Annotated in this window: 40 protein-coding genes (2 of these 40 cut by a window edge); 20 read left to right on the top strand and 20 right to left on the bottom strand. The window is 49.9% G+C overall.

The genetic code is table 11. The features are described 5' to 3' along the window. A protein-coding gene (locus BUB16_RS07380; RefSeq protein ID WP_073061788.1) for an alkene reductase crosses the window boundary here: on the bottom strand, positions 1–1,076 show its 5' portion. The gene continues 34 nt to the left of window position 1, outside the view; only the first 1,076 of its 1,110 coding nucleotides appear in the window; the start codon lies at positions 1,074–1,076; its stop codon lies beyond the left edge, outside the window. A 341-nt stretch (positions 1,077–1,417) separates the two neighbouring features. Beyond that, positions 1,418–2,134 carry an SDR family NAD(P)-dependent oxidoreductase gene (locus BUB16_RS07375; protein ID WP_084088107.1) on the bottom strand — a complete coding sequence of 239 codons (717 nt, stop codon included), beginning with the start codon at positions 2,132–2,134 and terminating at the stop codon, positions 1,418–1,420. Between the two features lie 577 nt (positions 2,135–2,711). Between BUB16_RS07375 and BUB16_RS07370 the strand changes: the two genes are divergently transcribed. After that, complete coding sequence (locus tag BUB16_RS07370; RefSeq protein ID WP_073061577.1) at positions 2,712–4,721, top strand: monovalent cation:proton antiporter family protein; 2,010 nt, start codon at positions 2,712–2,714, stop codon at positions 4,719–4,721. A 163-nt stretch (positions 4,722–4,884) separates the two neighbouring features. Beyond that, complete coding sequence (locus BUB16_RS07365; RefSeq protein ID WP_073061784.1) at positions 4,885–5,457, top strand: DUF3124 domain-containing protein; 573 nt, start codon at positions 4,885–4,887, stop codon at positions 5,455–5,457. Positions 5,458–5,774: 317 nt separating this feature from the next. Here BUB16_RS07365 and BUB16_RS07360 read toward each other — a convergent pair whose 3' ends face one another. Continuing rightward, entirely contained in the window at positions 5,775–7,463 is a 1,689-nt protein-coding gene (locus BUB16_RS07360) for a potassium channel family protein (RefSeq protein ID WP_073061573.1), read from the bottom strand. A 274-nt stretch (positions 7,464–7,737) separates the two neighbouring features. On the opposite strand from BUB16_RS07360, the gene BUB16_RS07355 reads away from it, so the two are divergent. After that, positions 7,738–9,591: a TrkH family potassium uptake protein gene (locus BUB16_RS07355; protein WP_073061570.1), complete on the top strand. Its 1,854-nt coding sequence runs from the start codon at positions 7,738–7,740 to the stop codon at positions 9,589–9,591. 153 nt (positions 9,592–9,744) lie between these two features. Continuing rightward, entirely contained in the window at positions 9,745–10,446 is a 702-nt protein-coding gene (locus BUB16_RS07350) for a potassium channel family protein (RefSeq protein WP_073061567.1), read from the top strand. A 61-nt stretch (positions 10,447–10,507) separates the two neighbouring features. On the opposite strand, the gene BUB16_RS07345 is transcribed toward BUB16_RS07350, so the two are convergent. Then, complete coding sequence (locus BUB16_RS07345) at positions 10,508–12,859, bottom strand: amino acid permease (RefSeq protein WP_073061564.1); 2,352 nt, start codon at positions 12,857–12,859, stop codon at positions 10,508–10,510. A gap of 321 nt (positions 12,860–13,180) precedes the next feature. Between BUB16_RS07345 and BUB16_RS07340 the strand changes: the two genes are divergently transcribed. From BUB16_RS07340 to BUB16_RS07290, 11 genes are all read left to right on the top strand, one after another. Next, positions 13,181–14,422, top strand: a complete 1,242-nt coding sequence (locus tag BUB16_RS07340; protein ID WP_073061560.1) for a M48 family metallopeptidase — start codon at positions 13,181–13,183, stop codon at positions 14,420–14,422. Positions 14,423–14,495: 73 nt separating this feature from the next. Further along, the gene (locus BUB16_RS07335; RefSeq protein ID WP_073061557.1) at positions 14,496–15,614 is read left to right on the top strand and encodes a trans-sulfuration enzyme family protein; all 1,119 of its coding nucleotides are present in this window, start codon (positions 14,496–14,498) and stop codon (positions 15,612–15,614) included. Between the two features lie 314 nt (positions 15,615–15,928). Further along, positions 15,929–16,417 (top strand): DUF411 domain-containing protein, encoded by a 489-nt coding sequence (locus BUB16_RS07330; RefSeq protein WP_084088106.1) that lies wholly within the window; start codon positions 15,929–15,931, stop codon positions 16,415–16,417. 21 nt (positions 16,418–16,438) lie between these two features. Beyond that, a complete protein-coding gene (locus BUB16_RS07325; RefSeq protein WP_073061554.1) occupies positions 16,439–17,020 on the top strand; it encodes a TlpA disulfide reductase family protein in 582 nt (193 codons plus the stop codon). A 164-nt stretch (positions 17,021–17,184) separates the two neighbouring features. Further along, complete coding sequence (sucB, locus tag BUB16_RS07320; protein ID WP_073061551.1) at positions 17,185–19,002, top strand: 2-oxoglutarate dehydrogenase, E2 component, dihydrolipoamide succinyltransferase; 1,818 nt, start codon at positions 17,185–17,187, stop codon at positions 19,000–19,002. 87 nt (positions 19,003–19,089) lie between these two features. Further along, positions 19,090–19,938, top strand: a complete 849-nt coding sequence (gene panC, locus BUB16_RS07315) for a pantoate--beta-alanine ligase (RefSeq protein WP_073061778.1) — start codon at positions 19,090–19,092, stop codon at positions 19,936–19,938. Positions 19,939–19,946: 8 nt separating this feature from the next. Next, positions 19,947–20,372, top strand: a complete 426-nt coding sequence (panD, locus tag BUB16_RS07310) for an aspartate 1-decarboxylase (protein WP_073061549.1) — start codon at positions 19,947–19,949, stop codon at positions 20,370–20,372. A 714-nt stretch (positions 20,373–21,086) separates the two neighbouring features. Beyond that, on the top strand, positions 21,087–22,493 hold the full coding sequence (locus BUB16_RS07305; RefSeq protein ID WP_073061546.1) for an efflux RND transporter periplasmic adaptor subunit: 1,407 nt from the start codon (positions 21,087–21,089) through the stop codon (positions 22,491–22,493). A gap of 49 nt (positions 22,494–22,542) precedes the next feature. Then, on the top strand, positions 22,543–23,904 hold the full coding sequence (locus BUB16_RS07300) for an ABC transporter permease (RefSeq protein ID WP_073061544.1): 1,362 nt from the start codon (positions 22,543–22,545) through the stop codon (positions 23,902–23,904). Further along, a complete protein-coding gene (locus tag BUB16_RS07295) occupies positions 23,897–25,396 on the top strand; it encodes a TolC family protein (RefSeq protein WP_073061542.1) in 1,500 nt (499 codons plus the stop codon). The genes BUB16_RS07300 and BUB16_RS07295 overlap by 8 nt, the downstream gene beginning before the upstream one ends. Positions 25,397–25,821: 425 nt before the next feature. Beyond that, a complete protein-coding gene (locus tag BUB16_RS07290) occupies positions 25,822–27,222 on the top strand; it encodes a Gfo/Idh/MocA family protein (RefSeq protein ID WP_073061539.1) in 1,401 nt (466 codons plus the stop codon). A gap of 223 nt (positions 27,223–27,445) precedes the next feature. Here the strand turns inward: BUB16_RS07290 and BUB16_RS07280 are convergent, their stop codons facing one another. The 5 genes from BUB16_RS07280 to BUB16_RS07255 form a co-directional block, all read right to left on the bottom strand. Then, positions 27,446–28,816, bottom strand: coding sequence for a dipeptidase (locus tag BUB16_RS07280; RefSeq protein ID WP_170864315.1), 1,371 nt, complete (start codon positions 28,814–28,816; stop codon positions 27,446–27,448). A gap of 389 nt (positions 28,817–29,205) precedes the next feature. Next, positions 29,206–29,988 (bottom strand): hypothetical protein, encoded by a 783-nt coding sequence (locus BUB16_RS07275; RefSeq protein WP_170864314.1) that lies wholly within the window; start codon positions 29,986–29,988, stop codon positions 29,206–29,208. A gap of 2 nt (positions 29,989–29,990) precedes the next feature. Further along, positions 29,991–31,775 (bottom strand): BatD family protein, encoded by a 1,785-nt coding sequence (locus BUB16_RS07270; RefSeq protein ID WP_073061530.1) that lies wholly within the window; start codon positions 31,773–31,775, stop codon positions 29,991–29,993. Continuing rightward, positions 31,759–32,535, bottom strand: coding sequence for a tetratricopeptide repeat protein (locus BUB16_RS21065; protein ID WP_084088105.1), 777 nt, complete (start codon positions 32,533–32,535; stop codon positions 31,759–31,761). The genes BUB16_RS07270 and BUB16_RS21065 overlap by 17 nt, the downstream gene beginning before the upstream one ends. 59 nt (positions 32,536–32,594) lie before the next feature. Further along, a complete protein-coding gene (locus tag BUB16_RS07255) occupies positions 32,595–33,356 on the bottom strand; it encodes a YebC/PmpR family DNA-binding transcriptional regulator (protein ID WP_073061527.1) in 762 nt (253 codons plus the stop codon). A 219-nt stretch (positions 33,357–33,575) separates the two neighbouring features. Between BUB16_RS07255 and bshA the strand changes: the two genes are divergently transcribed. Next, positions 33,576–34,721 carry an N-acetyl-alpha-D-glucosaminyl L-malate synthase BshA gene (bshA, locus tag BUB16_RS07250; RefSeq protein ID WP_073061524.1) on the top strand — a complete coding sequence of 382 codons (1,146 nt, stop codon included), beginning with the start codon at positions 33,576–33,578 and terminating at the stop codon, positions 34,719–34,721. 208 nt (positions 34,722–34,929) lie between these two features. Here the strand turns inward: bshA and BUB16_RS07245 are convergent, their stop codons facing one another. The 4 genes from BUB16_RS07245 to BUB16_RS07230 form a co-directional block, all read right to left on the bottom strand. Next, positions 34,930–35,742 carry a sulfotransferase family protein gene (locus BUB16_RS07245; protein ID WP_073061522.1) on the bottom strand — a complete coding sequence of 271 codons (813 nt, stop codon included), beginning with the start codon at positions 35,740–35,742 and terminating at the stop codon, positions 34,930–34,932. 9 nt (positions 35,743–35,751) lie between these two features. Further along, positions 35,752–36,960, bottom strand: a complete 1,209-nt coding sequence (gene sucC, locus BUB16_RS07240) for an ADP-forming succinate--CoA ligase subunit beta (RefSeq protein WP_073061520.1) — start codon at positions 36,958–36,960, stop codon at positions 35,752–35,754. Positions 36,961–37,396: 436 nt separating this feature from the next. Next, positions 37,397–38,413 (bottom strand): DUF5050 domain-containing protein, encoded by a 1,017-nt coding sequence (locus tag BUB16_RS07235; RefSeq protein ID WP_084088104.1) that lies wholly within the window; start codon positions 38,411–38,413, stop codon positions 37,397–37,399. A gap of 69 nt (positions 38,414–38,482) precedes the next feature. Further along, positions 38,483–39,031: a D-glycero-alpha-D-manno-heptose-1,7-bisphosphate 7-phosphatase gene (locus BUB16_RS07230; protein ID WP_073061516.1), complete on the bottom strand. Its 549-nt coding sequence runs from the start codon at positions 39,029–39,031 to the stop codon at positions 38,483–38,485. Between the two features lie 282 nt (positions 39,032–39,313). Here BUB16_RS07230 and BUB16_RS07225 point away from each other — a divergent pair, with 282 nt between their 5' ends. After that, on the top strand, positions 39,314–40,189 hold the full coding sequence (locus tag BUB16_RS07225; RefSeq protein ID WP_170864313.1) for a DUF4382 domain-containing protein: 876 nt from the start codon (positions 39,314–39,316) through the stop codon (positions 40,187–40,189). A gap of 270 nt (positions 40,190–40,459) precedes the next feature. Here the strand turns inward: BUB16_RS07225 and BUB16_RS07220 are convergent, their stop codons facing one another. Continuing rightward, a complete protein-coding gene (locus tag BUB16_RS07220; RefSeq protein ID WP_170864312.1) occupies positions 40,460–42,109 on the bottom strand; it encodes a capsule assembly Wzi family protein in 1,650 nt (549 codons plus the stop codon). 407 nt (positions 42,110–42,516) lie between these two features. Beyond that, positions 42,517–45,525, bottom strand: coding sequence for a S8 family peptidase (locus BUB16_RS07215; RefSeq protein WP_084088102.1), 3,009 nt, complete (start codon positions 45,523–45,525; stop codon positions 42,517–42,519). A gap of 319 nt (positions 45,526–45,844) precedes the next feature. On the opposite strand from BUB16_RS07215, the gene BUB16_RS07210 reads away from it, so the two are divergent. Beyond that, positions 45,845–46,501, top strand: a complete 657-nt coding sequence (locus tag BUB16_RS07210) for a hypothetical protein (protein ID WP_211483119.1) — start codon at positions 45,845–45,847, stop codon at positions 46,499–46,501. A 328-nt stretch (positions 46,502–46,829) separates the two neighbouring features. On the opposite strand, the gene BUB16_RS07205 is transcribed toward BUB16_RS07210, so the two are convergent. The 5 genes from BUB16_RS07205 to BUB16_RS07185 all read right to left on the bottom strand — a co-directional run bounded on the left by BUB16_RS07205 (position 46,830) and on the right by BUB16_RS07185 (position 51,956). Beyond that, positions 46,830–47,288 carry a hypothetical protein gene (locus tag BUB16_RS07205; protein ID WP_073061495.1) on the bottom strand — a complete coding sequence of 153 codons (459 nt, stop codon included), beginning with the start codon at positions 47,286–47,288 and terminating at the stop codon, positions 46,830–46,832. A 31-nt stretch (positions 47,289–47,319) separates the two neighbouring features. After that, complete coding sequence (locus BUB16_RS07200) at positions 47,320–48,741, bottom strand: sialate O-acetylesterase (protein ID WP_073061492.1); 1,422 nt, start codon at positions 48,739–48,741, stop codon at positions 47,320–47,322. A gap of 99 nt (positions 48,742–48,840) precedes the next feature. Further along, positions 48,841–50,193: a murein hydrolase activator EnvC family protein gene (locus BUB16_RS07195; RefSeq protein ID WP_073061490.1), complete on the bottom strand. Its 1,353-nt coding sequence runs from the start codon at positions 50,191–50,193 to the stop codon at positions 48,841–48,843. Beyond that, positions 50,190–50,978 (bottom strand): DUF4292 domain-containing protein, encoded by a 789-nt coding sequence (locus BUB16_RS07190; RefSeq protein WP_084088101.1) that lies wholly within the window; start codon positions 50,976–50,978, stop codon positions 50,190–50,192. The genes BUB16_RS07195 and BUB16_RS07190 overlap by 4 nt, the downstream gene beginning before the upstream one ends. Positions 50,979–51,212: 234 nt before the next feature. Then, a complete protein-coding gene (locus BUB16_RS07185; protein ID WP_073061487.1) occupies positions 51,213–51,956 on the bottom strand; it encodes a helical backbone metal receptor in 744 nt (247 codons plus the stop codon). Positions 51,957–52,293: 337 nt separating this feature from the next. Between BUB16_RS07185 and BUB16_RS07180 the strand changes: the two genes are divergently transcribed. Both BUB16_RS07180 and BUB16_RS07175 read left to right on the top strand, forming a co-directional pair. Continuing rightward, on the top strand, positions 52,294–55,713 hold the full coding sequence (locus tag BUB16_RS07180; protein ID WP_073061484.1) for a ThuA domain-containing protein: 3,420 nt from the start codon (positions 52,294–52,296) through the stop codon (positions 55,711–55,713). Continuing rightward, positions 55,706–57,671 carry the 5' portion of a pyrroloquinoline quinone-dependent dehydrogenase gene (locus BUB16_RS07175; protein ID WP_211483118.1) on the top strand. It continues 230 nt past the right edge of the window, so 1,966 of the gene's 2,196 nt are visible here — the first part of the coding sequence; it begins with the start codon at positions 55,706–55,708; its stop codon lies off the right edge, out of view. The genes BUB16_RS07180 and BUB16_RS07175 overlap by 8 nt, the downstream gene beginning before the upstream one ends.

The raw sequence follows: 57,671 nt of genomic DNA, 5'->3' as shown, positions 1-57,671 counted from the left end.
AAGGGATAATCGGTATATCCTTTTTCATCCCCTCCGTAAAAGGTCCCGGGATCCGGTTCATTGAGGTCGGCATGTGCCGCAAAACGTTCCGGAAGATCAGGATTTGCCAGGAAAATCCGCCCGTAGGCTACCAGGTCGGCTGCACCTTCTGAGAGAACCTTATTGCCGCTTTCCCGGTCGAAACCTGCGTTGGTGATGATTGTCCCCTCGTAGACGGGACGGAAAAATTCCGTGACCTTTTCAGGATAGTCTGGCAGATCACTGACATCCCCCATCGGCTCCATCAAGTGCACATAGGCCAGGTCGTAGCTGTTGAGCTGTTCCAGCAGGTAGCCGAATACTTCTTTGGGATTGGAGTCGATAATGCCCTGGTTGCGTCCGGCCGGGGAAAAGCGGATGCCGGTCTTATCGGCCCCGATAGCCCCGGAAACAGCCTCTACGACTTCCAGTGCAAAGCGGCTGCGGTTTTCAATGCTGCCCCCGTAGGCGTCATCCCGCCGGTTGGTGCTATCCTTAAGAAACTGGTCGATCAGGTAGCCGTTGGCCCCGTGGATCTCCACGCCGTCAAAGCCGGCTTCCGCGGCATTGCGGGCGGCCTGTGCATAATCTTCGATAATTCCCGGAATTTCCGCCGTTTCAAGGGCGCGGGGGGACACAAATTCCTTCATGCCCTCGGCGGTGAAAATCTCTCCCTCGGGTTTGACAGCGGAAGGCGCTACCGGTTTATCCCCCTCGTGATAGAGCGGATGGGAAACGCGTCCCACATGCCAGATCTGGGCAAAAATATGTCCCCCGCTCTCATGTACCGCTTGTGTTATTTTCTTCCAGCCCTCTACCTGCTGTTCGCTGTGGATGCCGGGCGTCCACGGGTACCCCACCCCCTGCCGGGAGATCTGCGTGCCTTCCGTGATAATAAGTCCCGCCGATGCCCGCTGCTTATAGTAGGTAGCCATCAGGTCGGTGGGGACATTTCCCTCTCCGGCCCGGCTCCGGGTCATGGGGGCCATGACTACACGATTTGAAAGGTCAAGTCCTGAAAGATTATACGATTCTAAAAGTGGTTGTTGCTTGTTCATAGTTTTGGGAATATTCGTTTGGGCGTTAAGGGATGAAAAATTTAAAAAGGCGATCCCTGAACGCAGCATTGTTTAAACTAACTTAACTACTCCAATTAGTTTAATGTTAAACTATATAATATCAAAATAGATATTTTTTATGGAGGTCATTGATGATATATTTATCGCATAATTCGCCTTCAGAACTCAGGCATTCAGAAAATCCTATCTTCCCATCTTTTTTCAGTCTCCGCGGATCGTTTCAATTCTTTCGCAGGTCGCCATACGTGAAAACCGGCGATCGGCCGCCCCGTTCTTTCTGTTGAGAGAGCTGCATTTCTCGCTGAGCAGTTCGGCCTGGGTCAGCTTTTCCCATACACGGTAACGACACTGCCGCGCGTTACTTCATTCGACGGGGAGGACAGGTATGTGATCTGCCGGGCGAGCTGCCCGGGTTTGGGCCAGTCCTCGTAATTGGCATCCGGCATGCTTTCCCGGTTTTGAGGGGTATCAATAACAGAGGGGGCGATGGCGTTGACCAAAATACCGTCGCCGACTACCTCCGCGGCAAGCGATTCGGTGAGGGCGGCAACCCCGGCCTTGGCCACCGTGTAGGCCGTCATACCCTTTCCCTGGCGCGGCTCCAGAGCAGGACGCGCAGCAATATTGACAATGCGTCCCCCGCCGTATTCCGACTCCCGCATCCACTGGACAGCCGCCCGGCAGGCATTATAGCAGGTCACGGTATTCATCTGCAGCTGTTTGTTAAAATCGGCAAGCGGGGTATCTTCAATGCTGCCCATGCCGAATCCGCCGGCAATATGGATGGAGGCCCAGAGAGGACCGTTCTGGTTGGTGGCCATGGTATAAAAATTCTGGGTGGCCTTTTCATCCGCCAGGTCTACGCCCGTCTGAATATAAATATTCTCGTGATCTTTATATTCGAAATGCTCCAGTTCGGATTTATCGTAACAGGGGATGCTGCAGGGGGCCCCGGCCTCAAGCAACCGACCCGTGACAGCGGATCCGAGGGCGCCGGTCCCCCCGCTGATGATGAAATGTCGATTCGCAAGATCCATAGTCAATAAATTAAAAGATTTTGTATTTATCCTGAACGTTCCAAACGAATCGGCAGGCTAATTCATTCACACCACCCGTTATTGCAAGGTGTTTACGGGTCATTCCTACTATAAGGTGCCCTTGTAGAATCGGGAATTTTGTTCAGGGTCAAGGAACCCAGAGAGGGAGGGTGCATTTGCAGCATATGAGTCCGTATGCGAGCATTTGACCGACCGGTAACGCCAAAATTAGCAAAAAAGACGGTTTTGCATAGGATTCAATAAGCCTTACCGCAGCCCTGTCCATCTTCCTGCTCCAATGAATCGTGACAGACAGGAGGGGAATTCGCTGTCCGAAATGGCTGCTCCGTGCAGCCGGGTATTCTATTGAATTTTTCTTAAGAAGGGAGCGGCCGGAGATTAAATCATGTATAGAGTTTATCGTTATGTTCCGCCGGGGAATCGTTTAAGAGATAGGTTGGGGGTATAATTGGAAATGTAGATAAATTCCATTAGCAAGGGGAGAACAAATTATTCATATTAACGGGAGTATGGAATGCGGGTTTTCCCGGTAAGTTTAAAATTAATGTAACGGCAGATGGTTTTTGCGGTAGAACTTCCCTTTTTAAACGAGCTGGTTGTATTGTTTATGGTGAGCGTGGGTATCGCCTACCTGTGCTACCGGTTGAAACTGGTTCCTATCGTCGGATTTTTAATCGCCGGGGCGGTTATCGGTCCCAACGCCTTCGCACTGGTTCCGGAACAGGAACTCGTTGATATCCTGGCGGAAATCGGGGTTATCCTGCTCCTGTTTACCATCGGTATCGAATTTAGCCTGGAGAAGCTCAATCGCATCCGTAAAGCCATTGTCGTCAGCGGCAGTTTCCAGGTCATTGTGACAACAGCAATCGTGACCGCGATACTGGTTCTGTCCGGGGTTTCACTTAATAACGGTATTTATACCGGGTTTTTGGTTGCTCTCAGCAGTACGGCTATCGTACTCGGTTTATTCAGCCAGCGCGGGGAAACGGATACGCCTACCGGGCAGCTTTCACTGGCGGTACTCATCTTCCAGGATCTGGCCATTGTACTGATGGTATTGCTGGTTCCCATCCTTGCAGGAGATTCAGATTCCGGGTATGAAGTGTTGTGGATTCTTGGTAAAGCGGTTTTACTGATCATGGTCGTCCTCATCCTCGCCCGTCGTATCATCCCCTGGGTGTTGGAAAAAGTGGCCAAGACCAGGAAGCAAGAACTTTTTCTTTTATCCGTAGTAGCGATCTGTTTCGGGACGGTAGCACTCAGCAACATGGCCAATGTCAGCCTGGCCCTGGGAGCTTTTATGGCGGGACTTATCGTCAGTGAAAGTGAATTCAGCGAGCAGGCACTCAGTGAGATTCTGCCCCTGAGGACTATCTTCAATGCCGTGTTTTTTGTTTCTGTGGGCATGCTCCTGGACTTGCGCTACGTCCTGGAATATCCATTGTTGTTGGTGGGAATCGCTCTGGGGGTCATTCTCCTTAAACTGATTATTACCTCGACCGGCCTGCTCGTGCTTGGCTACCCGGTGCGCATTGCAGCGGCATCGGGACTGGCACTGGCACAGATCGGGGAATTTTCATTCGTGCTGGAACGAGCCGGGCGGACGGCCGGTATGACGCCGGCGGGGGTGGGTGAAATAGGTTCGCAGACTTTTATCGCTGTCTCTGTCCTGTTAATGATTCTGACGCCTTTTTTGTTAAATGCGGGTCCCAAACTGGGAACAATGCTTGCCCGGACACCGCTCAAAAGATTTGGGCAGGAATCCGGGGATTTGGAATCTGACCAGCGAAAGACGCTCGAGGATCACGTCATTATTGTAGGATATGGTCCGGCCGGCCGCCATCTGGTCCAGGTGCTGCAGGAAACCGGCATTCCTTATGTCGTGGTTGAGATGAACCCGGAATCGGTCGAAGAAATGAAAAGGAATGATATTCCTGCTATTTACGGGGATGCCGGCCGCGAACACATCCTGGAGCTGTCGGGCATTGCAAAAGCGAAGCTGTGTGTGATTGCCACGAATGCCCCTTCGGCCAGTCCCCGTATCATAAAGATAGCCCGCCATAACAATCCTACCCTGCAGATTATTGTTCGGACGCGGTATCTCACCGATGTAGTACGGCTTGAAAACTTAGGGGCCGATATCGTAATACCGGAAGAGACGGAAACGACGGTACGCATTTTTTCACAGGTGCTGGGTGCCTACATGATTCCCCGGGAGGAGATTGAACAACATGTCAAAACGCTTCGGGCGCATGACTACGAAATATTTCGGGGCAGTATGCAGGAGGCCCACCTGATGGTGCTGCAGGGTTTGGATGAGGAAGGGCTGCACACCCGGGCCGTAGTGGTTCGGGAAGGGGCCCCGGTGGCCGGCAAAACTTTACAGGAACTGCAGCTGCGCAAGAATCATAACCTGACGGTGCTGGCCGTTCGCCGGGGGGACAAGACCGTGGGAAATCCCGCGGGCGATTTCGAGGTACAGCCGGGTGATCGCTTAATTGTGGTCGGTTTGGCCGACCGTTTTGCCGAGTGTGCGGACCTGTTCCGTGCAACGGCCGAATTTTAAATCCCGGGGCAGGGCTGGGTTGTCTTTACAGGCTGACTGCTATAGTTGTTTTTGGACCGGTTTAAAAAGGATCTTCTACTCACTTTATTATAAAATATAAGATGAGTACCGTATATTGTTTGCACGCAGTCTTATTTTTGTCGAACGGAATAACCCTGATGCCATGAAATGCTTTTATACTGCTGTATGCCTGCTGTTGGTTCTTATGGGCTGTAGCGAACGGCAGGAATCCCGACCTGTCGCTGAGAAACCGGTCCCGCAGCATGATACGCCGGCCGATTCTGTTATCGCCGGGCAGCCTGAGTCCTTCACGCGCGATGCCACGAGTATGGGCCAGATCGTGTATGTGCCGGTTTATTCCCATATTTACCAGCAAGACCGGGAAAAAACGTTTAACCTGACCACCACATTGAGTATCCGCAATGCCGATCCCTACCGATCTTTTACCATTTCGAAAGTAGCGTACTACGATTCCAAAGGGACGCTCGTTCAGCAATATGTTGATTCGAGCGTCAGGATTGCTCCACTGGCTTCAACCTCCTATGTCATTGAAGAGCGCGATCTGCGGGGTGGGGTCGGGGCTAATTTTCTGGTCAGCTGGGAGTCGGAACAAGCCGTTGTACCGCCGGTGATTGAGGCCGTGAATATCAGCACTTCCAATCAGCAGGGGATCTCCTTTTTAAGCGTGGGGCGTGTTATACAGGAAAGTTCGCCAACAGAAGGGGATACTGAGTGATGCAATAGTTACCCCCCCCCCTTCATCTATTTGATGGAACCTTTGCAAAACCGTTGTTTTGCCCAATCGCTCAGACTATGTTGGTGAACAATATCCCTGCTTTTTTAAAAGGTAATATAAAAAGAGGACACTCTCTTGATTTACCTACTTCACAGGTGAATGAATGGTTAACTTAAACCCAATTAGCCCGTATCTCCATATGAGGGCTCCCTTTTTGGTTGTAATTAGTTTCCAAAAGGAATAAAAGGATTGGGGGTCTCCTTTTCCATATTAGCTCACAACGTTTAATGGTGAGAAATACGGATAAGGGGTGGGAATTACTCCTTGTACGAATCCATAAATTTCATTTCATCCTCGTTCGTACCTACCAGCACAAGCTCACTTTCAGCAGGAATTTCAAGATCGGGTGGGGGATTAATGATCTGTTCATCCCCTGTTTTGATTGAGAGAACATTACAGCCGGTCTCTTGACGGATAAATGAATCCTTCAGGGATTTGCCGGCAAGATGGGACGGTGTTTTAGCCGTAAACACATTGAGACCTTCCGCGATAATAATGATATCGTTTCGTTCTAAAATATTAAAGATGGCATTAGCGCCCATTGTGGCATAGGAAAGTACAAAATCCGAACCGGCCCGGTGCAGCGTGTTGACATTGCGCTGAAGGGTGGAACGGCTGATAATTTGTATATTGGGACGCAGCCTCCGGACATAAATAGTAAGATAGATATTCATATCATCATCGTGGGTAGTAACAAGAACGCAAGGTGCTTTCTGAATACCTGCCTTTTCCAGTACCTTAAAATCTTCGGCTGATCCAAGAATATAGCGTTCGTCATCTTTTATACGATCGGGGTTTTTATCGATAATCCGGTAATCGAGCCCCCGTTCATCGAAGGCTTCGGCAATACCCCGGCCTACCCGGCCGGCCCCGATAATGATTACGGGTTCATCCGAAACACGGTAAATAGACATAAATTCATCATATGTTCTCAGCTGGTCGGGAGAACCGGACATAATCAATATACTTTCATTTTTAATAGAGAGATCAGGATGAGGCTTCAGAAATTTTCCCCTTTCCCATATGCCTACCAGGTTGATACCCATACGTTCACGCAACTTGTTTTCTTTAAGCGTTTTACCCACAAGCGGGGTTTCGTAAGCCATAGCTTCAGCAATGATCATGCTGTCGAATCGGCCGAGCACATGGATACGGCTGTCCTGCCCGATAGTTCTGCGTGAGAGCGCACGTCCCATCATGTCTCCAATTCTAATAACATGATCACATCCCGCCATCTTGAGCAGGTCAATAGAATCTGCAGAATTTGCTGTCGCTACAATGGCAACATCTTCATCCATTTCACGCACGGTATTACAGATATTGGAATTGACCATGTCAGTCCCGAGCGAAACCACCATAGCTGCCTGGTTGACCCGTATTTTTTTATAGGTTTCAGGATCGTCGAGTTCACCAAACACGACCTTGTATCCTTCATCATAATACTCCAGCGCTTTCGTTAAATCACTTACCAGCAGTACATACCGGTAATTGTACTGATCCAGCTTCTCCATCAGAGCCCTTGAAATAGGATTATAATGGGTAATTATCACATGATCTCGAATATCTTCCGGTAGTTCACGGGGGGCACGGGCTTTGGACTGCGCTTCGAGCCACGGAGCATAGAAGAATTGAATAAAGGTGAAGGGCAGAAGGATAAGCAGTGACAGCATTCCTGACAGCAGTACAAGGATGGAGAAGGCGCGTCCCAGATCACTGGTAAACGTAATATCACCAAAGCCCAGTGTTGACATAACTGTGAGTGTCCAGTAAAAGCCGGTAACCCAGCTATAATACTGTCCCTCGTACTGCATTATAAAGTGGAAAAATATTGAATAGATAACGATCACAGCGGTGAGGATGGCCAGAAACCGGGCCAGCCGCTTTATATTATACCTCGTACCGCGCGTGGATATTATTTGTGTGAGCTGGGAAGTAAAGAACTTCAATGCTGAATTTTTTTATGCTATGAAAGCTTTCTTTGTCAAATCAACTGCCGCTAAGCTTTCAATTATGGAATATTTTTAACGAATAAGATAGTTCAAAACCAGAATAAAGCTATTTTTAATAAAATTCAGATGAGAATATGTTGATGAAATTCCTATTGAAAATACATTTTTCGATTATCTCATTTAACTATAACTATATTACCAGCTAAAGTAATCCATTGACAGGATGCCAAATCTCTTTAAGGTTTCATAAATATTCCTATCTTTGGATTCTATGAAAATACCTTATCGCTGGAAACAAAAATGGTATAGGGCCCTTAGACGCTGGCGCGATTTTAAGAAAAGAGCCAATCTTTTTTTCCATTTTGTACAAGATGATATCTACGAGATCGACAAGGTTGCTCACCCTTATTTGAGAGTTTTTAATGTCCTGCTTGCCCTTTTGGTTGTTGCCAGTATCCTCATCCCGGTAGGATTCGAATTAACGCCCGAACTGGAGCAGTTGAACTATCAAATAGAGAGCCTTTTGCTGGTTGGATTTGTAGTCAGCTATATAGTGCGATTGATACTGACCAGTGACCGGCAAAATTATTTGAAAAAACGCTGGTTTGAGGGAGTTCTCACAGTATTTTCGCTATTTATTCTTCTCGACTTGTGGGTTCCATCGACTAGCATTATTGAACCATTATTTTTTATGGTGGAAGAACCCGAAGCTTTTTTCCTTCGGTTTCTGAAGGGATATCTCCTGTTTATTGTTGTTATCAAATTTGTACAGTATTTGCCGGAGCTGCTTGAGGATCAGCGAAATACCGCTCGATTTCTGGTATATAGTTTTCTTTCTCTTATTGCCGGAGGTACTCTACTGCTGATGCTGCCGGGGGCAACACAGGGTGGTCAGGGATTGGTGTTTATCGATGCCCTGTTTACCTCTACCAGCGCAGTATGCGTGACGGGACTCATTGTCGTGGATACGGCCACTCATTTTACTCTTTTCGGGGAGCTGGTAATAATGACCCTGATACAGCTCGGTGGAATTGGAATTATCACTTTTGCTACTTTTCTGTTCCTGTTTATCAGCGGGGGACTTGGCGTGGGACAGATGAATACCATCAAAGATATGGTGGCCGAAAAAAACACCAGCCTTGTTACGGCTACCCTGAAAAAGGTGGTCGGCTTTACCTTCCTGGTAGAGGCGGTGGCTGTGGTTGCTTATTATTTCAGTTGGAATATGGAATTTACTTCCCCGGGACAGCGATTTCTGTTTTCTGTTTTCCATGCGATTTCCGCCTTTTGCAACGCCGGATTTTCGCTATTTACCAACAGTTTGGCCGATGCACACAATGCTACCAACTGGGGGATTAATATTACCACGATGGTGCTCATCGTGCTCGGGGGACTCGGGTTCACGGTCATATGGGAAGTTATGCAGCGAAAAACAGATCAAAAAATCTGGCGCCGGCGTCTTTCCATCCATACGCGGGTGGTATTGGTTACCACGGCCATTTTAATTGCAGTGGGTACCGTATTTGTGCTCATGCTGGAATGGAATAATACGCTTGCCGGACATTCTCCCGCTGAGAAGTTTTTATTATCCCTTTTTCAAAGCATTACAACCCGAACTGCGGGTTTTAATACGGTGGATACCGGCGCGATGGGCGTGCCGGTGATCCTTGGTATGTTAATCTTAATGCTGATCGGCGGTTCTCCGGCTTCCACAGCGGGAGGTATTAAAACAACGACTTTTGCGGTTCTGGTACGTGCAATTTCAATGATTATACACGGGAAAAAACGTATGGAGCTTTTTAAGCGCACCATTCCCAATATTATTGTTTTCCGGGCAATGACCGTTATTCTACTGGCTATGATCTGTATAAGCGTTAGCACCATATTGTTAACCATCGTGGAGGATCACGCTTTTTTGGATTTGTTGTTTGAGGAGGTTTCGGCCTTTGCTACGGTCGGATTGTCCCGGGGCATTACGGGAGATCTGACGTCGTGGGGGAAAGGTATCATTATTGTATCGATGTTTGTGGGAAGAGTAGGAATTTTGACTTTTATGGTTGCTTTTGCCACCAGATCTGACAACCGCAAATATCGTTATCCTGAAGAAAGTATTATGGTATCTTAAGGGGTAGTATAAAGTGAAATATCTCGCTTGATTTATTTAAGGTATTGTTGAGATTTCGCTCTTGGCGAAAAAATACGATAGATTTATTTGGAGTACGTTCAGAGTGATGTTTAACTATGGTCAAATGATGTTTTCAATTAATCGTCCGTTTTTATGAAACGAAGAACAGAACTGCAGTTTGCTATTATTGGGATCGGGGCTTTTGGCAGTGCGCTTGCAAAAAAGCTTTCGGAAGAGGGAGCTTACGTAATAGCTATTGACAACAATATGGAGCATATAGAACAGGTCAAAGACTATGTCTCTGATGCGATCTGTTTCGATGGCACTGATGAGGACCTGCTGGAAGAGCACGGTATTACCAATGTGGATGTCGCTATTATTGCCATCGGAGAAACGTTCGAGCCGGTGGTACTTATTGCCATGCATTTGCTGAACGCCGGGGTCGAAGAAGTGTATGGCAGGGCGGGTTCCTACACTCAGGAACAAATTCTCAAACAAATCGGCATTACGGATGTGATTCATCCCGAGCGGCAGGTAGCTGAGCGTATGGGTATCTCGCTGGTTCGCCGGGGCATGTCGGATGTTTTTGATCTTGGCGAAGGCATGGCGATGTTTGAGGTGGATGCGCCTGATTCCATGGTTGGGTATTCACTTGAGGAACTGGAAATAAGAAAACGATATCAGCTCAACCTGATTACCATTAAGCGGCCGAGCGAGGCCGATCAAAAAATAGGTTTGCCCAAGCAATACCGGCCTATCGGGATACTCGATGGTCAAACCAAAATTCAACAAAATGATCGACTGCTGCTGGTAGGTCACAAGGATGATGTAGACAAGATGCTGGAGACAAACTAACAGAATATTAGAAAGATAGTTTATAAGAATAACTTTGACTGATCTGTGAAGGTTGTCGGGATTACCTGTTCCCGGATTTTGGGGAAGAACTCAGCCCGAGATTTTCTTTGACGCGTTTAAACCCTTCACTTGCTTTTACTTTCCAGTGTTCAGAAACATACCGTCGCACCATTAAGACCGAGCAAGGGGCCCGGTCGGCAATAATATCAGGGATGGTGCCGATAAGGACATTGCGAATACCCCATTCACGGGAGGCGCCAATAATGACGAGATCGTGAGAAGTATCTTCAAAATCAGCCATAATGCCGCTTGTAACATCGTCGGCATGACGAATTTCAAGCTGAAGGCGGTCAAAATCTTTAACGAGGGGAGCTATAGTCTCAAGCAGCGATTCCCGTTCTGCGGAGGGATCGGTGCCGGCTTTGATGAGACGTAAAATCTTGAGTTCGGCATCATGGACGCGTGCAATACGTACGGCCAGTTCGAGTCCCAGCCAGGCATGTAGTCCTCCCCCCCACGGCAACAAAATGGAATCGATGGTATCAAGGCCCCGGTTTTTGAGGATGCCAACATCTGCTTTCAAATTTTGGACAATGCGCTGTACCGGTGAATTGTATATACGTCCCACGCTAAACCCTCCCTGCCAGCCCATTAGCAACATATCGGCTCCGCGTTCTTGGGTTTCTGAAATCATAGCTCCAAAAACATCGTGGGCAGCATCAGTAACTGAGCGGAAATCCGTCTTTTTAAGGATATCCTTATATCCATTTTTGATATGTTCTGATGCTTTGCTGGATTGTTCGAGGATGGTATCGATTTTTCGTTGGGTGGAAGGCCGCTGCTCCAGCTTTTCCCGGATAGTGGAAATAGGTGTCTGGTAAGGAACGTGAATAAAGTGCATGCCTTCTACAATACCCGGCTCCTCTTTTCCTGTAGAAATAAATTGTGCAAGCCTTAGCAGAACCGTCTCATGTTCGGGATTTGCAAGCGCCGTAACCAAATGACGGGGCTTGTTGGTATTGAGTGGACGTTTGGTCGGGATCCATTCCTCTACTTCTTCCGCTTCGGCTTTTTCAGTTGGCAGACGGAAGAGACTCAAGCCGTGTTCTTGCCAGCGCTCTTTGAATAATGGGATTGCATGTTCAATAGAAACCTTTTGACGTCCCCAGATTACATACCAGCCAAGACTTGCAACAATCAGGATAACGATGGCAATCTGTGCAAAAGGACCCGAGTACAGGATAACTCCCAGGCAACCTATGGCAGCTACAAGTTGTCCGAATGGACTTGCCGGCGTACGATAGCTTGGCTTATACCAGTCCGGATTGGCTGCACGCAGCACAATACAGCCAATATTAAGTGCGGCATAGCTGTATAATTGTAAAACGCTGGCAATTTTAGCAAGATCCTCAAGGCTCTCTATCAGTAAAAAACCAAGTGCTAAAATACCCGTAAGCAGGATGGCCCGGTAAGGTGTGAGTAACTTTTCGTGAATTTTACTAAGCCACTTTGGTACCATCCGGTCGCGTGCCATGGCAAGATTGATCCGTGAAGAGGCCATAATACTGGCGTTAGCGGATGATAATGTAGCAAGTAGCCCTGCAAAAATAATGGCTATGCCACCAAATCCTCCCAGCATTTGCCGGGCAGCCGTCGTTAAGGGATCTCTTACTTCGCGAATAGTTGACTGTGGAAACATACCGGCAATAACCAAAAGAATAACCACATATAAAACGGTAACGAGAGCAACCGATCCAATGAGAGCACGCGGCAGGTTCTTGGAAGGATCCTTGATTTCCTCGGCGACGGCAGCAATTTTTACAAAGCCCAAAAAAGAGACAAATACCAGTGCGGTGGTAGCATAGATGGGTTCAAAACCCAGTGGAAAAAAGGGATTTAGATTTGCAGTTTCAATATTGAAAAAACCGAAAAAACTAAATCCTCCCAGAATGGCAAACAGGGTAAGAACAATAACCACTTGAGTTCGACCCGATTCTTTTGCTCCTACAATATTGAGGATAATCAGCAGAATCCCACCGAGCACGGCTCCCCAGAACGGAGTAAGAGGCATAAATTGACTCAAATATTCTCCCAATCCAAAGAGATAAAAAGAGATGGCAAAAGTAAGGCTTAACCAGATTCCTACGCCGGAAATAGCCCCAAAGGCCGGTCCCAATGCGCGGGATACAAAAAAGTAGTCCCCGCCGGAAGTCGGCATGCCGGTAGCCAGTTCTGCAGCGCTGGATGCGGTAATGATACATATAAACCCGGCAATCAGGTAAGAAAAAATAGCCGCCGGACCGGTTAGTTCCAGTGCTACTCCTGCAAGGAGAAAGATACCGGCGCCAATCATGGTTCCGGCCCCGATAGTCAAAGCATCCCAAAAACCAAGTTCGCGACGTAAGTCGGCCATACATAGTGTTTGTTAGACAGAGTTGAGAGCAAAATGTGAAATTACAAATTTATTGACAAAACCCAACATTTTTAAAATGATTACCCATTTAAAGATCATGGGCAGTTTCCGTACCTTGGGCTTTGAAAATGATTGATAATTTGGGTTATTATATGACTTTCATAAGCGGCTGCCGGAACGGGGAAAGACCCGCAGCAGTTAGCCTGTCGTACACCGGTGATAACATGCCGGTATTTATGATGGAAGAAGCGGTGGATGAACAGGTGTGAACAATAGTTGGAGTACTCCCGAACTTGTCAGGACAAATTTAGCTGATTTACCATGAATATTTTTGCAGTCATCATTTTAGCGACACTGGCCATCGATTTTGTGCTCAACCTGGTGGCCGATTACTACAACCTCCGGTCACTGGACGAGGGACTGCCCGGTGAGTTCAGCGATGTGTATGATGAACAGACCTACGAGCAGTCGCAGGCGTATACGAAGGAGCGGACCAAATTCGGGATTCTCACGTCGGTCTTTAACCTGGCCCTGCTGCTGGTATTCTGGTTTGCCGGGGGATTCAACTGGCTGGATGAGATCGTTCGCAGCTGGCAGCTGGGTGTTATCTGGACCGGGCTGGCGTATATCGGGCTCTTGATCCTTGCCAAAAGCATCCTGTCGCTGCCCTTTAGTATCTACTCCACCTTTGTGATCGAGGAAAAATACGGCTTCAACAAAACGACGCCCGGGACGTTTGTGCTGGATCTGCTGAAAGGCCTGGCGCTGGGGGTTGTGCTCGGGGGACCGCTGCTGGCGGGGATTCTGGCGTTCTTTACGTTTATTGACCAGTATGCCTGGCTGTATGCATGGGGGGCAGTGACGGCCTTTACGCTCTTTGTGCAGTTTGTGGCTCCCACCTGGATCATGCCGATATTCAATGATTTTGAGCCGCTGGAAGAGGGCGATCTGCGCCGGAAAATCCGCAGCTACGCCGACAAGGTGAACTTTGCCATGGAGGGTGTATACGTGATGGACGGCTCCAAGCGGAGCAGCAAGTCGAATGCTTTCTTTACGGGTTTCGGCAAAAATAAACGCATTGCCCTCTACGATACGCTCATTGACAATCATACCGAGGATGAGCTGGTGGCGGTGCTGGCCCATGAAATCGGCCATTATAAAAAGAAGCATATAATTAAAAATATGGGGATCAGCATCCTGCAGACCGGGATTATGTTCTTCCTGCTTTCGGTGTTCCTCAATTCCCAGGGACTGTACGATGCCTTTTATATGGAGCAGATGTCGGTGTATGCCGGACTCATATTCTTCGGCATGCTCTACGCTCCCATTGATATGATTGTGTCGGTCTTTATGCAGGTGCTTTCGCGGAAGTACGAGTTTGAGGCGGATGCCTTTGCCTCGACCACCTACCGGAGTGAGCCGATGATCAGCGCCCTGAAAAAGCTTTCCAAAGACAATCTTTCGAACCTGACGCCCCATCCCTTTTATGTGTTTTTGAACTACTCGCACCCGCCGGTGCTGCAGCGCATTAAGGCGATCAGGACCGGTGACTCGTATAATTAAAAACGTTGTTTGAAGAAGATATCTATTGTATTTAATCTTGATCTTGTTGCCTTAAAAAAATAATATAAAAACTATGCATAAAGATACACAAGCTATTCATGCCGCTATGGAAATAGCCAGTGACGCGGCTGATATCGTGCCGCCGGTTCACCGGTCCACGGTATATGAAATAGACAAAGAAGGTCGATCCAAGGGCGATTGGCACTACACGCGGCTTGAAAATCCCAACCGGGTACAGTGGGAACATGTATTAAAGGTATTGGAAGAGGGCGAAGCAGCGGCCGCTTTTTCTTCCGGGGTGGCGGCCGCATCAGCGGTATTACAGGCCCTGTCCCCGGGCGATCATATCATTATACCCCGGGATGTCTATGCCGGCAACCGCCGGCTGGTCAACGAGCTGATGAAGCCGTGGGGACTGCAGGCCGATTTTATCGATATGACGGACCTGGAAAATATTTCCGGACACATGAACGAAAAGACCCGCCTCATCTGGGTGGAAACGCCTTCGAATCCCATGATGAACATCATGGATATTGAAGCCATAAGTACCCTGGCGCACGACAGGGAGGCCATTGTTTGTGTCGATAACACCTGGCCAACCCCTGTGAATCAGCTGCCGCTTAACCTGGGGGCCGACCTGGTGGTGCATTCGACCACCAAATATTTTGGCGGTCACAGCGATATCCTGGGCGGCGCAGTGGTGGCAGGGGAAAAGGGACCGCTGTTTGATAAGATTCGTCTTATTCAACAGATAGGCGGCGCCGTGCCCTCCCCGGACGACTGCTGGCTGTTGGCCCGCAGCACCAGAACGCTCCCGTACCGGATGCGCGGGCATAACGAAAATGCCGAGACACTGGCCCGATTTCTGGAAGATCACAGCCGGGTGAGCAACGTGTTTTATCCCGGGCTGGCTTCGCACGGGGGTCACAAAATCGCCGGAAAACAGATGAGCGGGTATGGAGGAATGATCTCTTTCCTGATTGACGGCGGCCGGGATCAGGCCATCGATATTGTCGGCAGAGCCCGGCTTATAAGTCGCGCTACCAGCCTCGGCGGCGTCGAAAGCACCTGGGAGCACCGGCGCAGCAGCGAGGGCACCGGTTCCGAAACCCCGGAGAACCTGATTCGCATCAGCGTGGGACTTGAGCATCCCGAGGACCTGCTGGAGGACCTGGAATATGCGCTGGGCTAATGGCACCTGGTAAAATTCAGCCCTCAGGGAAAACACCTGCCATCACTTTTTTCGAATTTCGATAATACCCTTTTCAGTAATTTGTACTAAGCCGATTCCTGTATTTTCTGTTAGGGTGTGATCCAGAACTTTTCGCATAAGGATTTCCGATGTTTTTGGCATCATTTCCCAACCGACATCGTGAACGATCCATAATGCCACTGCACGCTGTTGAGTTCCTGCCAGCCTAATAAAGAGGCTATTTTGGAGTTCTAATCGACCGGAAGAATTCTTATCTTTCCGCTAACCATTATCATAAGTCAACTCCGTCTTTTATGAAACCCACCCGCTTTTTTGCCTATGCCGCTGCCATTATCGTTATTGCCGGCGGTGCTATCTGGTACATTATCGATAACTATTATGAACAGCAGTCCGCAATGCAGGCACAGGGTGCGGACCAGGTAGTGATGTATAAAAATCCCGGGTGCGAGTGCTGTTCGGCCTGGGGCAATCATATGGAGGAAGCCGGCTTTACGGTGACCGAGAAACCCACCGATCAAATAGCAGGTATCAAAGCCGATCTGGGGGTCCCCTATAACATGGGCTCCTGCCATACCGCCCTTGTGGATGGGTATGTGGTGGAGGGACACGTACCGGCGAGGGAGGTCAAAAAGCTGCTGGAGGAACGTCCCGATGCCGTTGGATTAGCGGTGCCCGGAATGCCTGTCGGATCTCCGGGTATGGAACAGGGGAACCGGACCGATCCGTACGATGTCATCCTTTTCGACGAGGAAGGGAACCGGGATACTTATGCGAGTTATTAAAAAAGAAGATTAGGATTTCTCATGATGGTCAGGAAAGTAAAGACAGGTTTTTTAATGGCGCTGGTCGCCCTGCTGGGATGGAGCTGTTCCTCCGACCAGCCGGATCAAAACCGGTCAGGTTCCCAACCCACAGAAACAGCTCCCCGGCTGGACCCTTATTCGGCTCCCTTGTATCCCGCTCAGAATAAAGCGGAGGCTAAAGATTTCAGCGTGCAACTGGTGGATGGAGAAACCTTTAAGCTGTCACAGCAGAAAGGCAAGGTCGTTCTGTTAAACATCTGGGCCACCTGGTGTGCTCCCTGCCACGAAGAAACCCCTGAATTTGTGGATCTCTATTCCGAATACCGCGATCAGGGACTTGAAATTCTGGGCGTTTCTATTGACGAGCAGGGCCGCTCGGTTGTGGATCCGTTTTTAGAAAAATACGACGTGAACTACCCGGTTGTTATTGATGACGGCACCATTATGGACAAATACGGCCCGACCATGGGAATCCCGACCACCTATATTATCGACAAGGATGGAAGCCTTCGCTATTTTGCCGTCGGAGCCGTTACGACCAAGGAGCTGGAGCCACGCATTCAAGAGCTTTTGAAGGAATAGGAGCAATGCCAAATGTAGGCTATACAGGGTGTAGTATCCTGTTGCATCTATTTTGATCTAATCGCATTTATTATGATCTTTGAGGGCTGCTGAATGAACGCTGAAGGTGGTTTCTTTGTATATGAATTTCTCTCTGAATTTTTAACGATTTAATCTGACTAACGATGGCCCGAGTGGAAGTAGAAATGCCCCAGATGGGGGAATCCGTGATGGAAGGAACGGTGATAGAGTGGACTAAAAAGGTCGGGGACTCCGTGGAAGAAGATGAGACGCTCCTCGAGATAGCGACCGACAAGGTGGATACGGAAGTCCCTTCACCCCAGGCCGGCATCCTCGTTGAGATTTTAGCCGAAGAGGATGAGACGATTGAAGTGGGCCAGGTAATTGCAGTCATCGAGACGGATGCCGAGGCGGCTGAGGCAGCTGTTGCTGACGATGGAGCGGAAGAGAATAAGGAAGGGGCAGAGCAGGAAGCCGAAGAGACGGAAGAAGAGGATAAGGATGAGCCTGTGGAAGACTCTTCCCCGGAAGCTGAGGAGGAGGAAAGCGAGGGCGCAGAGCAGCAGGAAGGTGAAAAAGAAGATACGGCCGGTGAAGAAGGCGAGCGGGTTGAAGTCCAGATGCCCCAGATGGGGGAATCCGTGATGGAAGGAACGGTGATAGAGTGGACTAAAAAGGTCGGGGACCCCGTGGAAGAAGATGAGGCCCTCCTCGAAATAGCGACCGACAAGGTGGATACGGAAGTCCCTTCGCCCCAGGCCGGAACACTTGTTGAAATTTTAGCTGAAGAAGGCGACACCATTGAAGTGGGACAAACGATCGCTGTCATTGCCACCGGAAAGGCCGCTGCGGCAGCCGGTTCGGAGAAGGAAACGACGGATGAGAAAGAAGCGGCTCCGCAGGCATCCGCTTCCGCAAAGGAGGGTACTGCAGATGAGGCGCCCCCGGAAGGAACAGAGCCCCAGCGTATCGGAAGCGACGGGCGCTTCTACTCCCCGCTGGTACGCTCTATAGCGAAAGAGGAAGGTGTTTCGCAGGAAGAACTTGAGATGATCGAAGGATCGGGACAAGGGGGACGGGTTTCCAAGGAGGATATCATGAACTACCTTGAAAAACGGAAGTCGGGTGAGGTCGAAGAGCCGGAAAAAGCAGGTGACAAGGAACCGGTCCAGACTGAAGCCCGGCAGAAACAGGCGCCTGTAGAGGGACAACAACGTTCTATTTCGGCGGGCGAGCTGGATATACAGCGTCCCTCACAAAATGTTGAAACGATCAAGATGGATCGTATGCGCAAAACCATTGCCAGGCATATGATCCGGTCGAAGCAGACCTCCGCTCACGTAACCACGTTCTCGGAAGTGGATGTGACGAAGCTGGTCCGCTGGCGCGAAGAACACAAAGCAGAGTTTAAGGAGCGCGCCGGGGTAAAACTGACCTACACGCCGCTCTTTATTGAAAAAATCATCCAGGCGATACGCGAATTTCCGCTGATTAACAGTTCGGTAGACAGCGAGAATGATCAAATTCTGCTGAAGAAGGATATCAACTTCGGTCTGGCTGTTGCGCTGGGTGAAGGGGGCAAAGGAGGCTTGATTGTACCGGTCATAAAACATGCCCAGGAGAAGAACCTGGTCGGTCTGGCCAATGCGGTCTATGACCTTGCCGTGAAGGCCCGGAATAAAGACTTGAGTCCGGACGACCTGGTAGGCGGCACCATCACGCTGACGAACTACGGCAGTGTGGGCAACCTGATGGGAACGCCGATCATCAACCAGCCCCAGGTAGCGATCATCGGGACCGGGACCATTGAAAAGCGTCCCGTGGTCCGGGAGACGGAGGAGGGGGATGTTATTGCCATCCGGCATATGATGTATCTTTCTATGAGTTATGATCATCGCATTATTGACGGCGCCCACGGCGGTGCGTTCCTGAATCGCGTAAAGCAACTGCTGGAGGACTTCGATCCGGGGCGGGCCGTATAACTCAATTCAGCAAGAAAATGAAGAATGATTTTGATCCTGCAGGGTTTTCCTGCAATAAAATTCTGCTTTTATCTCCTCGTATTATATATGGAAGCGATACGGCACATTGATGACATCCGTCAGGCAGTAGGTAAGCTCAAAAAACAGGGTAAAACGGTTGGATTCGTCCCCACGATGGGGGCTCTGCACGAGGGACACCTGTCGCTGTTTCGCCTGGCGCAGCAGCAGGCGGATGAGGTGATTGTGTCCATTTATGTGAATCCCGAGCAATTTGGTCCCGATGAAGATTTTGATGAGTATCCCCGGCCCCTTGAAGAGGACCTTGCGCTCTGCAAGGAAGAGGGGATTAGAGCGGTCTTTGTGCCGACCAACGAGGTGATGTATCCGGAAAAGCAGTTTTTACGTATTGAGGTGGATGAGCTGAATGACCATATGGACGGGAAGTCGCGCCCCGGTTTTTTTGAAGGCATCCTGCTGGTCGTCAACAAGTTATTCAATATTGTGAAGCCGGATATTGCCGTTTTCGGCCAGAAAGACATCCAGCAATTTCGCATCCTGCAGCAGATGGTCACGGAGTTTAACCATGACGTGAAATTGGTCATGGGTCCCATTAAACGGGCGAACGACGGGCTGGCGCTGAGTAGCCGCAATGCCTACTTGAGTGAAGATCAGCGAAAACGGGCCCCCGGCTTGTATCGCTCCCTGCGCTATCTAAAGCAGCAGATTGTGGACGGGGCGACAAATATCGGCTTACTGCTGGATCACCAGAAAAAGGAATTGGAAGCAAAAGGGTTTGAAATTGATTATCTTGAGGTGTACTCTTTTGGGCAAGTGGCTCCGTCACGCGAGATCACACCCGGGAACAAATATATTCTGGGCGGGGCCGTTTATCTTGGAGAAACACGGTTAATTGATAATCTTATAGTTGACACATAAGCACGATCATGAAAGTTACGATGTTCAAGTCAAAGCTGCATCAGATGAAGGTCACGGAAGCGGATCTTTATTACGAGGGCAGTATAACGATTGATTCCGAATTGCTGGATGAGGCCGGCATTTTGCCCTATGAAAAGGTGCAGGTGGTTAATATTACCAACGGCGCCCGCCTTGAAACCTATACCATTCCCGGAGAGGCCGGCTCGAGGGTGTGTTGCCTGAACGGGGCCGCAGCACGGAGAACGCAGGTCGGTGACCGCATTATTGTGATAGCTTATGCGGATATGTCGCCCGAAGAAGCGGAACAATTCAGGCCCAAAGTGGTTATTGTGGATGAACATAACGATCCCAAGACCATTGTTGACGAAACGGAGTATGCGACGAAGTACGATCCGGAATCGGGTATGCTTGACAATACGGTTGTCGACGAATAGTTATGGAGTTCTCCCCGGCTCTCCTTTCATTCTTTTCCCCTCTTAAGCCGATGACCCAGGAACCCTTTGCAAAACCGTCCTTTTAGCTAATCTCTGCATGTTCGCTCATTCAACAACCTCACATAGACATACATTATATGCTGCCGTTTTGAATTCGCTCAGGGGTTGATATTGACTAAAATTCCTGGTTTTTCGGAGCCTTCCTCAAAGATGTTGGTACTTTGTGGTAACCAAATGATACAGATAACTTTCTACCAATTTTTGAAGCCAAAAAATTATAACAGCGTGTGACATACTGCGAAGGTTGCCGGTCAGCGGCGTTGAAGATAAAAATAGCGTGCCGGACGCAGCGGAGTACCTTTCCGCTGCTATTTTTCCTTCGCCTTGCTGAAGTACAAATTTCTTGGTAAAAAATCCGGGCTAACCCACAGAATTTTCTTTTCGCTGCGTGGCACCCGTGTGTAAACAGTGCGTTTTCCGAAAGAGAGAATACGGACCCGTCAAAAAAAGTAAAACTTTTGTAATTAGATTTCGTATAACTACTCGTTGGCTTTCTTTTTTGATGAATCATTATTATTGTTGATAAGTACTATTTAGATAATAATTATAATGAGCGGTACGATCTTCAGAATTGATACAGTATTAGTAGGGATATTCTTTTCAGGAGTATGTTCTCTAATTTTTTTATGACATCACAAGGCAAAAAAATACAGTATGGCTTTTTTAAAGAATAAAAAATATCTCTATTTGAGTGGCGCAATAGCCCTGTTATTTATCTTTTGGTTTGCGTTCGGAAGCGAATCCAGCGAAGCTCCGGCTATCTATACGGCTCCTGAACGGGGCACGTTCGAAGTTAATGTAACGACAACAGGCGAATTGCAGGCTAAAAATTCCACGAGCATACGGGGACCGGAGGGGATACGGGAGTTTCGGATTTATAGTGTACCTATACAGCGGCTGATTCCTGAAGGGACGGTGGTTGAAAAGGGAGATTTTGTCGCTGAGCTCGACCGCTCGGAAATTTCCAGTAATTTGCAGGATGCGCAACTGGAACTCGAAGAAGCCGAATCGCAATATGAAAGCGCCCAGCTCGACAGCACGCTTAATCTTTCTCAGGCCCGCGATAATCTGATCAACCTGGAGTATGCCGTGGAAGAAGCCCAGATCGCGGTAGAACAATCGCAGTACGAATCGCCCGCGGTGCAGCGACAGGTACAGATCGAATATGAACGAGCACAGCGGGAACTGAGTCAGGCCCGCAAAAATTACAAGACGCAGGTCCGCCAGGCCGAAGTGAACCTCCGGGAGATTGAAACCGATTTAAAGCAGGAACAAAGAGAAGTGCAGCGCATCCGGGAGGTGATGGAGAAGTTTACCATTTATGCTCCCGAAAACGGAATGGTCATCTACAAACGGAACCGGGATGGGACCAAAGTTACCGAGGGAAGTTCCATCAGCGCCTGGGACCCGGTCGTGGCCGAGCTCCCCGATTTTAGCGTGATGAATTCTGAGACCTATGTCAATGAGGTGGATATTCAGAATATAAGATCCGGTCAAAGGGCGGATATAGGGCTTGACGCCATGCCGGAAAAACAGTTGACGGGCCGGGTCACCAGCGTAGCCAATATCGGGGAGCAGCGCCCCAATTCCGATTCCAAGGTGTTCCGGGTGACCATAGAGATAAATGAAGCCGATACAACCTTGCGTCCCGCTATGACCACCAGCAACACCATTAATGTCAGCAAGCTGCAGGATGTACTATATGTGCCCCTGGAGACGATTCATACGGTTGATTCCCTGAACTTCGTGTTCAAAAGAGACGGGTTGAATGTGACTATGCAACAGGTAGTCCTCGGATTGATGAATGACAATGATGTGGTGATCAGGGAAGGTATTTCGCTTGATGATGAACTCTTTTTATCCACGCCGGCCGATACGTCGGGCATTCCAAAAACCTACCTGCCGGCGGAAGTGCGGGAGCAGTACGACGAGGAAGAATTGAAATCGGATCCGCTGGAAGATACGAAGGAATTGACGCCTGATGAGGAGAACCCGGAAACAGAGGAGCGACCTATTGAGCAATCGGGACCGGATAGTAGCGCCGGACGCAGTTCTCAGTAAACAGGAAGATTTTCACAAGCATGCCAACTAAGTACAGAGTGAAATAACGTTGCTTCAAATTATTTTATATAACCTTGATATTGCTCTCGACGCGATCCGGCAGAATGCCATGCGGTCCTTTCTGACCTCGCTCGGTATTATTTTTGGCGTTGCCTCCGTCATTGCCATGCTTGCCATAGGCCGGGGCGCCCAGGAGGAGGTTTTAAGCCAGATGAAGCTGCTGGGCACGAATAATGTGATTATTGAACCGGTGATTCAACAGGTTGAGGGGGAGGTATCCAATGCTTCTTCCCTGGCAGAAAAACAGCAAAAGTATTCCCCCGGTCTGACGCTCGCAGACATGGAAAGTATCAAAGAACAGATTCCTCAGGTTGAGAATGTGAGCCCTGAAATAATTTATGAGACTTCCTTCATCCGGGGCGGCCGATTGCGATCGGGAAAGCTCGTAGGCGTAAATGATCATTATTTCGGGATCAATAACTTTGAAATTGCCGAGGGCAATATATTCAAGGATGTTCAGCTTACGAATGCAGATCCGGTTTGTGTGATCGGTTCGGACGTGAAGACCCGTTTTTTTGCGGGTGAAGACCCCGTGGGACAAAAAATTAAGGCGGGGAATACCTGGCTGACCGTCACAGGAGTGCTGAAAGAGCGGGAAATGAGCACGGAAAACATTCAGAACCTGGGAATTCGAAACTACAATCTGGACATTTATGTCCCTGTAACGACGGCGCTTTTGCGGTATAAAAACCGGGCGATGGTGACGGGACGGGAGATTCAGCAGGCTGCTGCGGAACGCAATAGTAATAACAGCAGCAGTAATAATAATGGGAATTCATCGGCCGGCAGCGGCAATAACTATCACCAGATCGATAAAATGATCGTACAGGTGACCGATACCCGGTACAGCGTGCCGATCGCAGAAATTGCCCGCAAGATGCTGCAGCGCCGGCATAATACGGTTATTGATTTTGAGGTGATTGTCCCTGAGCTTCTGCTCCAGCAGGAGCGCCGGACCCAGGAAATTTTCAATATTGTTCTCTCCTCTATTGCATCCATTTCCCTCATCGTGGGGGGCATCGGCATTATGAATATTATGCTGGCCTCGGTGGTAGAGCGCTACCGGGAGATCGGCGTACGGCGCGCCGTGGGAGCGCATGAGCGGGATATTCAGCTGCAGTTTTTAACAGAGGCGCTGGCCATCAGCATCTCCGGAGGGATCATAGGTATTATGTTGGGTATTGCCTTTAGTTACATCATAGAGCTAACAGCGGGCGTTGCAACCATTGTTACGCTGAGCTCCATTTTTATCTCATTCGGAGTCGCAATGGCGATTGGGGTGATCTTTGGTTTCTTCCCCGCACAACGAGCCGCAGAACAAGATCCCGTACACGCACTCAGACATGAATAGATATAGATATAACAATCGACTTTTCATCTGTACAATCTTCATTTTTTTCTTCCTTGGAACGCATACGATCGAGGGTCAGAGCCGGCAATCGAATGATGTGGGTACGCTGTCGCTCCAGGAGTGTATAACCATTGCCCAGGATCAAAGCGCTATTGCCAATGCAGCGCGGTATGCCCTGGTTTCCAGTAAATGGGAGTACGAGTCGTTTGAGGCCGACCTGTTGCCCAGCCTGTCCCTCTCGGGCGATGCGCCGGGGTACAATAAGTCTATTTTCTCCAATGTTTTGGATAACGGGCAAGTTACCTTTTCGTCGCGCACACAGTCGGAGGCCTCGGCATCATTGTCCATCAATCAAAATATCTTACCTACCGGTGGAAACCTTTCTCTTTCCACAGGACTCACACGGCTGGGAATTTTCGGAAATGAAAACACTTACCTTTGGCAAAGTACGCCGCTGGTCGTCGGATTGAGTCAGCCTCTTTTCCAGTTCAATAATTTAAAATGGAGAAACAAAACCGAGCCTCTGCGTTACGAAATTGCCCAAAAGCAGTTTGTGGAGGAGATGGAAGATATTGCCCAGACGGTAACACAACAGTTCTTTGATGTATACCTGGCTAAAATTAACCGGGAGAATGCCGAATTTAACGTCGCCCGAAATGACTCTATTTATCAAATTTCACAGGGCCGCTACAATGTGGGAAGTATCGCGGAGAATGATCTGCTGCAAAGTGAACTGGCTTTGCGAAATGCGGAATCTTCGCTGACGACGGCCCGCATCGAGTATGAACGGGTGCTCAATGACTTCAAAATTTTGCTGGGCTATCCCACGGATGTTACGCTCGACCTGGAAGAGCCGGAAGAGCTGCCGGAGATATCGGTCGATGTATCAAAAGCAAAACAGCTGGCAATGGAAAACAACAGTGAATCGCTTAGCTATCGGCTGAATGAAATCCAGGCCGAGCGGAATTTGGCGCAGGCCAGGAGCGAAGCCGGCTTTGCGGCCACGTTAAATGCCAATTTTGGCCTGAACCAGTCGTCGGAAAATTTTGGGGATCTGTATAATAATGCGCAAAACCGTCAGTTTGTGACCGTGGGATTTGAAGTGCCGATTTTCAATTGGGGAAAACGCCGCGCCCAGGTTAATTCTGCACGAAACCAGCAGCAAGAGGTAGCAAACAGTATTGACTTTCAGCGCCGGCAATTTATCCAGGAGGTGGAATATACGGTGAGCCAGTTTTTGCAGCTGCGCGGGCAGGCCCTGATTGCCGCCCAGGCGGATACGATTGCCCAGCGACGCTACGAGGTGGCCCAAAATCGATATCTGATCGGAAAAATCGATATCACCAACCTTTTTATTGCCCAGGAAGAGAAAGATTCGGCCCGGCAGGCGTACATTCGAGCCCTGCGAACGTTTTGGACGGGCTGGTATAATCTCCGGGCCCTGACCCTCTATGATTTCCAGAACGACCAGCCTATTACGTACGAGTTTTAGAGACCTTTGCAAAACCGTTGTGTTGCCCACCCTTTATATTTCCGCTATTTCAACACCCTCACCTGTAGTCTACTATATACTGTGGTGTTAAAATCACTCAGGGATTGGTATTGAAAAAAACTGGGTTTTTAAAGCTTTCTTTTAGTTACTGGTATCCTTCCGTTCAGGTGTTTTTTGGTATTGATCATCTCTTGTGGACGACTGGGAATACAAGTCGTGAACAAAAGCAATAATTAAAGGTAATAGGGCCGGGAAGTGTAGATGATGAGGGTAAAGCCAGGACTGACGAATCCGCACCCAAATTACTATTAACCGATAACCAATACCTATAGCTGTATGTAAAATTCACTGATGTGGTTTGCTATTCGGTAACATTTTTCTAAATTAGGTACTCAATTTAAACTGTTGAACAAAAAAATGGCTTTATGAGTAAGGATAAGAAAAAGAGTACAGGGGAAACGGAAGCGAATGGGATCTCAAGGAAAAATTTTTTGAGCACTTCGGCAACAGCTGCTGCTGGTTTTTTCGTCGTACCCCGTCATGTATTGGGTGGGCCAGGATATAAGGCCCCGAGCGACCGGCTTAATATCGCCTGCATCGGGGTAGGCGGCATGGGGGCAAGCAATACGAATTCGTTGGCAGAACTGGGAGAAAATATTTATGCCCTCTGCGATGTGGACCAGGATTATGCGGCAGATACCTTATACAGCTATCCCAAGGCCAAGCGCTACGTCGATTTCCGGGAAATGCTGGAAAAGGAAGATGAAATTGATGCGGTGATGGTAGCCACCCCGGATAATACCCACGCGGCCATTGCTATTTATGCCATGGAGCGGGGCAAGCATGCCTTTGTACAGAAGCCTTTGACGCGGACCATCTACGAAGCACGACGGATGGCCGATGTCGCCGAGGAGACAGGCGTTGCGACTCAGATGGGCAACCAGGGTCACGCTTTTGAAAGCACCTACAAGATTATAGAATATATCCGGCAGGGAGCCATCGGAGAAGTCTCGGAAGTTGACTGCTGGACCAACCGTCCCATGGGCTACTGGCCGCAGGGTGCCGACGTACAGGAGTCTGACAAGATGCCGGTCGTTCCCTATACGATGCACTGGGATCTCTGGGTGGGCCCCTCGCCCTACCGTCCCTATGATCCCGGGATCGCTCCTTTTGCCTGGCGCGGGCGCTGGGACTTCGGTGCGGGGGCGCTGGGAGATATGGGAGCCCATATCATGGACCAGCCGTACTGGGCGCTCGACCTGGGGATGCCGGAGCAGGTACATGCCAGTTCCACTCCTTTTAACAACGAGGCCTTTCCGCTCGGTTCATCGGTCCACTATACCTTCCCGTCCACGGGCGACCGGGGCCCTGTCAAACTGAACTGGTACGACGGCGGATTACTGCCGCCCCGCCCCGAGGAGCTGGAAGACGGCAAGCCACTGGGAGCCAGCGGCGGGGGAATGATCTTCCATGGTTCGGAAGGGAAGCTGATGGCCGATGTATACGGACAGAATGCGCGGTTTATTCCCGAATCGGATATAAACGATATCGGTGAGCCGGAAAAGACGATGGAACGTTCCCCGGGCATCCATGAAGAATGGGTGAATGCAGCCAAGGGCAACGGAACGACTTCCTCGAATTTTGAATATGCGGCCGCTCTTACCGAGACCATGCTGGTCGGTAACATGGCGATCCGTTTCAAGGATGCCAATACCAAGCTGCAGTGGGATGCCGACAATATGCGGGTCAGAAATCTGCCGGAAGCCAATGAATGGCTAGATGAACGAAATGATTTCCGCATCGGCTGGAGGGAAATAATCGGTTAGCCCCGGCCTCCCGGAGATTGATCCGGGATAAAGCGGCTGTTGCAATTATTGTGAAAATGCCCGGTCCATTCAAAGGATCGGGCATAGTTGTTTTACCGGGGGGCATTGAAGTGATGCCCGGTGCAATTAACGCATCTATAGTTAGACGTATTTTTTCCTGGTTCACCTTTGCTTTATCCGGGGCCAAATTACTGGGTAAGAATCCGGCTTAAGAGGTTATCCCTCAGGAGTATTTCGGTAAAAACTCAAAAAACCGGGCAGAGGTTTGAATGCCACGGTAGAAATCCTTGAGCGCAAATTTCTCGTTCGGCGAGTGGATGGCGTCGCTGTTGAGCCCGAAGCCCATCAGGATGGATTGGGCCCCCAGGAGCTGTTGAAAATCGGCGACGATGGGAATGGAGCCGCCTTCGCGGGTAAAGAGCGGTTCACGCCCGTATACCGCTTCAAAAGCGTCTGCCGCGGCCTGTAACCCGTAAAAGGAGAGATCCGTTATCGCCGGTTGTCCCCCGTGATGTTCGGTGACCGTTACGGAGACCGTATCGGGGGCCAGGGATTCTACCTGTTCAGCAAAGAGCCGGGCGATTTTTTGGGGGTCCTGATCCGGGACCAGCCGCATGCTTATTTTGGCACCGGCGTTGGAGGGTAATACGGTTTTGGCCCCTTCTCCCTGGTATCCGCTCCAGAGTCCGTTGACATCGAGGGTGGGACGAGCGGTGGCCCGTTCCAGGGTAGAGTACCCTTTCTCCCCGTGCAAAGCGTCCACTCCCAATGTTTTTTTATAGGCCGACTCGTCAAAAGGAAGCTGCCGGTAAGCCTCTCGTTCTTCGTCTGTCAGATCCTTGACGTCATCATAGAACCCCGGGATCTGTATTATGCCGTCCTTATCTTTCAGCCGGGCGATGATCCCGGCCAGCACATTGGCGGGATTCTCAACGGCCCCGCCGTATACCCCGGAATGCAGATCGCGGTTGGGGCCTTCTACTTCCACTTCCATGTACGCCAGCCCGCGCAGGCCATAGGTGATGGAGGGGGTATCTTCGGCAAACATCGCCGTGTCGGAGATAAGGACCATATCGCAGGCAAGCAGTTCTTCGTGGGCTTCGATAAACGGCACCAGGTGGGGAGAGCCGATTTCCTCTTCCCCTTCAAAAATAAATTTAATATTGACGGGGAACGATTCCCCGGAAGCCAGATAAGACTCCACGGCTTTGAGGTGCGTAAATGACTGTCCCTTGTCGTCGCTGGCCCCCCGTGCGTAGATATTGCCGTCGCGCACGGTGGGTTCAAAAGGGGCCGTTTTCCAAAGCTCCAGCGGGTCGGGGGGCTGTACATCGTAATGGCCGTAGACCAGAACCGTCGGATGGGCTGGATCCGTCGTTAATTCTCCGTAAACGATGGGATTGCCGTCCGTTTCAAAGAGCTCGGTCCGGTCCATATTCAGCGACTCCAGTTTGTCCAAAAGAAACCGGGCAGCGTCACAGATATCGTTTTTATGTTCGGAGCTGGTACTGATGCTCGGAATGCGTAAGAACGCAAAGAGCTCTTCCCTGAAGGTTTCTTTGTTGGCGTCAATATAATCGGTTATCGTAGACATAAAAATAAAGGCTGATTTACAAGGGCTTATTTGATAGAGGGCTTTGCAAAACCGGTCTTTTCCCCAATGTCGGTGTTATCGGTCGGTTGAAATTCTCACATATGGGCAATATGCTGCGATTCCAACCTCCCTCTGGCCTTGACCTTGAACAAAATTTCTGGTTTTTCAAAGGCCTCTCATAGTATGTTTAATAATGAAGCTGCATCATCATCTTCTTCATAACTCTATCTATCGTTCGCGTTCGAGGTTCAGGCAGTGCCAGGACCCATTATACTCCGGGTTGTCGCGCAATAAGGATATTATGACCAGTTCATGTTTTAAAATAACGAACACCCATGGCTGCCACGAGGCTTAGCGCTATTGCGTGGCTTACTCGGGAGAACTACGGGTTAGAGTATCATGATCTCTTTCGTAGGTATCCACCCGTACAGGCCGTTGCTCATGCGAACATAGCTCCATTCAGGTTGTGCATTGCTGCGTTTGTGATCAACAGTAAAGGTATAGCCCTCAAAAGCCTGGCTGACCAGCGAAGCATCTTCCCGGGGGGTTTCAGCCACCGGAGCATCTTCGGTCACCATGACCGCAACACTGTAGCGGTTGCTTACATACTGTGTATAAAAGGCAGTGGCCATAATGGCGACAGCAAGTCCGACGATTGTAAAGCTTATGGTCTTTACCGCCCGTGGGAGCCCTCGTATAAACCAGCGGGCTATAAAAAAAAGAATCCCCATATTAAACAGGATGAGTCCGGCTCCCAGCAAGGTCCGTGCACCTATATTGTCTTGCAGCCAGTGGGTCGCAACATCCCAGGGCAGCTTCGGAAGGATGGCTGACTGATGGCTGAATTGTTTGTTAATATAATCCAGCATCTGTTCGGCTCTGGTTGCTGTTTCTTCAAATTGAGACGATTTTAGATAATAATATTTGGCCTTTCCGAGAGAATCTACCCGCTGGTAGGCAATCCCGAGGTTCAGAAAAAGCGCACCGGACAGGTTTTGCTGATTTTCAAGCTGTTGGTACCGCTGGACGGCCTCCATATTCTGACCGGAGCTCAGCAACTTGTTGGCTTCGTCAAACAGGGCCTGTGGACGCTGTTGAGCATCGCCCGACACAGGGATAGCTCCACAAAGAAAAATCAATAGCAATATCCGTTGTAGCAATGATCGTTCCACAGTTATAATACTTTTTTCAATTTCTCGAGGGTGCTTTGAGCTAAACCAACGTGTGATTTCAGATATTCATGGGTAGCCTCCGGAGCGTAGCTGATAGAAGCGCATTTATCCAGCAGCATGCGGATATTTTTAACGAGTTCGGCATCGATATCATTCTGTTTTAAGGCCTGGAGGTAATCCTCGTTGGAAAGACCGGCTTCGGGAAGATTCAACCGGTCGCCGATAAAGCCGGTGATCGCTTTTTGCAACATGTTATAGGCTTGTTTGATATGTCCCTGCTCAGAAAGGTCCACGGCCTGGTTGAGCCGGTCGGCAGCGGTACCCGAGGCTTTTTGGGATCGGGCAAAGGCACGATCATTGGTCATCCGGTCGAAGTAGCTCTTTTGCCAGTAAGCAATCGCCAGCAAACACAGCGGAACGAACAAGCCGGCCCAGAACCACCAGTATGATACCAGGGGGGCCTCTTCAAGGGTTGTCCAGCTTGCGAGACCTGTAACGGGACTTACAGGCAATGATCCGCGGGGATCTTGTTGGACTATGTTCTCGGGGTTCGGCCGTACGGTAAAATGCAGCGCGGGCAAGGTTTGGGTGATGTATGCATCCCGTTCCGGATCGAAATAGGCCACTTCTTTTTCAGGTACCGTGTATTCACCGGCGGAGCGGGCGATGACCACATCCGTAAATGTTTTGGTGCCGCTGATACGGCGATTGCCTCTGTTCAGCTCCGAAGCCTCCTGCGGTTCATAGACCTCGAGTCCCTCGGGCAGCTCATATTCGGGTTTTGAAATCAGCGGTATGTTGCCGGTCCCGCTAACCCGGGTCGTAATTTCAATAGATTCTCCCTCTGTCGCCTTATTCGTACTTATTTCCCGGCTGATATTATAGGAACCGACTGCACCAAAATAAGTGTCGTCCTCAGGAGAGGGCAGCGATTGAACATCCAGTGTTACTGGGTCACTTTCCAGTTCTATTTGCTGCTGGTTGCGGCCCATGCCGCCAAAAAAGCTGCTGAACGGGTCATCACGAGACCTGCTTGTAGAGCGGACCGAAACGATGATCTTGTAGGGACTTACTTTCAGGGTGCCGCTTTTTGTCGGAAAAAGCGCAAACTGCAGAAGGCGTGCCTTGCGGTAGCGAACACCGTTGATGATGGTCGTATTTGCCTGGGGGCGCTCCCTGTTGTTAAGCTCCTCTTTCCAGAAGCCTTCTGCTTTCCAGCCCGGCACCGGCTGGTATGAGTTGACTTCCAGTCCATCCTGAAAATACAAGACGACGTCCGAAATGATCTGCTGTCCGGTAACCGGTTGATTATCCGAAACTTCCAGCTGTACAAACATATCAGGCTGTTGTTCGTCTTGGGACTTCGCCGATTCATTGCGGTTAATAATGGATACCTCAATAGGGTCGGTAGTAAACTCTTCGCCATCGATCGTGACGGAAATGGGGGGAATCCGATGATCGCCCTCCCGCTGGGCGATCAGCTGGTAGCTATAGGTATAGGAGGTGCTGCTTTGCCCGTTGACATACCGGTAGCTTCGTGAAGTAGACGGGGTATTACTGAGAAGACGAAACCCATCCTGAAAGTTGGGCAAAGAGGGACGGGAAACATTGTTGAAGTCTCCACTTATTCGAATGGAAAGCTGAATACGCTCTCCGGTATAAATCGTTGTTTCCGAAACCGTAGCCTCTACGGAGACCTCAGGCTGTGCCAACGCATGAGGAGGAAATAGTCCGATTAGCGCTACGGCAGAACAAATTGCACAAAAGAAGCTACCAATCTTTTTCATTCGTATTCTTGCTGGACTTCATTTTTTGTTTTTTGAATTCCTGGAGCAGGTCTTTTTCCTTTTGCTCCAGCGCTCTCAGGATTTTTTCAGCCTCGGCCTGACTGATGTTACTTTGCCGGGGCTGTTGCCGCTGGTCCTGTTGATTTTGATCCTGTCGGTTCTCTTGATTTTGCTGGTTTTGCTGATCCTGATCCTGGTTTTGATTTTGGTTCTGCTGGTTCTGCTGGTTCTGCTGGTTCTGCTGGTCTTGATTTTGATTCTGCTGTTGCTGCTGATCCTGATCCTGTTGATTTTGATTCTGCTGATTCTGTTGGTCTTTATTTTGATTCCCGTCTTGTTCCTGCTGTTCTTGTTTCTTTCTCCGGGCTAATTCATAGTTGTGTTTGGCATCTTCGTCACCGGCCATGTAGCGCAGTGACCGCTTGTAATACTCCAGTGCCTGATCCCATTTTTTCGCTTCCGCCAGGATATTGCCGATATCATAATTAGCCATGGCACGCCGCTCGGCGTCATTCGTCATATTCTTGAATTGTTCAAACGTACGGATCGCTTCTTCGCTGTTGCCCGCCTTGGCCTGGGCACTTGCGAGATTGTAAAACAATTTCGGATTGTCGGGTTCAGCATCAATCGCTTTTTTGAAAAGAGCAACAGCTTTCTCATACTCGCCGTTATCATAGGCTTCATTTGCCTTGCGGGCCTCTTCGGGGGCAAGACCCATCAAAAGAAAAGCCGCCACGGTTACAAGAATAATTCTCATCATAGGATTTTTGTATGGATGTTTATTAAATAATATAACAGATTCCTCACCCGGTACCGGGCCTAATCCATTTGTTCAGCAATAGCTAACGTTTCATCATCCATTTTCATATTCGTAAAAACATTGGATACGTCGTCGTTGTCCTCAAACTTATTCATCAGCTTAAAGTTTGATTCCGCTACCTCCGTATCAGCCTTGACTTCCGTCATGGGGATTCGAATAAGCTCGGCAGATTCGATATCATATCCCCCCTCTTCCAGTTCGTCTCTGACCTCATACATCGTATCGCGTGCCGTAGTGACGTTGAAAAAGTCGCCGTCTGTGTCTATTTCTTCAGCACCGGCATCAATGGCATTTAGCATAAACTCCTCCTCATCGTGCTCTCCCGGGGCAATACCGATCATGCCCTTCTGCTCAAACAGGTAGCCGACCGAGCCGTCCGTGCCGAGATTACCCCCGTGGGAGGTAAAAATATGGCGAATATCCCCAACGGTGCGGTTATAGTTATTCGTGGTCACTTCAATAAAGTAAGCAATGCCCCCCGGGCCGTAGCCTTCGTAGGTGGCATCTTCATAACGACCATCCCCCTCGTCAAGTTCGCCCGTACCCTTTTTAATGGCTCGTTCAATATTATCTTTGGGTACATTATCGCTCTTTGCGTTATTTATGGCCGTATCGAGCCGGGGATTCATCTCGGGGTCGCCGCCGCCTTCGCGGGCAGCTACCGATATTTCGCGAAGGTGCTTATTGAATATTTTCGCTCTTTTTTTGTCTTCTTTGGCCTTTTTATGCTTTATATTAGACCACTTGGAATGTCCTGCCATAAGGTTACATGCTTGTTGAAATAGTATGACAAAGGTGAAAATGGATCCACGTTTTGTGCAATCTTCTAAAAGTCTGTAATATAAGAGATAGCTGGCTTTACACCTAATATCGAGGCCGGGAAATGGGGAAGGACAAATTTTTGTTAATCAATCAAAAGTGGTAAAAAATCATTATTATAGCGTTGACCGGTAACGTAAACAGCAGAAAGGATATATAGCATGAATATTGGAATTGTGTGTTATCCCACTTTCGGGGGCAGTGGTGTGGTGGCAACGGAGCTGGCCAAAGAATTGGCTCACCGGAATCATAATGTGCATATCCTCAGCTACGACCGGCCGGCCCGTCTGGATACGTTTCAGACCAATATTTCCTATCACGAGGTGAACATGAACACCTACCCGCTCTTTGAATATCCTCCCTATGATCTGGCGTTAGCTAATCAGATGGCCAACCTCATTGAGTACGAAAAGATCGATGTGTTGCATGTTCATTATGCAGTTCCGCATGCAACCAGCGCCTACCTTGCCAAACAGATTTTGGGTGAAAAGGCCGCGCACGTCCCGCTGATTACGACGCTTCACGGTACCGATATTACGATTGTGGGCAGTGATCCCAGTTATAAGAGCGTCGTCGATTTCTCTATTAACCAAAGTGATGGGGTAACGGCGGTTTCGGAATTCCTGAGAGAAGAGACCTATAATCGTTTTGACATCAGGAAAAAGATAGAGGTTATTCCTAATTTTATTGATCTCAAGCGATTTAAAAAATCCAATAAAAACCACTTTAAACGCGCCATCTGTCCCAATGGCGAAAAAGTGGTGGTACATGTTTCCAATTTCCGGGAGGTCAAGCGGGTGCCGGAAGTGGTGAATGTATTTCACCGGATACTGGAAAATGAGATCGACGCCAAGCTGCTGCTGGTGGGCGACGGACCCGATCGTCAGCGGGCTGAGAAACGCTGCCGTGAGTTGGGCATCTGCAATCATGTCCGTTTCCTGGGTAAGCAGGACCAGGTGGAGGAAGTGCTCTCCATTGCCGACCTGTTTCTCATCCCCTCCGGCTCCGAGACGTTTGGCCTGGCGGCCCTTGAGGCGATGAGCTGCAGCGTGCCGGTAATCAGTTCCAATATCGGCGGGTTGCCTGAAGTCAACGTTCATGGCGAGACCGGCTATCTTTGTGACCTGGACGATACCGACTGCATGGCAAACTATGCTGTTGATATTTTACAGGATAGATCACTGCACGAGCAAATGGCCCGCAATGCCCGCAGGCAGGCCGAGCGTTTTGAGATGGGCAAGGTCGTGAGTATCTACGAGCAGTATTATGAGACGTGCAAGGAGGAGCTTCAAAAGCAGATGGCATAGTATTTTATGTTCTGCTATAGCTTTTATGGGGGATATTCTGCTCTTCAACCGGCCAACGACAACGATGGAATATATCGGCGCCGCCACTGTGTTGTCAGGTATTTATATAGGGTCGACCGGTTTATATAGGGGCGACCGGTAAAAAAATGAGTGAGGCAGGAATCTATTCTCGCTGGCTGTCTTAAATGAGCTCTTTGAAAATCCGTGCTCAGAACCATTTTTTGGGATGTGTAATTCTGATTCGGCGACCCATCATTTGTTCCACCATTCGGCGGAACGCCTCCAGATATTTTCCGAACTTCAGGGAGATTCTTTTTCTGAAGGTCATATATTCCGGAAAATGACTGGGACTCAGGTCCGGTTCCACTCCTTCGAGTTCGTTCAGCCACTGCTCGTCTTCTTCGTATCCGAAACGGATCAGGTCTTCCGTAAGGGAGCCGTGCAGTTTCAGCTGTCCCGCAATACGTTCTTTATGATCCCGCCAGCGGCCCACACTTGTCGGTTGGATGGGACGCACCCCGCTGAGGGCTTTTTGGGAGGAATCCGAAACGGAAGCCGCTTCATGGTATTTGCTGAAAGGCACCTTCTTTTCCAGAAAGGGGATCCTGGCGGACAAGAGGTCTTGTACCTCATCGGGATCGGATACAAAAGATTCATACCGTATGAGGATAAATCCGGGGTGGCCCTGCAGACGCCCCGCCTCTCTGCTGTACATTTTCCAGTAGCGGAGACTGGCCCAGTAGCGATCAGGGTCTTTCTTGTGTTTGCTGCAAACAATATCCCTGGGATCGCGCAACATACAGATGACATACAGATCGGGGTCAACCCGCAGGCTGGGTCCCGCTATCATGACATCTTTCGGGTTTTTGGTCAGGAAAATATCCGGATGACCGGGCGCACGGGTAAATAATCGATCTTCATGCGTGGTATAGTAATCGACATGGTAACACGTCTTAATGGCTTCTGCCATGAGTGTGGTCCCGGTGCGGGGACTTACCCCGACGATATGGATTCTTTTCATGATGCAGGATCAGGCCGCCAGCACGTTGGATACTTCTTCCGCTGCTTCCTTGAGCAGAACGGCAGAGATAACATTCAGATCTGAATTGTCGATGATCTCTTTGGCTTCCTCGGCATTGGTACCCTGCAGGCGGACAATAATGGGGACGTCCTGCACCTTCTCAGCAATTTCAGGGTCTTTTACGGCCTCAATTACTCCATTGGCCACGCGGTCGCACCGCACGATACCGCCAAAGATATTAATGAGAATCGCCTTCACGTTTTTATCTTCCAGGATGATACGAAACCCATTTTTGACTGTTTCCACATTGGCACTGCCGCCCACATCGAGGAAGTTGGCCGGCTCACCGCCCGAGAGTTTAATGATATCCATGGTAGCCATGGCCAGTCCGGCTCCGTTGACCATGCAGCCCACATTGCCGTCCAGCTTAATATAATTCAGCCCGTATTCGGAGGCTTCCAGCTCAACCGGGTTTTCCTCCGATTTATCGCGCAGTTCAGCAATATCGCTGTGACGGAAAAGCGCATTATCGTCGAAGGTCATTTTGGCATCGAGCGCCATCACATCCCCGCCCGGGGTAAGTACCAGCGGGTTGATTTCCACCAGGCTGGCGTCGGTTTCTTCGTAGCAGTTATACAGCGCCATGATAAACTTCACGGCCTTTTTGAAGGCATCGCCTTCGAATCCGAGGGCGTACGCCAGGTGACGCGCCTGGTTGTGCTGCAGCTGCATGCCCGGTTCCACCCATTCCTTCACAATCTTTTCGGGCGTTTCTTCAGCTACTTTTTCAATTTCAACACCCCCTTCCGTCGAAACCATGATCACGTTTTTGCTCTTTGACCGGTCGAGCAGAATACCCAGGTAAAACTCCTGTTCGATATCCACCCCGTCCGTGACGTAAATGCGGGTGACTTCCTGCCCCTCTTTTCCGGTCTGTACCGTAACCAGCGTATCGCCAAGCAGCGATTCGGCCGCCTCGCGCACTTCCTCAAGGGTATCGCAGAGAATGACGCCGCTCGCACCGCTGTTTTTGGTCTTCCCTTTTCCGCGTCCCCCGGCATGGATTTGCGCTTTGACAACAAACAGGCCGGCGCCATTGTCTTTCATCTCCCGGGCAGCTTCAACAGCCTTGTCCACCGTTGTAGCGGATACGCCCGCGGGGACAGCTACATTGTATTCTTTTAATAATTCTTTGGCTTGGTACTCATGGATTTTCATAACGACAATCTGTAAGGTTAATAGTTACTGCAAATTATACGCCGGTCTGTAAGCCTGTCGGACTTGGCAAAATCTACTGCGAGTCCGTCGGCTTTGGCCGGATTCCGAGCTCTTTTTTTAAACAGACCCACTATTCGCCTCAAAAGACCCCGGAAATATGACTCAAACCGTCTGGCTTTCGTCACGACCCTCAACGTCCGACAGACTCCTGGCGGGACTGATTTATCAAATTCAGTCGCTTAATATAATAAATGAATGGCAAGAAATTCAGTGAGATATACAATTAGCCCGGATTTCCTCACCAGGCAATCTGTACTTCTGCAAGGCGACGGAAAAAAAGCGGCAGAAAGGGACTCCGCTGCGTCTGGCACGCTATTTTTATCTTCAACGCAGCTGACCGGCTACATTCGAAGTATTGACAAGAGGATAAGCCGCCCTACCGGCTGCTGCTGATTTCAATCCTTCTCAACCCCGTCCCGTCCCGGTTCATGATATAGATTTCATCTTTGCCGGAGCGGTCGGAACAGAAGATGATTTCTTCCCCGTCGGGCGACCAGGAAGCGTAGTAATCTTTTCCGCTGTGTGCCGTGAGTTGTTTCATATTCGTCCCGTCAATATCAATGACATAAAGGTCGAAATTACCGAAGCGGTTAGAGGTGAAAAGAAGGGTCCGGCCATCCGGCGACCACTGTGGAGCAAGATCGAAATGATGGTCGGTGGTCAGCTGTGTCTGGTTGGAGCCGTCGGCATCCATTACGTACAGGTCGAAATTGTCATTGCGGTCGGAGGCAAAGGCAATGTTCTCTCCATCGGGCGACCACACGGGATCCACCTCATAAGAATGGGGAGAGTGGGTAAGTCGCTGCTGATTCCTGCCGTCGGGCTCCATGGTGTAGATTTCAATATTTCCATCCCGATCCGACAGGAACAAAATGTGATTACCATCCGGAGAGAAGAAAGGATAGACATCCGTAGTTTCGTTGGAAGTGAGCTTCCTGATATCCTGGGTTTGGTAATTGCGAAGATATATTTCCATATCCCCGTCTTCATTGGAATGGTAGAGCAGGTTACGGCTGTCCGGCGACCATGAGGGAAGATCGCCGTCCCGTGCGGAGCTTATGGGGAATTGTTCCGATTCGTTATGAGCGTGGCGCATGTCGTAGTACAATTCCCGCTCCCTTTCGGAAAAAAAAGCGACATACTTTCCGTTGGGCGACCAGGCCGGGTAGTAGTCGTGAGCGGGATGAGAACTTATATTTTGCACATCATGGGTATTTAAATCAATCACATAGATATCGAAATTACCCCTGAGTGCTGAAGCAAAGGCAATATATTGACCGTCGGGCGACCAGTAGGGATGCACGTAGGAGAGCGTATCCGTATCCCGAGGCTGACAAAAGGCTGCCCTGCTGCACAACAATACAAATATAAGAACTGCGAATGATCGTTTCATACCTGCCACCCATACCCTTGTAATATTAAGAGTAATAAAAAAGAGAGACTAATTCACCTTTTTTAGGCGTTATGACAGCATTTTTGTGACGGCATGCAGCGATTGATATTTCTCAATCCCGTGTTGTCGCAGCCATTCGGTATCCTGATGGGGCTCATGGCGCGATTTGATAAAGAAGGGCGTAATTCCCAGGTCAACGGCCGGTTTCAGGTCGCTCAATTTATCTCCGGCCATATATGACTGCCCGAAATCTATACGGTGCTTTTGAGCAGCTTTTTGAAACATGCCGGTGCCGGGTTTCCGATCTTCCGGCACATACCGTTGATCGGGGTCATATTCGGGATGATGCGGGGCATAATACCAGTCATCGATGGAGACGGTGTGTTCCAGAAGCTGCTGGTCCACCCAGCGATGGAGCGCCTGCACCTGCTTCTCCGTGTATCGCCCGCGCGCGATACCCGACTGGTTGGTTACGACAATAATTTTAAAATGGTGGTCGCGTATCCACTGCAGCGCCTCAATAACCCCTTCACACCATCTCCATTCTTCCGGGCGGTGCACAAAATTGTAATCTACATTGATGGTACCGTCGCGATCGAGAAAAAATGCTTTATTCATGTGGTTGTATGAATCTAAGATAAATATCCAAAGTAAAAAAACAGCAGGGCAGGTGCCAGCTCGATACGCCTGCCTCCGTTTCTCGTACATTCCCACCTGACACTCAATCAACAGGATTCAAACCGCAGTAGCGGTCTTTTTTTCAGAAAATAAAAATTACGGAACAAAAAATTCGGATCCAGACTAATAATAAAAGATATACTACATATAGTATATATTAATTATTACAAAATAATAATTCAGACAGGGCAAATAATCATGAAAAAAGTTAGGGCAAACTATATGAAGAAAGCTAATTTCAACGTAATGCATAACCGCATTATACAAAGTATCTTTGTATTTGGAGCAGTAATACTGCTTGCTGTTTCATGTCAAGATGTGGATTTCAACGGGCCAAAGCACGGGAAGGCTCATATGAACGTGAAGCTTACCGATGCCCCTGGCGACTACCAGGAGGTAAATGTGGAGGTTCAGGCACTTCGTATTCACTATACACCATTCAGTGACGATACCGTTGATGTGGATCCGGACAAGGATGGCAAATGGATAGAGCTGCCGGTGGATCCGATGACCATAAACCTGCTGGAGTTGACAAACGGGGTTGACACCTTGCTGTCCTCGGCAGACTTGGATCCCGGACGATACCGGGAGCTTCGGCTGATTCTCGGGCATGACAACACCGTCATGGTGGATGATATGCTGCACGACCTCAAAGTACCCAGCGGCCAGCAATCGGGATATAAGATCAAATTCAAGACCGAACTTGAAGCCGGTGAAGAGCTCGATGTGATTATCGATTTCGATGCGTCCCGCTCGGTCCACAAAGCAGGAAGGAGTGGTAAATACATCCTGAAACCGGTGCTCAAGGCCTTTGTTGAGAGCGGTGAAAAGGCGGAAGCCGGATCGATCTCCGGGACGGTGGAACCCGTAGATGCAAGGCCGACGGTTTTTGCTGTTGCGGGAAGCGACACGATCAGCTCTACCCACGCCGATACAACAGATGGCGGCTTTATGTTGCGGGGACTCGAAGAGGGGCTGTATGATCTGGTAATAGAACCGGCCGGCGATCAATATTCTGTTACCACAGAGACAGGCATATCTGTTGAAAGTGGCTCAGAAACAAACCTGGATCCGATCATACTGGACGAAAACGAGTAAAAAGCTAATCTGCATTTTCCAGCGATAAATGCGGGCTAATGCTTATGTTCTTAGAAGAATTAACAACAAAAAATGCCCGGCTGTTTAGTCAGCCGGGCATTTTTATTTCAAGAAGCTTGCTTGCTATCGATTGGATGCGAAAAATTACTGAGGCATATATGCACATGCCCTCATTGCGCCCGGCTCGTCGGACACAGTCCGATGTCCGCCTGTTGATACCCGCCGGTCGCCAACCATGAAGTTAAGGGTTTGGGATAACAAGATAACATGTTATCTCAATGCAGAGAGACGATATCGGAGAGAGAGCTTTATGCCAAGGTGATGTTGATCATTTTCGTAGATGTAATCATGGTTAATCTCGCGCCGGTAGGTAATGCCGATATCTGTTTCAAACTGTTTGTAGAAGAATAGAACAGACGCTCCGAACCTCATTTCTACATTATGCAGCCAGTACTTGTTGTGATTTGGATTCTGAATATCTTCATCAAGCATGGCATCCGACAGGTAAAGAAAATCGTTGTTTTTAGCGACCCGCTGGGCGAATATGTTGATACGGCCTTTGTCGTAATACAGGGATCCCCCCAGGTACTGGCTGTTGGATCCCGGTCCGATGGCAGCCCCCATCAGTTGTCCCCGGTTGGTATATCCCTGGGGCGATCTGCTGTGAACATAGAAGGGAGCGTATCCACGAAAAGCACCCGACTTACTGGCTTCGAGCTGGGTCAGCTCGGTGGTAACGGATACTATTTTTTTGCTGCTCAGGTCAAACGTTTTTTGCAGGCCCAGGGTATAGCCCCGGCTGTGGGAGGGTTCGGTAACAAAGTCCCGCCAGTCCCAGCTGTGATCCGTTCGCGCCCATTCTCCATAAATTTCCAGCCCGCTTTCGGGGAAGACCCACTGGCCAAACAGGGAGATAAGCTGATCGGACTGGTCGTTGCCGCTGATGTTCGACTCATCGGTGAGAGTCGTTTTTGTAAAGGCTTCGAAGATTTTGAACAGGTTGCCGGCCGGGATGCCTTCGGGTGGAATGATTTCATAAAAAATTCTATTGAGGCCAACCCTCAGTCCCGGCACCGGCTTGGGACTTACCGACAGGGTAAGTCCCGATACATATCGTTCATCATTCTCTGGATTATTATCGAAGTAATCGGATTCCATCAGCTTACCCCAGAACAGCTTGGTTTTCAGGTGACCGACATAAATGTCTTTGGGCTCCGAGGTACTGATAAAGAAGTGGCGGAAGCCGGGACCATTGCTGTCCATAAGAATGGCATTCCTGCGTGCGGGTCCCCACCGCATATGTTCATTGGAAATGCCGGCAGCCCATCCCCGGTAGTCGGCGCGCAGATAGGAGTTTCCCCAATCCGCCGTCCAGAAAGAATGATTCCCAAATCTCTGGGGCCAGTCTATGCGGCCGAGAGCGTAGGCATAGGGCGACCTGTTCGGATTATTTTCGTACGGGGAGAGTTCAAAACTTCTGTTCTGGTTGAATATGAGATGGGGACGCAAAGAAGCCGACAGGAAGCGGTATCGCAAAAAAAAGCCGCCCGACCAATCACTGGTGAATCCCCTTCCTTGCCAGACCGGGCCGTCATGCTGTCCGCCGGGTTCGAGCGACTGCCAGTAGGTTCGCAGCCTGGGATCATGGGGAGCGATCGTGAAATGATTTTCTGGGCCGGGGCCCGCAGGTGCTGATAACTTTTCACGGGTGCCGCCGGTATGGAATATCGGATTGGGTGCACCGGACCACGGATGCTGCTGCAAATGATCGAGCCTGTTGAGATGGGAGTACTCGTGGTTGAAGAGATCAAATGGCTCCTCCGGCCGAGCGAGGAGGCCGCTAATGGTTAATGTCTGAAGATATTCCCTGTAAATATCGTTTTCCTCAAGTTGTTGAGCCCAGGCCTGTTGTCCGTCCACCACTATGTTAGAAAAGATGAATACACAGAAAAAAAATGGGTAAGAAATAGCATAAGATGACCGAAATGAGAGGTTTTTTTTGAATAACATTGCCCTGTTTTATTTGTAATAAAAATTATGATAGGAAAGAATCTAAAAATGGTAGGTAAAAAAGGCGGATTTTGTTCCCCGGTGGCCGCTGGGGGGGGACGAATATGAGTTTAAAAAAAACCGATCGCCGGGTAGCAAACCCCTTCCCGGGAGTCTGCCGGACTCTTATCAAGAGGACTTTGAAAGACCGAGAATTTTGTACGGGATCAAGGCCCCGGGGAGATTGGAGTCGCAGCAAATAGTCTATATGTGAGGATTTCAACCGAGCGATAACGCCGATATTGGGCTAAAGAACGGTTCAAAAAGTTCTCGCCAGGCTATTTGATCAGCGTCATAGGCAGGACTCGTACGCCATCAGGGGTCTTAAGGCGGGCAAAATAGACACCGCTGCTTAATCCATCTGCATCAAACGTAACGAAATGCGATTTTGCTCCCATTTCTGCATTGCGAAGAACCCGCACCCTGCGTCCCAATACATCATAGATGGTAAGGGTGACATGAGAAGCCTTTGCCAGGTCAAAGCGAATTTGCGTGTCCCTGCGAAAAGGATTGGGGTAGTTCTGAAAGAGCTTCGTTTCGGCTGGCTCTTCGTCGGATACCGCCCGTCCGGCGGGCGAAACCTCAAACGGTTTTTGAGCCCGGGCGGCAGCTACCTGGTCGGCCAACACCTCCGCGTCGTCTCCGAATGCATAAGCAAAGCCGACCACGATTTCTGCCCCCGGATCCAGGGTATACGGACCCGAAGCAACGACCCCGGAAATATCGCTGTGTTGCCTGCCGGTCTTCGTCTTCCGGGCTTTCAGGGCCGACCGTTTTTCGGTGTCCGTAAAGCCGTCATAGAGACCGAAACTCAGGCTGTCCTGCGATCCTTCTGTCGTATTGTCAATGGCGAGAATGCCTGATATCGGACCCATCGTGGCCACTGCAGTGATGGGTTCACTGCTGTTTTCGGTAGCCTCGGAAAAATACAACAGGCTGTCGGCAGGCATAAAGGAGGCGTTGTTATCAGCGGAGTCCCCGATATCCCAGTCGTTGAAAAGTCCCACATACACATTGGTAAGCTCACGGAAAGAGGAGTTATTGCGAAGCGTATATTGAAGCAGCACGGCATTACTCAGCCGGGGATGATTATAGGCATAGGTTTGCAGGCGGATGGTCGCATCGTGGGTCGTATCCGATTCGAGCCGGAATGTGGCGTGTCCGTCGAGATCGGAGACGGATTCGTTCCGGGTGGTCGTAAAAAGCTCCAGCGGGGTAAAGTCGCGGGAAACCCGGCCGGTTTCGCTTCGAACCGCATCATACAATGTGCCGTCAATCTCGACCATCAGTCCCCCTTCGAAAAGCAGGTTCCTCCCCTCGGCGTACCCGCCGGACGTTCGCGTGCGGGGGACAAATCCTACTCCGCCTGCGCCCAGGAGCGGCTTTGTAAAACCAATCGTGCCGTCGGAGCCGAATGAGGTTTTAACGCGGTTTTCGGCCACAACGTCGTGCAGGAATTCCTCGTACTGCGCGATTCCGAAATCCTCGTAGCTTCCGTTTGGATCACGGAAGTTCAGGCGTATCGCAGGCGTTGCCCTGAGATCAAAATCGTCGCCGATGGTCAGCTCAAAAGTGATTTCCGTAGAATCACCAGTGGAAAGGGGCGGGAGCCGGGTGCTGCCGGCTGACAGCTCAATCCCTTCATCCTGTACCGCTTCGGGCTGGAGGTCGATGTCGGAGACCGGCTTCCCTACATTTACTATATTGGCGTACACGGTCCCCGGCTGGTTGAGCTGCAGTTTTTCTCCCTCTCTGTTCTCGAAGCGGACCGAGGTGAGTTTAAGTCCCGGCTGATCGGTATTCAGCGCATTAAAGGCGTCGATCTTACCGCTTCCCAGCTTATGGGCAAAGCCACTTGCGTTGTCGTTTTCAACAGAAACAGCCGAGGTGCGAATCTGCTGTCCGATGCGTTCGGCGGACCACCCCGGGTGGATTGACCTCAGCAGGGCCGCCAGTCCGCTCACGACCGGCGCAGCCATAGAGGTGCCGCTCTTGCTTGTGAACGATTCGCCATAGCTGGTGCTCAGGAGGCCCGAGCCCGTGGCCAGCACATCCAGCTCGTATCCATAGTTCGAGTACCCGGACACCATATCGGAGGTCTCCACCGATCCCACTCCCAATACGTTGTCATAACCGGCGGGATAACTCACCTTGTCCACCCCGTCATTGCCCGAGGAGGAGACGACCAGGGCGCCCCGCCGGGTTACGTAGTTGATGACATCCTGTTCGGCGTTGGAGAAGCCGTCGCCCCCCCAGCTGCAGTTGATGATGTCGGCTCCCTGTTCTGCGGCATACAGAATGCCCTCAAATCCATAGCCTACGGAGGTCGGATCATCGGGGGTGCCGCCCGCTTTCACCGCCATGTAGGTGCTGTTAAAACCAGCCCCTGCAATACCGGACTGGTTATTCGTCTCTGCTGCAGCTATGCCGGCCACATGGGTGCCATGGTCCGTGCCGTCATGCATAGGATTATGGTCCCCGGCGACCTGACCGGTAGCATCCGAGTTCCGGAAGTCCCATCCAAAAAGATCGTCGGTATAGCCGTTGCTGTCGCCGTCTGCCCGGTCCGTAAAGGGAGCACCGGGATGAAGGGCATCGTCCAGCTGAATTTGCCCGTCACCGTTGTAGTCTTCCCCGTTGTCCCGCAGATACTGCCCAATCTCCGTAGCGGTCACGCTGCCATCAGCATTTTGGTCCGCGGTGGGACGAAGGGCGTTCGGCACTTCCTCCTGGTTGACCCACAGCTTGTCGTCGAGTTCCGGATGGGTATAATTTACCCCGCCGTCAACGATTGCGATGACCACTTCCGGGCCGCTCGTGGAAAGGTCCCAGGCTTCGGAAAACCGGTGGAAATCGATGAATTTTTCGAGCGTGGAATCGTTGGGAGTGAGATGGAGCCGGCGTATGTATTTGGGTTCAGCGTAGGCAACACCGGGCATACGCTCGACCTTGGCTGAAAGGTGAAGCGGATCGATGCGCTGACTGAAAGTTGCCTCATGGATGCGTAACAGGTCATCTGCCCCGGACCTGTTTTCCCGGCGCAGTTTTTGTCGTTGACGGGTTTTCATAAGCGGCTGTATCGTCCGCATGCCCGAAAGCCGCAGAAACTGCTCAACAGCAGCCCGGGGATCGCTTGTGAGCTTGCCCTTAAGCTGCCGGAGCCGCTGGTCCGACTCGTATTTGATAAGCAATCGATCGGGAGCATAGTTTGGCTGTTGCCCCATGGCTGCCAGGGGCAGGAAAAGCAACAAAAGCAGTATCGTCCGTGATGGTATCGTTGTAATCATATGGAAGTATGGTAGAAAAACGCACTTCAAATGTAAATAAATGATTCCCTGTCTTTTTATTTCTTCTATCGTCGCACCTATGCCGCAAAGACGGAGGCAGGGCGGTGGCCTTAACCGAAGCCCTTATCACAATGTAAAGCAGCCTGATCTCTTTACGGAATACCAATGCTAACGCTTCTTCAGGAAAAGAGTTTGTCAAGTTCTCTATCAGCCTTACTTTATGGCTTAAAATTCTTTTGCAAGATACGTATTTTCTGTGCGTTGCAAGAGACAGGTCTTGAACTATTAAATTAACCTCGTATTTCGATATAAATATTGTATGATGAAAAATAATATGGACAGCCTTCCTGCAAATCCGTTAGTAACGATTATTTTCGCAACAAGTATTTTTTTGATTTCAGCAACCGCTCTTCAGGCGCAATCACCCGGGGACAATGCGGCCATACAGCCGCTGCGGTCGGATGTGGGAATTAACGGGCTGACGGTCAATTTGCACGCGCTGGGCGATTATTCTTATCTCGGCAACGATACATTGCAAACGGATGGCAGCTCCGAGCTTGAATTCGTATTTCGTAATATACGGATGATGTCGCCCCGGGTCGGGGTGGGATTTCAGGTGTTGGGCAGTTTTTTTGTGGATAACTCCGGGGATGAATCCGGTTTTGGTCTCGGGAGCTGGGGACTGGGTCCCATGGTGCGGGCATACCCCTTTAAGACCAATCGTTTTCAGCCCTACGTGCAGGGAAAGGCCCTGTTCGGTAACAATATGGCTGTAGGAGAGCTGGCAAACACCCGCACCGGAGGAGAAGGGTTCCGGGTCCGCCTCGGATTGCGGGGCGGTGTGGCCTATCGCATCAGCAATACGTTGGGTTTTTTTGTTGAAGTGGGTCCCGACTGGGAAAGCGGCCGGATTTTCAGGGCGGATGCCCGAACTATGCAGGTGAATGTCGGAATTGACTTATACCGCTTTAATTGATGTCCGTCCGAAAAATATCATTAAGCGGTTGAAGGGAGGACGTCTTTCCTCCGCAGGTTTAAGGCTGCTGCCTGGCCCGGCAGGTGTGCCCCCCCCTTCGAAACAGCAGCTGAATCAATGTCGCAGCCCAAGACACCGGCTTACCTGTCAGGTTTTTCTCTGTCTGTTGCGAATAGTAATAACCTTCTTGTTGTTAAATATATCGGCTGAAGGCAGACAGGATGACTACCTTGGCAGAGCCGGAACGCTACACCCCGGGTTGATCGGGATAAAAAGCTCCCAGCATCTGAAAAAAAAATCGTATCCCGGATGGGAAAAAGGAGCTGTTTTAGTTTGGGCGGAGATCGTCGTGAGGGCGTTTCAGGGAATCCGGCAGCTCCTGTTCGTCTTCCCGGAGTCGACGAATATAGATCGCTCGTTTTACCAGACCGCGTCGTATGCCGAAGTAGGTACCCAGGAATGCTGAAAATATCGTGATAACGACGAAAAGGAGCTCCGACTGGCCGAGTCCCACATCCCTGGTATAGACCCAGAAAATTGTGGGAGCGATAGTCAGGGAAGCCATGAGGTAGCAGAGCCAGTTCAGGTCCACCGCCTTAATAATAAAACGGCGGCTGATGCCAAAATTCAGGTTCAGGTAAACCAGCCCGAAGCCCATCAGAAAAAGATAGCCGGTCGTGCCTTCCCGATCTACATAATGGATGAAATTATGGGAGACGACAATGAGCAGCAGCCCCAGAACTAACGTTCCGCTGATAAATGCAAAAGTACGTTGCCAGTTGTGCATGGATAGTATATAAGTATTTATTTATTGAGTCTTATTTAACATTCCAGTCATCAGTTCGAAAAGATGAAGCTGGCAGTCCCGCTGTATTGTACAAATTTCCAACACACCAGTCTTTAAAACAATAACGTACTGCTTTAGGCTCGTTAACCTCTTCGCTCCATACAATAATTTTATCGTTGCTTATTGTTGCGTTGGCAGGGACAAATTTTTTATTCTCTCCCGCTACTTCAAATGCTGTTAACTCCCTGTCAAAAGTAGTAAATCCATTAGGTGCATATTTAAAACTGAGATGAACTTTATTGTCTTTTACGTCCATAGCCTGGTATACCGGACCGGAATACGGCAAGCCTTCTATTCCGTAAGTTTTGGCTAAAGCCCAGAAGGATAATCTTTCTCCGACGGGGATTTTTTTAGCCGGATGAATGTTGTTTTTTTCGCCAATGTCCATTGTTACCGCCATCCCTGAATGAGATACCTTTTGCATGGTTTTTAGCTGTGCCTCTCTTAGAAAAGCCGACATATTGCTCCCATCATACGAATACGGCGCTATTTGCACAAAATAAAAGGGGAAGTCACTGATTCCCCACTCTTCCCGCCAAGACCGAATCATATCCGGGAAAAGGCTTCGATACTCTTTAGCTCTATCCCTATTAGTTTCGCCCTGATACCAAATAGCTCCTTTTATTCCGTACGGTATAATAGGTTTGATCATACCGTTAAATAGAGCAGAAGGTATGCGATTAGCATTTTTTTCTTGATTTTTTTGTAATGAAGGATCCAGAGAGGGATATTCATCTAAAGCTTTTGCATTCATCCATGCTTCGACGGAAGATCCGCCCCAGTAACTGCCGATTAGTCCAATAGGAATCTCGAGCTTTTCGAATAATTGCTTTCCAAAAATAAAAGCAACGACGCTAAAATCTTTGACCGTATGTATATTACTTTTTGTCCAGGTTCCTTTGATATCGGGAGCAGGTTTCGAAGCAGAGTTTCTTTCAATTTCAAATAACCGGATATAGGGATTTTTAGCGTCCATCAGAATATCCATACTTTTATTGATTGGCTGATTGATATATCCTTTGACAGGCATTGCCATATTGCTCTGCCCCGAGGAAAGCCAAACCTCTCCTATTAAAATATTTTCCAGTGTTACTGTTTCATCTGCCTCAATAGTTATTTCATATTCGTTAAATCCTCCCTGAGGTGTAGATACATCAACTTGCCATTTCCCATTCTTACCAGAGAAAGTATTATAGGATTCACGGTTCCAACCGGTCGTAACCGTTACTTTTATATTAGGGTTCGTGGTGCCCCAGACAGCTACTTCGCTGTTTTGCTGCAATACCATCCCGTTTTGAAAAATAGCCGGTAAGTCTATTGCTAAACTGTTGGGTACCGAAACAAGGAAAATGCCTAAAACCAAGGGCAAATAATAAAAACGCTTAATTTTCATAAGGAGAGGTGCATGTATTCGTATTTAGGTGTACCGATAAAAACAGTATTTTTTGAGCGGAAAGCAATTGAGATTTTCGGCAAAGAGATATTCCTGGATCTATTTTTTTCGGAGCCAGTTTTCGGGATCAAGGTTGTCATTGTTTTCCCGGACCAGGAAAAAGACCGATTCCCCGTTTGCAGAGGCCTGATCGCCCGACAGCCCTACGATATCCCCCCGCTGGAGGATAGAGCCATCACGAACAGAAACCTGGCTCAGGTTCCCGTAGGCTGTGATGAACCGGCCATGTTTTACTAAAACGACATCCCCGTATCCGGGAAACGGCTGTACCGCAATGACATATCCGGGGTGAACCGCTTTAACCGGTGCTTTGGGGTCGGAGAGGATTTCAATACCGAGGTTGGGGGTCACGGTACCATAGACCGGGTGACGCTGGCGACCGAAATGTTCCAGGATGGTGCTGCTTTCTACCGGCCACGGCAGCTCTCCCTTATTTTGGGCAAAGCTTATTTCGATTTCTCTCAGTTCCTCGTCATCCAGAAATTCTTCACTTTCTGCCGGCGCAGCGGCATACTTGGCCACTTCGCGGGCCCGCTCTTCCTCATCCTCGATATTTTCCGCTTCGGCCAGCTTCTGGTCCCGGTTCTCCTCAAGTTGTCGTATGCGTTCGGCTTGCTCGCGGCGAATCTCCTCCTCTTCCCGGATCAGGGAGGTGAGCGTATTATTCAGGCTTTCTTTTTGCTGCTGTATCTCATCCAGTTTCTGCTGAAGGCGCTCCTTATCCTGCCGAAGCAGTGCTACGTTGCTTTCCTGTTTCTGTTTCTGGCGGGCCAGCGTTTCTTTCTCAGCACGTATTTCAGCCAGAAGGCGTTTGTTTCGTTCCTGCCCATCTTCGAGCTGCGCCCTGTTGCGTTTTAACTCCTCCTCGGTTTCCCGGATCTCATTAACCTGGGCTTCGCGATACGTATTGAACTTTCTCAGGTAATAAGCGCGAATAAGCATCTGGTTAACAGAGGAAGAGGCAAACAGCAGCGCTAATTCGGACGTTTGTCCGTGCTTGTAAATATATTGAAGCGTCTCCTTATAGTTTTCAATCAGCTGCTCGAGTTTCTGCTGGTTTTCGGCAATGGTTTGGTTGATGACGGCAATTTCATCTTGAATTTGTGATTGCTCGGCCTGCAATTTGGAGATTTTCTGATCCTGTAATGTGATCAGGCGCTGCAGGTCTTCGAACTGTTCGTACAGGTTAGCGTATTTTTCACTGGTTTTCTGCAGCCGCTGCTCAAAGGTATCAATCTGTTCGTTAAGCTTGTTAATCTCCGCTCGCGTATTTTTTTGCTTGAGAAGCAGTTCTTCACGTTGTTTTTCGTAATTCCCGTCTTGGGCTACAGCAGCCGTGGATGCTCCAAAAAAACAGCAAAAAAAGGTTATGTATAAGCTGGTTTTATTCATCGATGATAGATGCGGGTATCTTCCGGAAGGTTAATAGTCAGCGGTTCAAGTGAGGGATTAAGTTCCAATGAGCCCACTTGCAGGGCTATTTTGGATTGTCCGTCAGCCCCAAAGATAGTAATTCTTCGCGGCAGCCTGAATTCTTTTAATTGCGCATAGGCGTCGTATTGAATTTTAGCATAGGGAAGCCCGGAGTTTGCCGGCTGAATGACCTCGCTGACGAGGTGAGATTCCTTGTCTACGAAAACCCGTGCGCCGGTGGATAGGAAAAGCTTAAAGTGGGTATCGTTTTCCTGCACTTTTTCGACATGGTCGGCATTTAAAGTGAAGTTGATGATATCGAGAATATTCAGCGAAGCTAATTGATTGATCCGATCGAGGTTCCCGCCGCGAACGGGAATCCGGCGGGCATAGTTGTCCACTTTATTGTAGACCAGCAGCGTATCGCCGTCAGTTAGCAGCTGACCTCCTTCAATACCGAGACCATTGCGGATGGTCACCAGGCTTTTGGAGCGGTTGCTGGAAAACAGGAGCGTTGCGCGTTCGGTATTGTTCGGCTCGCTGACAATCGCCCGCCCTTTGCCTTTCAGGGTATGGAGGGTGTCGGTGTAGTCCGGCAGCCGGTCTGCGATCGTTTTGCCATCAGCCGGGGAGGACTGATAACCTTCCTTTGACACCTCTGCCATCTCTTTGGTACCGGAGCAGGAGGCCAGGACCATGCAGAGGAGGATGAGGGCCGCGTTGGGACGCAGGGAGATGGGTATCCGGAAGGCATCTGTCATCATGGTTATCTGGCCGTTAAGAAATTGTTAGCAGTATTGAATTATATAGTTGATTGTTTGTTCGCCGGACTGTTCGAATGTACGTATCATGCTTCTTGGATGGTTGTCCGACAGGTGATTAATACCGGCACGTTCTCTAAACGATTACTATCCCTTTATAGTACCGAAATAAGCAGAAATATGCCTGAGCTTGAGGCTTGTCGCCGCATACGAAACCGCTAAACCTGATTAGAAACGCTAACTGATGGCTTTACGCCAGACATTGAGTCGCCCAAAGGCGTGCTTCATGTGTGAGCCGTACCAGCTAAACCATTCGCCTTCAACCAATAGAACCCGTGCGGCGGGACATACCTCCTGTACTTGTGCGAGGTGTTTTTCCCGGAACGGGTAGGGTTCGCTGCTGAGCAGAACCAGGTCCGGGTTATAGCTCTGCAGCTCGTTGAGATCGAGTTTTGGGTAGCGGCTCCGGCTGCCATATATATTCGGCAGGTTCCAGTGTTCCAGCACGTCATGGATATAGGTGTCGCCTCCGATACTCATCCACGGGTCTTTCCATATCATATAAGCCGTTCGCAGTTCCGGTTCCCCGGGTCGGTCGGTAAGGCGATCCTGTATATCGGAGATAAGCTCGCCGGCCTGTTCTGTGACTTGCAGTTTTTGTCCCAGCCTGTGGATGGTGATCAGGGCATCCTCGATAGTGGCAATGTCCGTTACTTCAACCTCAAAATCGTCCATAAGCGTTTTGATATCAGTCGGACGATTTTCCTCCTTGTTGGCGATAATAAGATCAGGATCGGCCTGACTGATGGTATCCAGCCGCGGGTTTTTGGTCCCCCCTACAATGGGGATGTCTGCCACCTCTTCTTTCGGGTGCACGCAAAATCGTGTTCTGCCCGCCAGCTTATCCTTCAGCTCCAGATCAATAAGCAGTTCCGTAAGGCTCGGGACTAAACTGATAATACGCCGGTAGTTAGATGCCATAGCGAAAAAATACAAATTTTTGTCTTATTCAGAAATTACCAATATTATTTCCGGGGAAATCTTTCAGGGCAAAGGAAACGGTTTTTCGGATGAGAATCCTTGTTTACCTTAAAAGGCAGTGTTAAAAGTTTTAAAAGAAGAGTTGATTATCCCGGCAACCCTTGTGCTTAGCCTGGATTATTCATGAATAATAAGTAATCATTTGTTATCCTGTTATTTTTTTAAGTTTTAGCATATAGTTAAGCCTTCTTTGTGAAAATCCAGGTTAGATTAAAAAATTTGTAATAAGCCAAAGTTATTGATATATCATACCGTTCCAGTAAATTTAACATACAACATGAAGCACACTCGCTCCTTAACGCCATACCTTGTCATCATTCTCTTTGCTTTCCTCTTTATCTCCTGTGCAAAACGCTCGGGTCCCCCCAAAGTCCTGGTTTTCAGCAAGACGGCCGGGTTCTACCATGAAGCTATTCCCGATGGGGTGGCGGCGATACAGCAGTTGGGGGACGAGCACGGGTTTGAAGTCGACACGACGACGAATGCAGCCCTGTTTACCGAGGATACCCTCCGGCAGTACTCGGCCGTCGTGTTTCTCAATACCAACGGGAATGTGCTTGATAAATACCAGGAAGCTGATTTTGAACGATATATCCAGGCAGGAGGAGGCTACATGGGAATTCATTCCGCTGCGGCTACGGAGTACCAGTGGGGATGGTATGGGCGGCTTGCAGGGGGCTACTTCCTGGATCATCCCGAGGTTCAGGAGGCCGTATTGCATGTGGAGGATGATACCCACGCGTCCACCGAATTCTTGCCCGATCTCTGGAAGCGAACGGACGAGTGGTACAGTTTCGATAACTTTAATGAGGAGGTGAATGTCCTTTTGACGATTGATGAGGATAGTTACGAAGGGGGCACTGCCATGGGCTATCACCCGATGGCCTGGTATCACAACTATGACGGGGGACGAGCTTTTTACACGGCACTGGGACATACGAAAGAATCGTATACCGATGAGCGGTACCTGAACCATATCCTGGCGGGCATTGAATATGCTATCGGAGAGAACCATAAGCTGGATTACACGGAAGCTACGACCCACCGGGTGCCTGATGCCAATCGTTTTTCGAAAACTCAACTGGTAAGCGGTAAGCTGTTTGAGCCGACAGAAATGACGATTTTGCCCGATCGCAATATCCTGATTGCCCAGCGGCGCGGGGGCATATTACTGTATAATAATCGAGATTCCACCTTAAGCCCGGTGGGAGCGCTGGATGTGTACTGGAAAACCGACGAACCCAACGTGAACGCCGAAGAGGGACTGATGGGCATTCAGGCGGATCCCGATTTTGAAGAAAACGGCTATGTCTATGCTTTTTACAGTCCGGCGGATACCTCGGTAAACCGGTTGTCCCGGTTTACCTTTGAAGAGGATACGCTTCGCTCGGAGACCACTATCCTGCAGTTTTATTCCAAGCGGGATATCTGTTGCCATACCGGCGGATCGATCGCTTTTGATCAAGAAGGATTGCTCTACCTTTCGACGGGTGATAATTCGACCCCGTTTAACCAGCCTGACCAGCCGTATGTACTCGACGGCTATGCGCCGCTGGACGAGCGGGAAGGATTTGAGCAGTATGATGCCCGGCGCACCTCCGGCAATGCCAATGACCTGCGCGGGAAGATCTTGCGTATTCGCGTGAACGAGGATGGCAGTTACGAAATACCGGAGGGAAACCTCTATCCCGAAGGCAGGGAGGGCACGCGCCCCGAAATCTATGTGCAGGGCAATCGGAATCCGTATCGCATTTCCGTTGACCAGGAGAACGGTTATCTTTACTGGGGAGAAGTGGGCCCCGACGCCCGTGAAGACAGCCTGGATACGAGAGGTCCCAGGGGATATGATGAAATAAACCAGGCGCGCGAAGCCGGGTTTTTCGGCTGGCCTATGTTTATAGCGGACAACAAGGCCTATCACCGGTATGATTACGGCAGCGGAGAATCCGGGGAGCCCTTTGACCCGGAACAACCCCGTAATCTGTCTCCCAACAATACCGGAATCAAGGAATTGCCCTCGCCCCAGCCGGCTTTTATCTGGTATCCCTACGGCGCCTCCGAGGAATTCCCGCAGGTGGGGACAGGGGGACGAAATGCGATGGCGGGACCGGTATACTATACGGACCGCTATCCCGGGGAAACCCGGCTGCCGGAGTACTATGACGGAAAACTGTTTATTTACGACTGGATACGCGGCTGGATTAAAGTGGTGACGATGCAGCCCGGCGGTGATTTTGACAAGATGGAGTCTTTTATGCCGGAGATAGAGCTGAACGCCCCTATTGATATGGAAGTTGGTCCCGACGGACGTATTTATATCCTGGAATACGGGAGCGGCTGGTTTGCGGAGAATGATGATTCCGGACTGCTGAGAATCGATTTCAATGCGGGCAATCGTCCCCCGGAAGTAGAGGATCTCTCTGTTAACAAGACCTCAGGCACCCTGCCGTTTGAAATCACAGCCACTGTTGAAGCCGGCGATCCCGAGCAGGATCAGCTGAGCTACATCTGGAGCCTCGGAGAGGGAACCACCATAGAAACAAATGAGCCGCGGCTGGAGCATACGTTTGAGGAAATAGGAGAATATGCCATTTCGGTTGAGGTTCACGACGGACACGGACATTCCGTGGCAAGCAGCTCCGTGTCGGTGTATGCCGGGAACAGGGAGCCCGAGGTGTATATAGATATTGAAGGCAACAGTACTTTTTACTTTCCCGGCCGGCCGGTTTCATACGCGGTGCGTGTCGAGGATGAAGAGGGTTCCACTGCCCCGGATGATCTTGACCTCTCGAGGCTATTTGTTACGGCCAGTTATGTAGAAGGGGAGGAGAGGACAGACGCCCCGCAGGGACATCAGGAAGCAACGGAAACGATGAGCGGTAAGAGTATGATCGAATCGTACGATTGCCAGGCATGTCACACCGTGGACTCTCCCTCTGTTGGCCCCTCTTATACAGCGATTGCTGAGCGATACCGGGATTCCACCGGTATTCATTCGTATTTGATTGATAAAATTATAAACGGAAGCACCGGGGTATGGGGCGACCGGGCGATGCCGGCTCATCTCGAGCTAAGCGAAGCGGATGCCCATAAAATCGTTTCCTGGATTATGACGCACAGTGGTGAGGGACAGGCCCGTGAATCGCTACCGCCCTCGGGACAGCTGCAGCCTACCCTGGATAAAGAGTTGATTTCGAATGGAGTATTCATCCTATCGGCCAGCTATACCGATCAGGGCAGTACCGATGCCAAACCGCTGACCGGGAATACCAGCGTATACCTGCGGAATAATACGATCTCTTTGGCATCGGCAAAAAATATGCAGGGGTACGAAACGATGACATATGACGACAAGCTGTTGCTGAACGTGCCGGAGGAAGAAGGGTCTTTTGGGTTGGATCATATGGACCTCACCGGTATTTCGGGTGTTCGCATCACGACGGTCACGCGGGAACCGGTAGAAGAGGAGTACCTGTTCGAAATCAGGCTGGATAGCCCCGATGGCAAAAAAGCCGGAGAGGTTCTTCGAAGTGGCGCGGGACAACAAACCGGGGAAGGGTTCGCTAATTCCGTTACCATTCCCGTGGATGAAGGTATTGCTGAGGGTACGCATGAGTTATACATCGTGAGCCGTCCGGCCGGCGGGCAGACCTCGGCACGGCTTGTGCTGTCTGAAATAACGTTTCTCAATGAATAAACGGGCTACCATAACTTATGTGCCGATGAAATACTACACGTTACTTTTTCTGATCATTGCGTTTTGGAGTTGTGAAAAAATAGAAGATGTTACGAACAGGGACTCAAACTGGGCCGTACGGGGAGGAAATAAGGCGCAGGAGCGCTACTCCGGGCTTACCCAGATAGATTCTTCCAATGTTTCAGAGCTGGAAATCGCCTGGACGTATCATACCGGTGATCTTGATGAGGGGGGGACCCAGATGCAGGTGAATCCCCTTGTTATTGACGGGACCCTGTACGGGGTTTCGCCCAAGCTGAAGGTTTTTGCCCTGGACGCCGCTTCGGGAGAAGAAAAGTGGCGGTTTGATCCGTATGCGGAAGAGGACAACCCCTCTGTCAATAGAAACCGCGGCGTGACGTACTGGGAAGAGGGGGATGACGCCCGGATATTATTTACCGCCGGATCTTTTCTCTATGCCCTGGATGCCCGTACCGGAAAAGTCATCGAAGGTTTTGGGAATAACGGAAAGGTAAGTCTCAAGAAAGGCCTGAGGGAGGAGTTCAAGGAGTACTATATGGTCGCTACTTCGCCGGGTGTCATTTATGAGGATCTTATCATCATCGGATCGCTGGTGTCGGAGGGAGCCGACAGCGCGCCGGGCGATATCAAAGCCTTCAATGTGAAGACCGGGGCCCTGGAGTGGACGTTCCATACCATTCCCCGACCGGGAGAGTTCGGCCGTGATACCTGGGATGACCCCAATGCCTGGAAGCGGATCGGAGGAGCCAACAGCTGGGCCGGCATGGCGCTCGATGAAGAGCGGGAGATCGTTTATATCCCTACGGGATCGGCCTCACCCGATTTTTATGGCGGTAACCGGAAGGGCGCCAATTTATTCGCCAATTCGCTGCTGGCCCTGGATGCGTCCACGGGAAAACGCATATGGCATTACCAAACCATCCACCACGACCTGTGGGACCGGGACCTGCCCTCGCCTCCCTCGCTGGTTACCGTCCGTCGCGACGGGCAGGAGATCGATGCGGTGGCCCAACCCACGAAAACGGGATTTGTATTCCTGTTTGACCGGGAGACGGGCAAGCCGCTCTTTGATATCAACGAACGCCCGGTGCCTTCGGAGTCGAATCTGGCGGGGGAAGAGGTATGGCCGACCCAGCCCATCCCCGAGAAGCCGGAACCGCTCATGCGTCAGCATATGGGAGAGGACGATATCAATCCCTACGTATCGCAGCAGGAGCAGGATATCCTCCGGGAAAAGCTCAGGGGGCTGAACAGCAGCCATATGTTTGAGCCCCCGTCGCTGCAGGGAACCCTGCAGTTCCCCGGCTTCGACGGCGGAGCCGAATGGGGAGGCAGTGCCGTCGACCCGGAATCCGGGATGCTGTATGTCAATACCAATGAAGTGCCCTGGATACTTCAGATGATTGATACGAACCCGGACCGGGGTTCAGGTGAGTCCCTGCCCTTGTCTTTGGCACTGGGACGCGAGGAGTATATGTCCACCTGCGTGGCCTGCCATGGTACCGACCTGGAGGGGAGCGGGCGGAGTCCCTCGCTCGTCGACATTGAAGACCGGCTTTCCCCGGATGAGATCTTAAACCTTATTGACAGCGGAAGGGGCATGATGCCCGCTTTTTACCAGGTATCCGAGGCTCGCAAAAAGGCTATTGTTAATTTTTTGGTGGATCGTCCGCATTATGAGGTGGACGTAAACAGCATTTCTGATAAAGAAGAGGCTGCCGGCGACCCGGATGCATCCGAACGCTATATTTTAAACGGCTACCAAAAATTTCGTACGGAGGAGGGATATCCGGCGAACAGTCCCCCATGGGGAAGATTGAATGCGGTGAACCTGAATACGGGGGAGATCGCCTGGCAGGTTCCCCTCGGGGAATATCCCGGGCTGAGCGCGGAAGGCATGCCCGTGACGGGCACTGAAAATTACGGGGGACCCGTAC

Origin of the sequence: Fodinibius roseus, from assembly GCF_900129315.1 — a bacterium.
Classification (GTDB): domain Bacteria; phylum Bacteroidota; class Rhodothermia; order Balneolales; family Balneolaceae; genus Fodinibius; species Fodinibius roseus.
Note: the sequence above shows the minus strand (reverse complement) of the source record. Positions and strands in the feature narration are given on the sequence as shown.

Bases quoted from the DNA above. Each gene is read 5' to 3' on its own strand.
- BUB16_RS07375 (WP_084088107.1), bottom strand. From the start codon at position 2,134: ATGGATCTTGCGAATCGACATTTCATCATCAGCGGGGGGACCGGCGCC.
- BUB16_RS07370 (WP_073061577.1), top strand. From the start codon at position 2,712: ATGGTTTTTGCGGTAGAACTTCCCTTTTTAAACGAGCTGGTTGTATTG.
- BUB16_RS07365 (WP_073061784.1), top strand. From the start codon at position 4,885: ATGAAATGCTTTTATACTGCTGTATGCCTGCTGTTGGTTCTTATGGGC.
- BUB16_RS07355 (WP_073061570.1), top strand. From the start codon at position 7,738: ATGAAAATACCTTATCGCTGGAAACAAAAATGGTATAGGGCCCTTAGA.
- BUB16_RS07350 (WP_073061567.1), top strand. From the start codon at position 9,745: ATGAAACGAAGAACAGAACTGCAGTTTGCTATTATTGGGATCGGGGCT.
- BUB16_RS07345 (WP_073061564.1), bottom strand. From the start codon at position 12,859: ATGGCCGACTTACGTCGCGAACTTGGTTTTTGGGATGCTTTGACTATC.
- BUB16_RS07340 (WP_073061560.1), top strand. From the start codon at position 13,181: ATGAATATTTTTGCAGTCATCATTTTAGCGACACTGGCCATCGATTTT.
- BUB16_RS07335 (WP_073061557.1), top strand. From the start codon at position 14,496: ATGCATAAAGATACACAAGCTATTCATGCCGCTATGGAAATAGCCAGT.
- BUB16_RS07330 (WP_084088106.1), top strand. From the start codon at position 15,929: ATGAAACCCACCCGCTTTTTTGCCTATGCCGCTGCCATTATCGTTATT.
- BUB16_RS07325 (WP_073061554.1), top strand. From the start codon at position 16,439: ATGATGGTCAGGAAAGTAAAGACAGGTTTTTTAATGGCGCTGGTCGCC.
- sucB (WP_073061551.1), top strand. From the start codon at position 17,185: ATGGCCCGAGTGGAAGTAGAAATGCCCCAGATGGGGGAATCCGTGATG.
- panC (WP_073061778.1), top strand. From the start codon at position 19,090: ATGGAAGCGATACGGCACATTGATGACATCCGTCAGGCAGTAGGTAAG.
- panD (WP_073061549.1), top strand. From the start codon at position 19,947: ATGAAAGTTACGATGTTCAAGTCAAAGCTGCATCAGATGAAGGTCACG.
- BUB16_RS07305 (WP_073061546.1), top strand. From the start codon at position 21,087: ATGGCTTTTTTAAAGAATAAAAAATATCTCTATTTGAGTGGCGCAATA.
- BUB16_RS07295 (WP_073061542.1), top strand. From the start codon at position 23,897: ATGAATAGATATAGATATAACAATCGACTTTTCATCTGTACAATCTTC.
- BUB16_RS07290 (WP_073061539.1), top strand. From the start codon at position 25,822: ATGAGTAAGGATAAGAAAAAGAGTACAGGGGAAACGGAAGCGAATGGG.
- BUB16_RS07280 (WP_170864315.1), bottom strand. From the start codon at position 28,816: ATGTCTACGATAACCGATTATATTGACGCCAACAAAGAAACCTTCAGG.
- BUB16_RS07270 (WP_073061530.1), bottom strand. From the start codon at position 31,775: ATGAAAAAGATTGGTAGCTTCTTTTGTGCAATTTGTTCTGCCGTAGCG.
- BUB16_RS21065 (WP_084088105.1), bottom strand. From the start codon at position 32,535: ATGATGAGAATTATTCTTGTAACCGTGGCGGCTTTTCTTTTGATGGGT.
- BUB16_RS07255 (WP_073061527.1), bottom strand. From the start codon at position 33,356: ATGGCAGGACATTCCAAGTGGTCTAATATAAAGCATAAAAAGGCCAAA.
- bshA (WP_073061524.1), top strand. From the start codon at position 33,576: ATGAATATTGGAATTGTGTGTTATCCCACTTTCGGGGGCAGTGGTGTG.
- BUB16_RS07245 (WP_073061522.1), bottom strand. From the start codon at position 35,742: ATGAAAAGAATCCATATCGTCGGGGTAAGTCCCCGCACCGGGACCACA.
- sucC (WP_073061520.1), bottom strand. From the start codon at position 36,960: ATGAAAATCCATGAGTACCAAGCCAAAGAATTATTAAAAGAATACAAT.
- BUB16_RS07235 (WP_084088104.1), bottom strand. From the start codon at position 38,413: ATGAAACGATCATTCGCAGTTCTTATATTTGTATTGTTGTGCAGCAGG.
- BUB16_RS07230 (WP_073061516.1), bottom strand. From the start codon at position 39,031: ATGAATAAAGCATTTTTTCTCGATCGCGACGGTACCATCAATGTAGAT.
- BUB16_RS07225 (WP_170864313.1), top strand. From the start codon at position 39,314: ATGAAGAAAGCTAATTTCAACGTAATGCATAACCGCATTATACAAAGT.
- BUB16_RS07215 (WP_084088102.1), bottom strand. From the start codon at position 45,525: ATGATTACAACGATACCATCACGGACGATACTGCTTTTGTTGCTTTTC.
- BUB16_RS07210 (WP_211483119.1), top strand. From the start codon at position 45,845: ATGATGAAAAATAATATGGACAGCCTTCCTGCAAATCCGTTAGTAACG.
- BUB16_RS07205 (WP_073061495.1), bottom strand. From the start codon at position 47,288: ATGCACAACTGGCAACGTACTTTTGCATTTATCAGCGGAACGTTAGTT.
- BUB16_RS07200 (WP_073061492.1), bottom strand. From the start codon at position 48,741: ATGAAAATTAAGCGTTTTTATTATTTGCCCTTGGTTTTAGGCATTTTC.
- BUB16_RS07195 (WP_073061490.1), bottom strand. From the start codon at position 50,193: ATGAATAAAACCAGCTTATACATAACCTTTTTTTGCTGTTTTTTTGGA.
- BUB16_RS07190 (WP_084088101.1), bottom strand. From the start codon at position 50,978: ATGATGACAGATGCCTTCCGGATACCCATCTCCCTGCGTCCCAACGCG.
- BUB16_RS07185 (WP_073061487.1), bottom strand. From the start codon at position 51,956: ATGGCATCTAACTACCGGCGTATTATCAGTTTAGTCCCGAGCCTTACG.
- BUB16_RS07180 (WP_073061484.1), top strand. From the start codon at position 52,294: ATGAAGCACACTCGCTCCTTAACGCCATACCTTGTCATCATTCTCTTT.